The sequence below is a fragment of the Ralstonia chuxiongensis genome (assembly GCF_024158925.1).
GTDB classification, from domain to species: Bacteria; Pseudomonadota; Gammaproteobacteria; order Burkholderiales; family Burkholderiaceae; genus Ralstonia; species Ralstonia chuxiongensis.
Genome location: NZ_JAMYWC010000006.1, coordinates 1 through 57,671 on the forward strand (window position 1 = coordinate 1; position 57,671 = coordinate 57,671).

A 57,671-nucleotide genomic window follows, 5' to 3' on the forward strand; every position below is an offset into this window, starting at 1 on the left:
CAACTACATCGAGATGTTTTACAACCCAACACGGCGTCATTCGAGCGCCAACGGTCTATCACCGGTAGAGTTCGAACAACGCCATTCCCAACGGCTCGCGGGTGTCTAGGAAAGCCGGGGCGATTCAACCGCGCAATATCGGGCTGCTTCGATGATGCTGGTGAGACTGACGCGTCGACCTCGCGCGCGCGCCGTGCACAGTCCAACGCTGCTGCGCAGGCGTCGTCCGGCGGTGTCTCTAGAAACGGCCGCAACAATGCCAGTATCTGGTCGCGTGCCTTGTGAATCGCGTGCGTCATAGGGTTCCGGTCATTGAATTGCCTAGCGTTATGTAGGAACTGGAATGAAAGCCAATACGTCGCCACGATGACCGCGCAGCGGCAAGCCGTTTCCAGTTGAGCCAGGCGCGGCCCACCCTGATGCTCAGATCGGTCTACGCAGAGCGCGGCACTCAGAGCGTGCACGCTTTGGTCGATCAATTCCTTGAACCCTTGCTCAAGCATCCGGCTTGATGCAATCAGCCCATTCATGTCCCGGTAAAGAAACCGATATTCCCAGACGCAATCGAGAACCTTGAGCAGGCGTTCGGATAGGCGCTCGCCCGACAGGGCGCCGCCCGGACGACCACGGAGTTGCGCCTGCATGTCGCGTTTGAAGCGATCGAAGAGATGCATCACGACCGCTTCCTTGCCGCGAAAGTAGTAGTAAAAATGGCCGGGGCTCATGTCGAGCCCCGCACAGAGGCCGGTTGTCGTGACGCCCGCCACACCGACCTCGTTAAAGGCCTTCAAGGCGTAAGCCACGATCCGCTCGCGTGTCTGGCTTGCTTGGTCACCGGAAATCAGTGCGCCTTGTCGCGGCTTCGGTGTGATACGCCCCATGCCTGGTCATCCAAGCGGCGGCACGTCGGCACGTGCGACGCTTGCCCCGCTCGCTATCCGCTCTCGGGCAAAATCTGCGAGCGTGCGCAGGGCCTCAACTGCGGAGCGCAGATAAAACGATTGAAGGTGAAACACATGCCAGCGCGCGGCGTGGACTTCGATGCGGCACGGCACGCCGCAGCCCGCAGCGTGGTCCGCCAGCCGGGTAGCATCCGATCGCAGCACTTCGTGTTCGCCAACTTGGATCAGCATGGGCGGGAGGCCACGCAAATCCACCTTGAGCGGCGTGTGCTCGGCAGCTCCGGCGGGTGCCTGATACCAGCGCAGTCCTTGCTCGAGCCAGCCGCGGCGGATCATCGGATCGTGGGTCCGCTGAGACACCAGCGTGTCGCCGCTCAACGTGGCATCGGTCACGGGTGAGATCAGCAGCAGGCCTGCAGGAGCGGCATCGCCGCGCTCCCGCAGTGCAAGCGCCAGTGCCAGGGCCAGTGCGCCACCTGCAGAATCGCCCGCGACGACGATCTTCTCAGCGGCATAGCCCTGGCTGCGCAGCGCGTCGTAGCACGCCAGCGCATCGTGCAGCGCAGCAGGGTACGGGTGCTCAGGCGCAAGCCGGTAGTTGGGCACGCAGACCGGCATGCCCGATTCCACCGCCAGGCGGGTCGTGATGCTGCGGTGCGTGCCGGGGCCTCCCAGGCAAAAGGCACCGCCATGCAGGTAGAGCATGGCGCCGTCGGTCTCGCCGAGCTTGGGCGCTACGACTTCCACCGGCACGTTGCTCACCAAGTTCCGGTAGCGGATCACCCCGCGCGCACCCGGCATAAGCGGGGAAAGCAGGCGCACGACGCTGCGCTGCACGGCAACACCAAAAGGCGGGCCGATGAGCGAGCGAAAACCGATGCGCAGGAAGTTCCGCAGGAACCATGCGTTGGCCGCCTCCCACCACCCTGGCGGTTCGGCCACGGCAACGCCATCGGTCGGCCCCACCGGTCCTGGCAGCGCTCGCGTCAGGCGGTATGCCTGCAGGCTCGAAAACCGGGTCAGCCAGCGGTAGGTCAGCGTAAAGCCGGGCCAATTGGTGCTGTTGTGCCCGCTTGCATCCACGTACCAGCTCTTGCACCCGCTCCAGACGGTTTTCGCCAGGCGCTGCTGAATGTGCGCATTGAAACGCCGGTAGCGGCGCGCATCCGTTTCGATACTGGTCGTATGGGTTGCCGTCATCGCTTTGCAGCAGCGGATGACGTGGGCGATCTGGCTCTCCAGCATGTAGACGATGGAGTTGTGCCCAAGATTCGTGTTCGGTCCGTACAACATGAAGAAGTTGGGGAAGCCCGGCACAGTCAAGCCAAGGTATGCCTCTGCCCCCCGTCGCCAGGCATCGTTCAGGTCCAGACCCGCGCGCCCGGTAATCCGCATGGGCGAGAGGAATTCAGTGGCGGCAAAGCCTGTGCCGTAGATGATGGCGTCGACCTGGTGGTGCGTGCCGTCAACGGTTTCGATGCCTTCGGGGGTCACCCTGCGGATGCCTTCGGTGACCAGGTGAACGTTGGGCTTGCTCATGGCCGCGAGGTATTCGCTTGAGAGCAGGATGCGCTTGCAGCCGATTGGATAGTCGGGCTGGAGCTTGGCGCGCAGCGCGGCATCGGGAACCTGTTTTGAGAGTAGCCGCCGGAACGGCACGCCCACCGCCAGTCGCATGAGCCCCTTGAAGCGCGTAAACGCCAGCGCGCGAGATTCATAGCGCGTGTAGATCATGGCGCGGTGCAGCTTCATCGTCCATGGCAGCGCGCGGAACACTGCCTTCTCCCAAGGCCGATAGGCGCGATCGGGGCGAGGCATGATGTAGGCCGGCGAGCGCTGGAAGACCGTGAGTTGCTGCACGGCATCTGCGATGGCCGGCACGAACTGGATGGCCGAAGCGCCCGTTCCCACCACCGCCACGCGCTTGCCTGACAGCGCGTAGTCGTGATCCCAGTGCGCGGAGTGGAAGGTGTGCCCCTTGAAGGTTTCCATGCCCGGCAACTGCGGGAAGGCGGGGCGGCTCAACTGCCCAGTGCCGCTGATGAGCAGGGTCGCGCTTAGCGTTGTCCCATCCTGTAGCGTGACCCGCCAGACCGAATGCTGTTCGTCATACTGCGCACACGCGACTTCGGCGCCAAACCTGATGTGCGGTTCGACGGCGTATTTGCGCGCGCAATGCTGCAGGTACGCGTGGATTTCCGCTTGAGGCGCAAAGGTGCGCGACCAGTTCGGGTTGGGCTCGAAAGAGAAGGAATACAGGTGTGAGGGCACGTCGCACGCCGCCCCCGGATAACTGTTGTCGCGCCAGACGCCGCCAACGTCGTGTGCCCGCTCCAGGATGACGAAGTCGTGCAGCCCGGCCTGCTTGAACGCCACGGCCATGCCAATGCCGGCAAAGCCCGACCCGATGATGATGGCTGCGTGCGGTGTTGCCGCGTCGGACGGGCGGTTGGGGTTAGCTGAAAGCATGGCTGCTTTCCTCCAAGGCATTGAATTGGGACTGCGCGGGCACGGAGACCGCTTCGCGTGGCGCTGGCTGAACCCGGCTGCGGCCCCGCATCATGTCGACCGCCTTCTCGGCAATCATGATCGTCGGCGCATTGGTGTTGCCGCCGATGAGCGTTGGCATGACTGAGGCATCAACGATGCGTAGCCCCTCCAGACCGCGCACGCGCAGTTGAGGGTCCACGACGGCGTGCGAGTCGTTGCCCATCCGGCATGTGCCGACCGGGTGGTAGACGGTGTCGGTGCGCTGCCGCAGGACCTCGCGAATCTCATCGTCGGTGTTCACGTTGGCGGTGAATACATCCTTCGTGATCCATTCGGCCAGCGCTGGCGCTTGCATCAGCCTGCGCGTGAGCTTGAAGCCCGCCACCATGTCTTCCAGATCCTGCGGTGCCTGGAAGAACGCGGGGTCGATCAGCGGTGCGTCCTGGGGGTTGTTGCTCTGCAGGGTGACGGAGCCGCGGCTGCGCGGACGCAGCAGGCAGACATGGCAAGACAGCCCGTGACCCAGATGAAACGACCGCGCATGGTCGTCTACCAGCGCGACGACAAAATGGAGCTGGATATCGGGCATCGCGAGCCCGGCGCGGGTCTTGAGAAAGCCGCCGCCTTCGGCAAAGTTTGACGTGAGCGCGCCTCGCCGTTCCTGGCGGAAACGTCGGATCTCTTTCAGCATGCGCAGGCCGCCGCCGATCGACACACCCATCGTGTCGAGGCTGCGCGCCCGGTAGCCGAAGATGAAATCCGGATGGTCTTGCAAGTTCTTGCCCACCCCCGGCAGGTGCGCGCGCGTCTGAATGCCGAGGCGTTCCAGTTCATGAGAAGGGCCGATGCCGGAGAGCATCAGCAACTGGGGTGTCTGGAATGCGCCGGCGGCCAGTACCACTTCGCGGCGTGCCCGCACGGTGTGAAGCTGGCCACCTTGCAGCATTTCAACGCCCACGGCCCGGTTGCCCTCGAACAGGATGCGCTGGACTTGCGCATGCGTCTTGACGCTCAGGTTGTCCCGCCGCCCGATGTGCGGCAGCAGGTAGGCGCGTGCTGCGCTCCATCGCTCGCCGTGCTTTTGCGTCACCTGGTAAATGCCGACGCCTTCCTGTTCTGCACCGTTGAAGTCATCCGTCAGTGGCAGCCCCGCTTGGCGTGCGGCTTCCAAGTAGCGGGCCTGGAAGGGGTTGTCAGAGCGCAGGTCGCTGACCCAGAGCGGACCATCCCGGCCATGCCATGCGTTGTCGAGCCGCTCGTTGTGCTCGCTGAGCCGGAAATACGGCAGCACGTCTTCATATGACCAACCGACATTGCCGCGCGCGGCCCAGTCGTCGTAGTCATTGCGATGCCCGCGTATGTAGACCATCGCGTTGATCGCCGATGAGCCACCCAGTGCCTTGCCTCGCGGTTGGTATCCCCTGCGCCCACCGAGTCCGGGCTGGGGCACGGTCTCGAATGCCCAGTTGTTGAGCTTGGTCGGCAGCATCGCAACGGCGCCGGTCGGGACATTGATGACGAGTTCGCTGCCGCCACCGCCCGCCTCCAAAACGCAGACCGTCACCTGCGGGTCTTCAGTAAGTCGCCCTGCCACGACGCTGCCGGCGGACCCGCCGCCCACAATGACGTAGTCGAAGATGTTGCCCATGTTGTTGTCTCCACAATGTCTTTTGAGCCAAGCGCTGGGAACCGCCAGCCGCTTGACGATCCGACGTGCGAGGCTGGCGCTGCGGGCTCGGGAAGCGCTGTGTCTTGTCAGGAGCGTGCGGTGCAACACCACCGGGGCGGCATATCGGATGGGCTTGATGTTGCTTCCGGCATGGGAAAACACCAATGGCGCGCGGGGACAACTGTTTTAGTATTTGGGCCAAATGACACGTCCCAAGGGTTTCTCCGTATGCGTTTCTGGGAGTTCACTCGGAGCCCGGCCAGCGCGCGCTTGCTGGTCGATTTCGGGCAGGAGCGCGGGCTTTCGCCGGCAAAGCTGCTGGCCGGCACGCAGCTGTCGCTGGCCCAACTGTCCGACCCGAATATGGAAGTCACGGCGGCGCAAGAGCTGCGCGTGGTCAGCAACCTGCTGCGCCTGTTGAAGCATCCGCCGGGGCTCGGATTGGAGCTGGGGCTGCGCTACCACTTTTCGGCGTATGGGGTGTGGGGCTACGGCCTGATCAGCAGCGCCACGGCGGGCGATGCCATGGCGTTGGCTTTGCGTTTCCTGCCGCTCACCTACGCATTTACGGTGATCACGTATCACGAAGAGGGCCATCTCGCCGTGCTGAGTTTTGGCGAGCCGGAACTCGCCGATGAGGTGAAGCGTTTTGTTGTGGAGCGCGACATGGCCGCCGCCGCGATCTTGCTGAAGGAAATCGGGGGAGACGACTTTGCACTCTCTCGTTTTACGCTCAGGGCCAGCCCTCCGCTCACGCGTGGACCTTCTCCGATGCGCCGGAAGCTCTTCGCCGCGGAGCCGGAATATTCAGCGCACGTCAACAGTCTTGCGTTCGACCGAATATTTCTGAGCCGGCCACTGCCACACGCCAACCCCATCACGGCTTCGATGTGCGAGCAGATGTGCAGCCGTCTCATTGAAGAGCGGCGCCTACGTGTGGGCACTGCGGCAATGATCCGCCATTACTTGAGCGCAGCGCCAGGCAACACGCTCTCTACGCTAAGCAGCATGGCGCGCCTGATGAACACCAGTGAACGCACGCTCAAGCGTCGGCTGCACGATGAAGGCACAACCTTCAGAGCGTTGCTGGCCGAATCACGCGGTGCGATGGCCGAGGCGCTGCTCAAGGAGGGTGAGCTTGCGCTCAGCGAGATCGCGGAGCGGCTTGGCTTCGCCGACTTGTCCACCTTCTCGCAAGCTTTCAAGCGCTGGTATGGCGTGGCGCCCAGTACGATGCGCCGCCAAGGCTTGTCTATCGACGACGAGACGGACCAAGTTTGACCCTACACCGGAATCAGTTCCTCACGGCATTGGCGAACTCGTCCGCCAAACAAGGTTGCGCGCCTACGCGAGGCGCGCCGGGGGCCTGGCGCTTGCGATAGTCATCCCAAGCAACGCCAGTGTGGCTAAGACACATGCCTGCGTCGATTGCCGATCGGTATCAATCGACAACGCCGGAGCCTGTGGCGGCTCATAGATATCGCTGATGCCGGTAAAGCTGGAGATCGCTCCAGCGCGAGCACTCCTGTATAGCCCTTTCGGGTCACGCGCCTCGCACACGGACAGCGGCGTCGCGACATGCACCTCATGAAAGCGCGACGCGCCGACGATCTGTCGGGCACGCTCGCGGTCATCGCGGTAAGGCGAGATCAGGGCGGCAATTGCCCACGTGCCGGTGTTGTTGATTTGCGCACACCATTGCGCCACACGGCGTACGTTCTCGCTGCGATCAGCCCGGGAGAATCCAAGATCCGAGCAGAGCTGCTTACGCACGGCATCACCGTCGAGCACGCGGCACGGCACGCCTTGGGCGGTGAGCGATTCGGCCACGGCCAGGGCCACTGTGGTCTTGCCGGCGGCGCTGAGCCCCGTCAGCCAGAGTGTGGATGGAACCGGCTGCATGCCTTGCTCCTTAGCGTGCTTTGCAGACGGGTGCCAACGGAAGCAGCGCCGGCCATTGCTCGGCCCAATCTCCGCCGTGGTCCAGGCCCGGCACGATGTTGGCCTGTGCACATCGGCCGCCGGTGGCCCGCACAAAACGCTGCGCCACTTCCGGTGGCACCACGGCGTCGTCCGCGCCGCTGAAATGCAGTTGCGGGACCATTGCCACACGCGACGCCGCATCGATCGGGTTCAGCGATTCCGGCATCGCCGAGACGTCGTGCAGGCGGTTGATGAACTCCGTATCGAGGTTGCCGGCCACGGTGCGGATGGATGCGATGTCCGCGCGCCGTGCAGCAACCAGCACGGCCACCGCACCGCCACCTGAATAGCCGACGAGGTGAACGGGCTGGCCAGGCGCCTTTGCTGCGAACCGGCTCACGGCCTCGTTCATCGATGCCACGACTTCCGGTGCGAAGCGCTTGCTGGTCCAGTACGGCACAGCACACAGCGGGTTCAACGCCATCGGGGTGAACTGGCAAGGCCGGGCGAGATACACGACGTTCGGTGCCGGGTCCGCTGCAGCCAGGGCAAGTGCAGTGGCCATGCGCGGGGTCGGATCGGCCGATGGCTCCGTGCGGGAAATCCAGGCCAGGCCATCGCCCTCGATGTAGACAGTGATCGGCTGGTCGGCACGCGTCATCCGCACGAAAGCGGTCAACACGAAGTGCTCCGTCTTTACCTGCTCACGATGCAGTTGGAACGGAGCCGCCAGCGCATCGGCGTGGGCATCGCGGTCCAGCGTCGTGCAGTCGGACAGCAGGCTGCAAAGCACAACCAGAAGCACAGCGAACATCGCAGTCAAAACCTTTGATGTGAGAGGCGACAGAGCGGTCATGCGTGTACGCCCCCGAGTTGTGCCAGCGCCTGCGCCATGGCACCCATGACGCTGCCCCAATCGCCACGAGACGGCTGGCGGAACAGGCGCACGCTCGGGTACCACGGCGTGTCGTTGCGTTCGAGCAGCCAGCGCCAGTCCGGCACGAACGGCAGCATCACCCATGCGGGGCGACCGAGCGCGCCCGCCAGATGCACCGGTGACGAATCCACCGAGATCAGCAGATCGGCCACCGCGAGGATGGCGGCAGTGTCTTCAAAGTCCTGAATCTCGTTGCCGAGCGACACCATCGACATACCGGGCGGTGGCGACGCGGCCTGCTGTGCGGCCGGCCCTTTCTGGATGGCGAGGAACGTGACGTCGGGCCTGCACAACGGTGCGAGGTCCGCCAGCTTCATCGAGCGATTCGCGTCGTTGACGTGCGTGGGCCGCCCGGCCCAGACCAGCGCCACCAGCGGGCGGGGCAACCCGGCCAGACGCGCCTGCCACTTGGCGACGCGTTGCGGGTCCGCCGACAGATACGGGGTGGCACCAGGCAAATCAGACAGCTTCAGGCCCATCACCATCGGCAGGCTCATCAGCTCGCAATGCACGTCGAATGCAGGCGGCAATTGGCCGCGCGCCGTCAGTGCATCAAAGCCTTGGTAACGGCTGGCCAGCGATGCGCTTTCCGCGTTCACCTCCAGGATGACGCGCGCGCCGCTGCGCTCCTTTGCCCAGCGCACCATGCGCAGGAACTGGAACGTATCGCCGTAGCCCTGTTCATCGTGGATTAACAGCGTCTTGCCGGGAATGGGCCGGCCATCCCAGCGCGGACGTTGGACTTTGCGCTCGATGGCCGCGGTGTGCGGCATGCCGTAGCGATGGTGGTACTCGTGCCAGCCGCGCTCAAAATCGCCTTGCAGCAGCAGCGTTTCGGCCAGATTGAAGCGCGCGGTGAGATTGCCGGGCATGTTGGCCACCAGCATCTCTTGAATGGCCTGTGTCTCGGCAATCTTGCCTTGCGGGCGAATCGCGTCGGCCAGCACCTGCCACAAGATCAACGGGCCGGTGCCGGATGCCAACCATGGCCGCACCAGCGCCTCGGCCTCGTTCAGGCGCCCATCGGCCAGCAAGGCGCGGCCCTGACGTTCTATCGTCGCGACATCGACATAATTCATGGCGCGCTCATCCCGAGGGCGGCAAGCAGCGGGCCAAGATGGTTGGCGTACTTCTGCCAGCGTCCCTTGGATGTGGTGTAGATCGGTTGGCGCACCTGGTTGACGCTGGCGGTACGCACTACCCGTTCGTTTGCGTGGAAACGCAGGCAGGCGTCTTCCCAAGGCAGACCGAGGAAGCCCACCAAACGTCTCGCTTCCCCCTCCAGATCATCCACCACACGTTCATAGTCGACTTCGATGAATCGATCGGCCGGCAGGACCTGAGTCCAATGGGCCATCAGCTTCTGATAGTCGGTGTAGAACTCACCAAGCTCCGCCAGATCGTAGGCGAACGGCTGCTCACCGCTGAATTGCTTCGTGTAGCACGATAGGCACGTGTCCACCGGATTGCGCCGGCAATGGATGATGCGGGCACCCGGCAGGATCAGCGGAATCAGCCCCGCATAGATGAAATTGCCCGGCATCTTGTCGATCAGGCGTCGCCGCCCTTGTGCCAACGGTTCGATACGGTTCAGGTAGGTTCGGCCCAGGCGCTGCGTGTCCTCCGGGGTCAGCACCTGCGCGATGTCGGGAAACAGACCGGCGCCCTCCACCACCTGACGCAGCGCTGAAAGCTCGCCCGCGCCCATGACCTGCGAGTGCGACGACAGGATCTGTTCGACCAGCGTGGTGCCCGAGCGCGGCATGCCGATGATGAATACCGGCAGATCCGACTGCGCGCCGGCGCCCGCCAGACGCTCCATCCGCTCGGCTGTGAAGACTTCAGCGATGCGCTCCATCCATTGCTGGGTCGCCGTGGCGTCGTAGCTGAATGTCGAGCGCTTTTGCTGGTTTGCGGTATGCAGGTGCGTGAGGGCGCGCGGCGCGTCCTGCAGGTCCAGATAGGCCTTGCCCAACGCGAAATGCGCCGAGATGCGTTCGTTCAACGGCTTCTGTGCTTCGCTGGCGAACCAGGCTTCGATGGCGCCAACATCCGGATCGTCAGCACGGAATGTCTTGACCTCGGCGCGTGCCGTCAACACACGTATGGAAGCTGGAAATATCGACAGCGCCTGGTCGAAAGCCATCCGAGCCGCGTCCTTCTGACCGGACTCCATCAGGAGCGTGGCGCGCCCGATCAACGCCTCTTCCCGCACCGTGCCGGGCAACGCTGCGGCCTGCTCGAAATGCGCGAGCGCCTCGTCGGTTTTGCCCAGCGCCCGAAGCACCTGCGCCAGTGCATGACGGGCTTCGGCACTACGCGGGGCCAATGTCATCGCTTGCTGCGCGCAAGCGAGGGCGGCGTCCAGGCGTTCAAGTTGCGTCAACGCTTTCGCACGGGCGGTCAAACCAGCGGGATGCTGTGGCGCGAAGGCCTGCAACGCGTCCAGCACCTGGAGCGCAGCGGCATGCCGATGGCGTGTCACCTCCACATCGGCCAGGTTCAAGTAGGCATCGATCAGACGCGGGTTGAGTTCGATGGCCAGACGCGCTTCTGCGGCCGCCCGGTCGTACTGTCCTTGCGAGGTCAGCAGGAAAGCGAGGTTGCTGTGTGCCTCGGCATAGTGCGGGTTCAGCGCCAACGCCTGGCGGTAGTGCTGCTCTGCTTGCCCAAGCCTGTCCAGGCGTCGATAGGTATTGGCCAGATTGTTGTGTGCTTCGGGAGCATCGGGCGTGAGCGCCACAACCCGTTCGAGGCACGCAAGGCTCTGCTCCAGCTTGCCCGCTTCCTGCAGCAGGATGCCGAGGTTGTTCCAACCCGGCACGAGCGATGGGTCCATCGCCACCGCGCGCTGTGCGGCCTCCTCTCCTTCGACCAGCATGCCCTTCTGGCGATACATCTCGGCCAGGTTGCTGAAGTAAATGGCAGGGGCACGCGGCGCCATGCAGGCCTGACGCAGTTGCGCGATGGCCAAGTCAAGGTTGCCGTAGGCGTGGGCCATGAGCCCAAGCAGGTGCAGCGCATCGGCCTGGCCTGGGAATGCCGCCAGCACGCGCTGACAATAGACTTCGGCCTCGGCCGCCTGGCCGGCATTCCAGTGCGCATGCGCACGATCGAGCGCTTCGGGAATGCTGATGGGGTCTGTGTTGGGCGCGCTCGACATGCGGGGCTCCAGAGGGTCGCTTGATGACAGCAAGCGCGTGATCGTACTAGAAGGAAGCACGCACCTTCCCGCAAAAAACGCGCCCTTCGGTATCGCTTTTCTGGCTTAGAGGAACGGGGCGCAGACGCCTGCTCCGAGGCAGGCGGATCGACTGCCCATAAAGCAATGAGCGCGCTTCCCCTTTCGGGAGAGCGCGCCATTGGCACATCACTTCAAGTCATTAGAACAACTGACGCAGTTGCAGACTGCCGGCATGCGACACGTACCCGCTGCCCACTTGCAGCGAGTAGCGCGCGCTGATGCTCAGGTTGTTCGCACGCAGCAACTTGACACCGGCAGACAGCACAGCCGAATCCGTCACAGGGCTGGCACCCAACGACGTGAAGCTGGTCTGGCCCGTCGGGTCTGCTGCAAAGCTGGCTTGCGTCTGAGTGCGCGTGTTGTTGTACTCATGGCGCCATGCGACCTGCAGTTCCGGCACGAGCGTGCCGTACGAGGTTGCGAGCTCGCGCGAGAATTTCACGCCGATGTCGCTGGTGACCGACGTCGTGTGCGACGCGCCCACCGACAGCGCTGCACCATTGCCGCCCGATTCGGTGTAGCCGTTCTGACGCAGGTAGCCATACGTCAGGCTGGCCAGCGGCGTGACCGTGGCCACGGCCGTGGCGAACGGATAGCCGGCTTCGGCGCGGGCCACGTACTGTGTACCGCTGAAGCTGCCGTTGGCGTTGCCCGAGAAGCCGGGGAAGTTGACGGCGCGGGTGGTGTCGTAGTGCTGCTGCACGGCACCGGCCGACAGGTTCGCGTACCACGGGCTGCCCGAGTAGCTGGCGTAGCCCATCAGGCCGAACGAATTCACACGCGTCGAGTTGCCATCGGTGTCGCCCGTGTTGCTGATCTTGGCGTTGCTGTAGCTGAACACACCGCCTGCGCGCCATGCGTCGCTGACCGCGTGATCGACGCCGAACAGCAAGCCGCCGAAGTTGGCGCTGTAGCCGTCCACCTGATCGCGCTGGCCCTGGTGTGCGTGGCCGCCAAATGCCTGGCCCCACACGCCCCATGCCGGAGCCGCTTCACCGGTCGAAACACCGCTCAGACCACCGGCCTGGGCAAGGCGCATGCTGTCGGCATGCGTGGAGATGATGTTGAGCACATCCAGCGTCGGTGCCAGTGCGGCCTGGGCCGTCGACCCCTGCGACACCGGGTTCAGTTGCTTGCCGGCGTGGTTGGCGGCGTCGGTGCTGCCCAGGTTCAGCGCCATCGAGGCGTTGTACAGGTTCAGCAGGCCCGGATCGCTGATGCCCGTGTACTGCGACAGACCCGTGAGCGCCGCTTGGGCGTTCGGCACAGTCGCCGGGCTGGGAACCGGTGCAGGCGCGGGAGCCGGAGCAGGTGCCGGAGCGGGTGCCGGCGTGGGGCTCGTGGTCGGGATCAGATCTGCGCTGACCACGGTCACCACCAGATCGCTGCGGCCGTTGGCTGTAACGTTGGCGCCGGTCAGGACACTGTTGTAGCCGCGAATCCCATACCGCAGCGTGCCTTCGTTGTAGTTGGTGCCGGTGCTGGACGCATCAACGATCACATAACGCTGACCCGCCGCAAACGGATACGGATTGACCTGCGCAAACGAAACGGCCGAACCCGCGGCAAGATTCACTGCACCCGAAACCACCAGTCGACCGTAGCCACTGTCGCCGGTGAGCGAGCCGTTGGTCACCGCACCAGTGTTCACGCCAATCTGCAGCGTACCGGCCGCACTCTGGCTATAGGTGCCGGTAATGGTGATCGGGTTGTTGACTTGCAGGACCGCGCCCGTGTTGCTCACCGCCACCGAACCGGTGGAGGCGGCACCGGCCGTGCGAACGCTGGCCGGGTTGATGGGAGAGGGGAGCACGACACCGATGTTGTCATTCAGCACCAGGTTGCCCGAGCCGAATACGACGCCCGCGCTGGGGCTGACGATGCTACCGATCGTTCCGCCAAAGCCGGTCAGGGTGCCGAATGTCGTGCCCGTGCCGCCATTGATGGTCAGATCTTGAGGGCTCCCGTTCGTGATATTGCCGGCAATCACGCCTGAGTTGGTGATCGGGCCGATCGACCCGGCGTTGTTGATGGCATTGCCAGCGCCGGTGATGGTGCCGCTGTTGTCCAGCGCGCCGATCGTCCCGCCGTTGAGAATGCCGGCGACAAATGGCATGGAGCCCACTGTGCCACCGCTGATCGTTCCGCGGTTGACCAGCGCGCCGATCGTGCTGGTGTTGTACAGGCCCGGGGCGCGACCGCTGATCACACCGCTGTTGGTCAGCGAGTTGATCGTTCCTTCGTTGCTGACGCCGACACCGCCGCCGCTAATGCTGCCGCTATTGGTGAGCGAACCGATCGAGCCCCCGTTGAAAACGCCGGCATTCTGGGGACCGGTGCCCGAGGGGAGGCCAAGAATGGTGCCGCTGTTGCTCAGCGTCTGGATCGTGCCGAAATTGTTGATACCTTCGATGCCACCGCTAATGAGGCCGCTCGCGTTGTTGGTCAACCCGATGATCGTACCGCCGTAGTTTGTGACGCCAACGGAGTTGGCACTGGTACCACTGATGGTGCCGCTGTTCGTCAACGTACCGATCGCGGCACTGTTGAGGATGCCGTTCACACCACCTTGGACAATGCCGCTCGCAGCGTTGTTCAGCGTGGTGATCGCACCGCTGTTGGAAATGCCTAAGCCGCTACCCGTACCCGCGCCATTGGTGCCGGTTCCGTTGGTGCCGCCGGTTCCGCTGATGATGCCGGTGTTGCTGAGCGAGACGATGGTCCCTTGGTTCTGAATGCCGAAGCCGTTGCCGCCGACGCCGCCGGCAGCGCCCGTACCGCCAGCGCCACCGTTGCCACCCTGGCCAAGGATGGTGCCGCCGTTGTTCAGCGTCGTGATTAGGGCGCTGTTGATCAGGCCCGTGCCGCTACCGCCAGCGCCACCTACACCGCCGGGCAGACCAGAACCGCCGGCGCCGCCGTTACCGCCGACGCCCATGATCGTGCCGTTGTTGTTCAGCGTGGTGATGTTGCTTGCCGCCAGACCAAACGCGTTTTCGCCCCCACTCCCTGCCCCGCCGGGCCCCGGCATTGGCGGCATGGGAGGCGGCATTATGATTCCGCCGGCCTTGCCGTTGCCCCCCGCCTGGCCGATCGCACCGATAACGCCGCCGGCCGCGTTGTTCAACGTATCGATCGAGCCACCGTAAGAGGAAATTCCGGCATTGCTCCCGACGATCGAGCCGCTGTTGCTGAGCGTGCCGAGCGTGCCATCGGTCCCCAGCGCAGTGCCAGCGCTTGAAACGCTGCCGCTGCTGGTTACCGTGTAGTTGCCGGCGCCCCAGAACTGCGAGGTGGTGAGCGCAGTGCTGACAGTCGTATCGGCCGCAGCGATGGCCGGGACCATGCTGGAGAGCGCAGCCGCGATTGCCAGCGCCAAGGTGCTCTGTTTAGGAAACTGATTGCGTTGAGCCATTGTTTTCGTACCTGAGATAGGCGGTTGAACGGCCAATTCGAGCGGCGCCCCGCCACAGGTGTTGAGGCTCAAGGTCTGCCTGTCGGTTTCCCCCGAGCCTCAACACTGTGCGGTTTGCTTGCGTCGAACGACTTCCCCGTTTCGCAATCCGGTACGTTCCGGCAAATGGCGCTGTTATGTTCTGCGCGCCTCTGCAAGCCACGTTCTTGGATCAGGCAAACCTGCCGGCTGGCTCTGTTCTGACGCGGCACCGGATGCCGCACGCGAGCGTTTGACCGACAGCCCTGAGCCGCTACCGACTCCCCCCGGACTGCTGACACATGTGTGTCGGACCCGATAGTGACGATTTTTTTTGGGCCAGTCTTGACCGTGCGTCTCAGTTTTTGAAAAGCTCCGCGCGGCGTGGAAATGTCGATAAGATCCGTGCGCCATCGCCCGGAACCTTTTGCATGCACCCACGCACCCCCGCGACGCCAACGCGCACCACCACGCACCAGGACCGTGCATGAGCCGGATCATTTTTGCGTGGGAGTTGGGTGAGAACCACGGGCATCTGTGGCGCCTGCTGCCGATTGCCCTGGCGCTGCAAGCGCGTGGCCACGACGTGGTGTTCGGGCTGAAATCGATGGCCTCGGCCCAGCGCTATCTGGCGCCTCACGGCATTCGCTGGTTTGCCTGCCCAACGCCGACGAACGTCACAACGCTGGGCCGCGAGATTGCGACCTACGCCGACATTCTCGCCACCTATGGCGCCACGCAGCCCGACCTGCTGGGGGGCATGGTGCACGCCTGGCAGCACCTGTATGCCACGCTCCAACCCGATCTGGTCGTGATCGACCACGCGCCGCTTGCGCTCTTGGCCGCCAAGCGCGCAGGCATCGGCACTGTCCAGGTCGGCACCGGCTTTACCATCCCGCCAACGCTCTCTCCGGCACCGTGTTTCCGCCCCTGGGAAGCGAGCAACGCTGAAGCGCACGCGCAAACGCAGGCCGCCGTGGAGCGCAACATCCAAGCGTTGTTCGATTCGCCACAACCGCTCACGACGTTACTCACCGCTGACCACACCCGGCTGTTGACGCTACCGGAGCTGGACCACTACGCCCCGTTGCGGCCGCCTGGCACCACCTTTCTCGGCCCGATACCCGAGCCGGACACGGGCGAACGCGTGCAATGGCAGCAACCCGACAAGCCGCACGTCTTCGTGTATCTGCAAGTGCAACCCTGGCTCGATACCGTGCTGACAGCGCTGGAAGCCTCCGGCGCCGAAGTGATTGCGGTCATCCCAGACCTCAGCAGGGAGACTGCAAACCGCCACCGCGGCCTGCGGCTCTATCGGCAGCCCGTACGGCTGCTCACCCTGCTTGCCGGCTGCACGCTGGCCATCACCCACGCGGGCCACGGCACGGCATTGAACTGCTTGTTGGCCGGTGTGCCGATGCTGCTGCTCCCGCAGCATATCGAGCAACTGATGGTCACCGAGCGCGTGGCCGCCATGGGCGCCGGCCTTGGCATCCTGCCGGCGTATGTGGAGACCGGATTCCGCGCTGTGCTCCACGATCTGTTGAGCAACCCCAAATACCGTGACGCGGCACGCACCATTGCGGCGCGCCACCACAGCGTGCCGCGCGATCGCGCCTTGGAAGAGGTGACAGGATTGATGGAAGATGCGCTGACGCAGCGCCCTTAGGTGCTGCCAAGCGCTGCGCAGTGTTGGTACCGTGTCTCACCCTTTGTGGGGGAGCGTTGCGTCGCCCGCGATTTATTCGATACAGTCCCAGCGATAAGAAGCGGTACATAAAAGCCGCACCACAAAATACTCACGGGACGGGGACGCTCTTGCATGAAACATTGCCCGCTCACGGCTGACGTTCGCCTGCCGTGTGACGCGCCGCCATGGTGGGCCGATTTCGAGACTCCGCGATGCGCACTGCATTGAACGACGATGCGCTCCACACTGCGCCGCCACTCAGCCGCCTGTTGTTGCCCGAGCAACCGACGCTCGCGCCCGGCATCGTGCATAGCGATTTCAGCGTTCAAGGCGACGCACGAAAGAGCTTTCTGGCCTGGCAGGAGCGGATGAGCCCGGTCTACGACATTCGGCCTGCGGGCAAGCAAGCGGAGGATACGTTCGATGCATCACTGTCCCGCTACACGATCGACAACCTGAGCCTCATCGACTTTCTCACCGCGCCAAATCTGGCCGTGCGATCGTTGGGTCGGGTCTCGACCGAGAGCGTTCGCGATGTCACGTTCAGCATCTTTCTTGAAGGGCCGCCGTCGCAGTTTCTGGGCAACAAGCCGCGCACTGAAGCGCAGCCCATTCCGCGCGTGCCCAGCATCCTCGCGCTGGACATGGACCAGCCCTGCACCATCCGAAGCTTTGAGGGCCGGCTCCTTCTTCTCTTTGTGCCGCGCGCGCTGGTGGAACGGTTCTTTCCTGATGCCGCGTCGCTGCATGGCCGCTGCATTCATGCTGCCACCCCGCTGACGCGCCTGCTGATCGAGCATGTCATCGCGCTCAGGCGGCAAATCGTTGGGCTGAGTAAGGAAGAAGCGCATCAGTCTTTTCTCACGGCGGTGGAGCTGGTCCTTGCGGCCTTCGCCCAGCAGGCGGGCTTTGCCGGCAACGCCCGCGCGGCGGTACGCGCTGCCGTCTATGGCAAGGTGCGGCGGCATGTGGAAATGCATCTGCGTGATCCGAATCTGTCGCCTGAAAGCGTGTTGGCATCGCTGCATTTCTCACGCGCCAGCGTCTATCGACTCTTCGAGCATGAAGGCGGCCTGGCCGCGTATATCCGCAATCGCAGGCTGCGGATGGCGGCCGACGAGTTGGTGCGCCTGCCGCACCGGGGCATACAGGACGTTGCCTCGGGATTGGGGTTCAACGATGCGTCGAGCTTTACACGTGCATTCCGTCGCGCATTCGACATCGCGCCGCGCGAATTGCACGAATACGCACCGTTGCTCCGGCGCGATCACACACAACAAACGCGCTTCATATAGAAGCATCGTCAGTGCCATAAAACGCCTGCAAGGTCACTTTGCGCCCAAGGTGTTGGTCCTGAACCTCACCCTTTGGTGGGGGGCGCCGCGCTGCGCGCGGTTTCTTCGATACAGTCCCAACCATAAAAAGCCGTACATAAAAGCTGCACCACAAAATTCTCACGGGGCGGAACTCTCTTGCATGGAACAGTGCACGCTCACGCCTGACGTTCGCCCGCCGGGTGAATCCTCCATCGTTCACAGCCACTTCGACGTGCGGACGCAAACGCATCAGCAGCCGCTGCTGGCGTGGCGAGAGCGGGTCGGCCACGTCATCGACGTCCTCCCGTCGCGCGCCGATCTTGAGAGGCCGTTTCACGCTGCCATCGATCGCTACAAGGTCGACGATCTGGTGTTCACCGATTGCCGGTCCGATGCGATGGTGCTGGACCGTTCGCTCGCGCGCATCTCGACCGACCCGATCCGCGACTACGCGTTCCACGTGTTTCTGGAAGGTGGTGTCACTGATGTCGCTGTGCGTTCGTCTTCGTCGCGCGGCAGCATGCCGACAGCTGGCAGCATCCTCACACTGCACATGGGCCAGCCTGTGCGCATGCAGCGCAGCGCTTGCCGGGTCGCCACCATCTTTGTGCCGGGCGCACTGGTCGGAGAGATCTTTCCCGACCCCGAAGCCATCCACGGCCGCTTGATCGCGAACACGACGCCGCTCACGCAACTGATCGTCGAGAACGTGACGGCACTCAGTCAGAACATTGCAGACATGAGCGCACACGCGGCGGGCAATGCCATTCGCACGAGCACGCAACTCATGGTCTCTGCATTCGGCAAGCAAGCCCAACTGAGCGGCAATGCGCGCGCGGCGGCGCGGGCTGCCATGTTCGGTCGCGTGCGGCGCTACATTCAAGCCCATCTGCGTCGGGAAGACCTGTCGCCAGAGAGCGTACTGCAGGCGCTGCAACTGCCTCGCCAGACGTTGTATCGCCTGTTTCAGCACGAGGGCGGCCTGGGTGCCTACATCCGCCACCTGCGTCTGCGCGAGGCGGCAAGCGAACTGGTCCGGCACCCCAACCTGACCGTGACAGACATCGCGTTCGGGCTTGGCTTCAAGAGTTCGTCCGATTTCACGCGCGCGTTCCGTCGTGCATACGATATGGCACCCCAAGACTTCCGGGCGCTGTCCGGCAAAACGTCTTACGCGCGGCCGAAGGTTTCGCGCAACGAGCCGATTGCAATCAGCACATAAGCAGCGGTTTCAGGCCGCAGCGCGGCGCTCCTTGAACGCGAGCACGGCAACGAAGCTCACCAGGCACGCGGGCGCCACATACCAGGCAGCGGATACCGGGTCGCCCGTCCACTTGATCAGCCCGGTGATGATGAATTGCGCGGTGCCACCAAACAGCGTGACGCCCAGGGCATGCGAGATCGCAAAGCCGCTGGCACGCACCCGCGCCGGAAACGCCTCAAGAACAAGCAACGCGCCGATGCTGGTGCCAAGCGCCAGCAAGACGCTGATCAGCGCAGAGCCAAGCAGGACGGCCAGCGGGCTCAGTGCATGCGTCATCATCGCGAAGACCGGGTACGCCAGGACCGCCGTCGCGCCCGATGTGATGAGCACGATTGGCTTGCGGCGTGGTAACCGGTCTGCCAGCAGGCCCGACAGCGGCGACACCACCACCAACAGCAACGTTGATAACGTCGACGACATGAACCCGATGATGGGGGGCATGTGCAACACCCGCGTCACGTAGCTCGGCATATACGTAATGACTGCGTAGACCGGTACCGTGCTCCAGATTTTCGTCAATGTGGCCAACGCCAGCGTGCCGCCGTGCTCCCGGCACAGTTCGACAAACGGTATGGCAGTGCCGCGATTGGACGCAGCAGGAACGGGACTATCGACAAGCCGACGACGCAGGTACAGACCAGCGGGCACGATCGACAACCCGATCAGAAAAGGGATGCGCCAACCCCACTGCGTCAGGCTTGCCGGCGACATCGTGCTCGTAAGCAGTGTGCCGAGCAACGCGCCAAGCAACGCGGCCGCAGCCTGACTGGCGTATTGCCAACTGACCAGAATTCCGCTTTGTGATGGTGGCGCAGTTTCCATCGCGAACGTCACGGCCGTCCCCACCTCACCGCCGGCGGCAAAGCCTTGCAGCAACCGCCCGACGATGATGATGAACGGTGCCGCCGCGCCAATCACCGCAAACGGCGGACATACGGCAATCGCGGCCGTCCCGATGGCAGTCAGCCAGATGGTGATCGTCATGGCGGCTCGGCGGCTGACCCGGTCGGCGTAAGCGCCGATCACCATGGCGCCGAGCGGTCGCATGAAGAAGCCGACGCCAAAGGTACCGACTGCCAGCAACAGCGACGTCATCGGATCCGTGGCCGGAAAGAACTGGTCTCCGATCATCACAGCGAAGTAGCTGAACACCGTGAAGTCGAACAGCTCAAGACACGTGACCAGCGACGTCGCAATGACGACCTTGAGCATCTCGCGGTGGGAGTTAGCGTGCGCGGCGCGCAAATCGGGTGTCATGGGTGGAAGGCCCCATCTGTATTGTTGTTCTCGATTCGGCTCGCGCGAGAGGTCTTGCTGGGGTGGCTGTATCCGAAACTAGCCAGTACCTTACACGCCACCACTGCAGGCGCAAAGTATCAATTCTCTGGCGCTGTCGAGGTACCGCTGCTCAACGTCCAAAGCCACTAGACAAGCCGGCATCCGGACCTAATCGAGCGCTTCAAGCGTTTATTCGCCAATCCCCGCAACACCACATACATACGGCCTCAAGACCCGGCGCCCGCAAGATGTCAGCTATGCGGCCGCATGCCGGAGGCGGACGTCTGCCTGGAAATGCCGAACTCGGGCGTTTTTGGCTGGAGCATGGATCGCCAAGGGTCGGGCTCGAACCTCTGCGGGCGACATTCGAGCCTCAAACAGCCGCGTTCGACAGTCTGAGCTCGAAACTTTCGACCTCTGAGAAACGATGGCGACCCTCCGACGGTGGAACGTCAGCCTCCGCCTGGCAACTTCGAATGTTTGACGGCGAAGCACGGGCCTCGGAGAGCCGATGGGTCGGATGTTTTTGGGCCGCATTCGGGCCTCTGAGCCCCGCGCGCCGCAGTCTGGCGGCGGAGCGTCGACCTCACACTGCCGAAATCGAATGTTTGAGATCGACACACGCACCGAAAACCGCGGCGCTCGGCAATCTGCTGCGAATACGCGCGGGGCATAGCGCCGAATGTGCCTCACCAAGGTTCGATCGCCGCAGGCATTGCACTGGCGTGCGCCGTGCGCGCTCGCGCTTTGGAGCATGTCTGGCGGGCGAGTACGGTGGCGCTTCGTTGTAAGGCCGCCCCGTTCGATCACGGGGCCAGATCGGCGGGCGTGTCGACATCGCGCAGGATGCCCGCGTCATCGGCGTCAATGCGGGTGAGCTTGGCGGGATCGATCAGCCGCCGCGCGCCCTCGTCGCCGTCAAGCGATGTCAGCCCTGCGAAGAAGTCGGCGCCGAAGCCGATTGGGTGGCCCCGCTGCCCGGCGTGAAAGGGCGCAACGCAAGCGTGCGAGTCGAGTGCGTTGGCAACTTGAGTGATCGTCTCGGGCGCAATCCACGGCATGTCGGCGAGGGCGATGACCCAGCCGCCGGCTTGCGGGCGCGCGGCCACACCGGCTGCCAGGCTGGCGCCCATGCCACGAGCGGCATCTGCACACCGCAGGACTTCGCAGCCTGCTTCGCCCAATAGCGCGGCCAACTGATCGACCTGCGCGCCATGCGTGGCAGCGGCGGGCACCACGGCCACCACGTCACCCAATGCCTGCTTGAGGTGGCGCGCGGCCTGGACCGCCACGGGGGTGCCGTCGGGCAGCGGGGCAAGCAGCTTGTTGGCCACGCCCGCCGCATCAAACCGGCTGCCGCGGCCTGCGGCCAGCAACACACCAACAACAGGCCGCTGCGGCATCAGACCACCTCGGTCTTGAGCGTGACTTCCACGTTGTTACGCGTGGCGTTCGAATACGGGCACACTTGGTGCGCCTGGGCCACCAGTTTCTCGGCATCGGCTTGCGACAGACCGCTGATCCGTGCGGTCAGGCCCACCTTCAGACCGAAACCGCCTTCCTCGCGCGTACCGATACCCACATCACAGTGGATCTCGATGTTGCTCGGATTGAGCTTGAGCATGCTCTTCGCAACGAAGTCGCACGCCGAGCCAAAGCAGGCGGCATAGCCGGCGGCAAACAGGTCTTCAGGTGTGGTGGTGTTGGGCTTGCCGGGGCCGCCCATGGCCTTGGGCACCGACAAGTCGTGCGAGACCTGGCCGTCTTCGGTCTGCGTGTGGCCGTTGCGGCCGCCTGTGGCCTTGGCGTGGGCGGTGTACAGGATATTCAATGCCATGACATGCTCCTCCGGTGGGTGAACAACGCAATCGCGGACGCAAGAATCAGTCCGCAAGACTGGGAGATACGAGGCTGCAAGAACAAGAAAGCCGGCACACATGACTGCATGCCGGCTTCCATCACATCACGCTACGATGACACTCACACCGTATCGAACGGCAGCTTGCGCTGACGCTTGCCGGTGAGGGTGAACAACGCGTTGGCTACCGCCGGTGCAATCGGTGGCGTGCCGGGCTCGCCCAGGCCGGTCGGGTTGTCTTCCGACGGCACGAAGAACACGTTCACCGGCGGCGCGTCTGGCATGCGCACGGGCGGGAAATCGGTGAAGTTGCTGTTCTTGGTGGCACCGTTTTCGATGTCGATGGCAAAGCCCGGTTGAATCATCGCCAGACCGAACACGCACGCACCCTGGATCTGCGCTTCCGCGCCCATCGGGTTGACAACACGGTTGGCATGCACGCCGGCCGTGACGCGATGCACACGCGGCTTGCCCTGGTCGACCGACACCTCAACCACATACGCCACCACCGATTCGAACGACGCATGCACCGCCACGCCCCAGGCCTGGCCCCTGGGCAGCTTGCGCTTGCCGTAGCCGGACTTGTCGACGGCGAGTTGCAACGCCGCACGATGGCGTTCGTGTTCTTTGCCGGTAAAGCGCGCCAGGCGGAAGGCCACGGGGTCTTGCTTGGCGGCATGCGCCACCTCGTCGACCATCGTTTCCATCACGTAGGCCGTATGCGTGTGGCCCACGGAACGCCACCACAGCACCGGCACGTTCACGTCCGGATGGTGCACCGTCAGCTGCATCGGGAAGCCGTAGTCGTTTTCGACCACGCCCTCGACCATGGTTTCATCCACACCGTTCTTGACCATGAAGGCCTCGAACGGCGTGCCCTTGAGGATCGACTGACCGACGATCACGTGGTCCCAGCCGACGACCTTGCCGCTGTTGTCCACGCCCACGTTGACACGGTGTAGATGCATCGGGCGGTAGTAGCCACCGCGGATGTCGTCTTCGCGGCTCCAGATCACCTTGACGGGGCCGTTGTGCCCGGCCGCCGCATAGGCCTTCGCCACGTTGGCCGCTTCCACTACGTAGTCCGACGTGGTGATTGCGCGCCGGCCAAAACCGCCGCCCGCCATCATCGTGTTCAGCTCGATCTTCTCGGGCGATACGCCGAGCACCTTGGCGATCGCGCCCTGGTCGATGGTCTGGAACTGCGAGCCGACCCACACCTTTGCGCCCGTGGTCTTGCCGCCGTCTTTCTGCAGATCGATCGTGCAGTTCAGCGGCTCCATTGGAGCGTGCGCAAGATACGGGAATTCGTAATCGGCCTGGATGCGCGTCGCGGCAGATTGGATGGCGCTCATGTCCGCGGCTTTGGCCACGGTGCCGGGCTGACCTGCGAGCTTCTTGTACTCCGCCATCAACGCGGGCGTCGACACCGTCGAGCCGGCATCTTCCCACGTGGCTTGCAGCGCGTCACGGCCCTGCTTGGCGGGCCAGTACCCGTCTGCAATGACGGCCACGCCTGTGCCGCCACGATCGGTCGGGATCTGCAGCACATCGACCACGCCCTTCACCGACTTGGCCGCAGCCACGTCGTACTTCGCCACCTTGCCGCCAAAGCGCGGCGGGCGGGCCAGCACGGCCACCTTCATGTTGGGCAGGCGCGTATCGAGGCCAAACTTGAGCGAGCTGTCGAGCTTCGCGCGTGCATCCAGACGTGGCGTCGGCTTGCCGACAATGCGGAACTGCGACGGGTTCTTCAGCGTGACCTGCGCGGGCACGGGCAGCGCCATCGCCGCCTGGGCCAGTTCGCCATACGTGGCGCGGTGGCTGCCCGACGTGACCACGCCATTGGCCGTGCGGCATGTCGACGGATCGACCTTCCAGCGTTCAGCCGCCGCCGAGATCAACATCGCCCGGGCACGCGCGCCCAGCTCGCGGTATTGCTGGAACGAGTGGTTCAGCGCAGTCGAGCCACCCGTCATCTGAATACCGAAGCCCGGGTCCTTGTACGGATCGCCCGCCGGCGCCAACATGCCGCGCACGTTGCGCCAATCCACGTCGAGTTCTTCAGCCAGCGCCATCGGCAATGCCGTATGCACGCCCTGACCGAACTCAAGCCGGTTAACCGCCACGGTGACCGTGTTATCCGGCGAAATGATGATGAACGCCTGCGGCGGCGAAGGCGGCTTGGCCTTGGCGTCCTGCGCGCCGGCCAGCATCGGCGCCACACCCAGCGCCAGGCCGCTGCCGGCCAGCGTCGTGAGTTTCAGAAAGCTGCGGCGATCAAACGTTGCCGACCCGGCATCCGCAGACGCCGGTTGATGTTGCGCGCCGCCACCGGCCAGCGCTTCAAGATTTCGAATACGCATCGTGAATTCTCCGGTGGGGCTCAGGCCAGCGATTTCGCTGCATCGTGAATGGCCGCGCGAATGCGTTGGTACGTCGCGCAGCGGCACAGGTTGCCGGCCATTGCGCTGTCGATATCGGCGTCGGTCGGCTTCTTCTTGGTGCGCAGCAAACCCACCGCGCTCATCATCTGGCCGCTCTGGCAGTAGCCGCATTGCGCCACGTCGTGCTTGACCCAGGCTTCGAGCACGGCCTTGCCGACCTTGTCATCGGCGATGTGTTCAGACGTGGTGATCTGCTGGCCGGCCACCGCAGAGATCGGCAGCACGCAACTGCGCGTGGGCTGGCCGTTCAGATGCACCGTGCAGGCGCCGCACGAAGCGACACCGCAACCGAATTTCGTGCCAGTCAGACCGAGGTTGTCGCGCAGCGCCCAGAGCAGCGGCGTCGACGGGTCAGCATCAACTTCCACTGGTTTGCCGTTGATGTTCAACGTGACCATTGGGGGATTCTCCTTGTGGGGCGTGAGGGAGTCTTGCCGTTATAGACCCTTTGATATAGCGGGCTGGCGGCATGGACGGGGTGTATTAAAGCAGGTTCGGATGGGTTCTGCTGGCGCCCACGTCACATGGCTTCTGGCGGGCAGCACACGTTTTCGTCGGCTCTGGATCCGGCGTTTCATCTGCCCCAAAAAACCGTCCGGAATCCGCCCCCGTCAACTTGACAACACCCCGCCTTCCCCATCACTATCGGCAAATGCACTTCCAGCAGACCACCCTCCCAACCGCTCCTGCCCGCACCCTCTCGTGCGTGCGCGGTCTGCTATCCGCTTCTCTACTACGCGTGTAAGCGCGTAGATCTCTCTTTCCCCCTCGTTCCGGTATTTGACCGGTCCGTGCCCTAACCGGCGACGGGCCTTGTGTGTGGCGCAGCCTGTGCGCCGAATCGTTGGAGCCTCTCATGCCTGCCTCGATCCCGCTTTCGCTACGACTACCGATCGGTTGCCAGACCACGCGCCCGTGGCTGTCTGGCCGCCACATCCCAAACCCGATTCCGGCCACCCCGGACGCTGCCCGCGCGGCCGTCCCCGTTGTAAGAAACCGATCTCGATCTCACAGGACGCACACACCATGTTGAAGAACCCCGGCACCAAATACCGCCCCTTCCCCGCCATCGCCCTCGCCGATCGCACCTGGCCCAACAAGACCATCACCCGTGCACCCATCTGGATGAGCACGGATTTGCGCGATGGCAACCAGGCCCTGTTCGAGCCCATGAACGCCGAGCGCAAGATGCGCATGTTCAAGATGCTCGTGCAGATCGGCTTCAAGGAAATCGAAGCCGCTTTCCCCGCCGCCTCCCAAACCGATTTTGATTTTGTGCGCGAGCTGATCGAGGGTGGACACATCCCCGACGGCGTGGCCATCGAAGTGCTCACGCAGGCGCGCGAAGACCTCATCCGCCGCACGATGGAATCGCTGCGGGGCGCCAAGCGCGCCATCATCCACGTCTACAACGCAACTGCGCCGGTGTTTCGCCGCACGGTGTTCAACACCGACCGCGAGGGCGTCAAGCGCATTGCCATGCAAAGCGCCAAGCTGATCCGCGAGATTGCGGAAACGATGCCCGAGACGCAGTGGACGTACCAATACAGCCCCGAAGTCTTCAGCGGCACCGAACTGGATTTCGCCCTGGAGGTTTGCAACGCGGTGACTGAAGTCTGGGAGCCGACGCCCGAGCACAAGATCATCTTCAACCTGCCGGCCACGGTGGAGATGGCCACGCCAAACATCTACGCCGACCAGATCGAATGGATGCACCGCAACCTGGCGCGTCGCGATTCGATCATCCTGTCCGTGCATCCGCACAACGACCGCGGCACGGCCGTGGCCGCGGCTGAACTGGCCGTGATGGCCGGTGCGGACCGCGTGGAAGGTTGCCTGTTCGGCAATGGCGAGCGCACCGGCAACGTGGATCTCGTCACGCTTGCGTTGAACCTGTATTCGCAGGGCGTGGATCCGGAGCTGGATTTCTCGCACATCAATGACGTGGCACGGACCTGCGAAGACTGCACGCAACTGCCGGTGCATCCGCGTCACCCGTACGTGGGCGACCTGGTGTTCACGGCGTTCTCCGGCTCGCACCAAGACGCAATCAAGAAAGGCTTTGCGGTGCAGAAGCCCGATGCGTTGTGGGAAATGCCCTACCTGCCGATTGACCCGGCCGACGTGGGCCGCACGTATGACTCGATCATTCGCGTGAACAGCCAGTCGGGCAAAGGCGGCATCGCCTATCTGCTGGAATCCGGCTATGGCGTTGCCATGCCGCGCCGACTGCAGGTGGAATTCAGCAGCACCGTGCAACAACTGACCGATGAAAGCGGCCGCGAAGCCACGGGCGCCGACATCTGGGCACTGTTCCAGCAGACCTATCTGCGCGGCGACGGCGCGATCGGCTACGTATCGCACCGCCTGACCGAGCGCGACGACGGCAGCCAGCATATCCGCCTGGTGGTCAACATCGCCGACCGCGAGCACATCTGCGAAGGCACCGGCAACGGGCCGCTGGATGCGCTGGTCCATGCGCTGTCGCACGTGCTGACGGCACCCCTGTCAATCCATCACTACGAGGAACGTGCGCTGGGCCAAGGCGCCAATGCCGATGCCATCGCGTTTGCAGAAATGGCCGCGTCGGGCGTGGCGGGCAGCGTATTCGGCGTGGGCGTGGATGCCAACCTGACAACGGCATCGATTCGCGCCGTGGTGGGGGGCGTGAATCGCCTGATCGCACGCGCCGGTAACGGCATGCTGCGCAGCGGCAAAAGCGAGGCGCAAGCGGTGTAACGCACAAGTCGGGCTCACGCTGTGGAGCGCGAGTTGCTAAATTGGAGAGATGAGTCTCGGGCCCTGCCCGGGCTCATCCCTTCCCAAGCGCGCCAGCGTGCACATCCACTGCCACAGGAGAACCGACATGACCACTCGTCCGACCGCGAAAGAGAATGCCAAGCGATTTGCCAGTGTGATCCAGGCGCTGCAGGCATGCGAGGCCGCTTGCACTCATTGCGCGACGGAATGCAGCAAGAATGGCCACGCCGAAGCCATGGCCCGCTGCATCAGCGTGTGCACGGATTGCGCGGAATACTGCGCCCTCACGCGCAAATTCCTGGAGCGCAACAGTGAATTCGCAGAACTGCTTCTGGAAGACTGCGCCGAGATCTGCTCCCAATGCGCCGAAGAATGCGATCATCACGGCCAAGGCCATTGCAGCGCCTGCGCAACGGCCTGCCGCGCCTGCATGGACGCCTGCCTGAAAGTCGCCGGCGTTGAAGCGGTCACCGCGGAGCCGACTGTTTTCTGATTCTTTTTTCAACGCGTATGAAAATTGGCGAACTCGCCCAGCGCACGGGCATCAGCATCGAGACCATCCGCTTCTACGAAGCGCAGGGCCTGTTGCCCCCGCCGGCGCGCGCCGCCAACAACTACCGCGTCTACACGCCCGAGCATGTCGAGCTGCTAGCCTTCATTGCGAAGTGCCGGTCGCTCGACATGGCGCACACAGAAATCCGCCGCCTGCTCGAATTGCAGGCCAACCCGCAGGCGTCGTGCGAAGAGATCAACAACCTGCTGGACGAACACCTGCGTCACGTTGAAGCGCGCATCGCCGAGCTGACCGATCTCAAGGGCCAGATCGAGGCGATCGGTCAACGCTGCACGACGGCCGCTTCGGTGGCTGAGTGCGGCGTGCTGCAATCGCTGCACGAAGAGCCCGTCGCCGCCAATCATCACGGCCACAGCCATGAACATGGCGAGGGCGAACACGCGCACCGGCATATTCGCGGCGTGCATCGCTGAGCGGTCTTTTCCCATGCCGGGCGCGTCACTTTGACGTGCGCTTTGACGTGCGATACTCGCCGCATTTCATGACACGTGGGTGAGGCGGATGAAGACGAAACCGGCTGCGGCAGCACGATTCCAGCATCGACAACGCGTGGCATGCACGGCGCTTGGCGCGATCGCGTCTGCCGCGGCTGTCACAGCGCAGGCAGCGACGCCTTCGCGCATCACCGATGTCACGTTGTATCCGGATAGCGCCACCGTCGTGCGCACGGCCACGGTGGCTGCAGGCGCCCGCAGCGTAGAACTGACCTGCCTGCCGATGACGTTCGACGCAGACAGCCTGCGTGTGGAAAGCGACAGCAGCATCCGCGTGGGCGATGTGCGCGTGGAGAGCATTCCTAGCGAAGGCAGCGGTTGCGCCAGAACGGCGCTGGACGCACAAATCCGCACGCTGGAAGACCAACGCGCCGCGCTTGGCGTGCAGATCCAGGCGAATGCGCTGTCAGCCAGCTACCTGAAGGCCGTGAGCGAACGCACGGGCGGCGATGGCCGCGCACCGGCCACCGATTTTTCCACGCTGGGCCGCGCGACCGACGCGCTGGCACGCAACGCGCAAGACGTCTTTACCCGCCAGGAACAATTGAAGAAGCGCGACGCTGAATTGAAGGCGCAGCTCGACGCGCTGCAACGCACGCACGGCTCGGCATCCAGCACGCTGCGCACGGTGCGCGTTGCGGTGGCGGCACCGCGCGGCGGTGAGTTGCGCATCAGCTATCAGACCTCGCGTGCGGGATGGCGGCCGGCCTATCAGGCGAGTGTGGATTCAGTGCGCTCGAATGTCGTTGTCGAGCGGCAAGCCACGCTTGCGCAATCCACCGGCGAAGACTGGCGCGGCGTGCATCTGCGCCTGTCAACGGGCCAGCCCCGCAACACGCCGCGCGGGCCGGAACCGTACGCGTGGCAGTTGGATATTCAGCCGCCGCCGCGGGCGATGCCCTACCCCGCCGCACCTGCAGCGGCGATGGCGCCAGCACCCAAGGCCAGATTCGGCCGGAACAATGAGCAACGTGAGGCGGACGGCGAGCCGCTATTCGAAGTGAACGCCGTCCAGACAGCCTTTGCCACCGAGTTCGATGTGCCAGGCGCTGCCGAACTTCCATCCGACGCGCAGAAGATTACCCTCACGCTGGCCAGCGAAACCCTGCCCGCCAAGCTGGCGGCACGCAGCACCCCGCGCATGGATACCACGGCGTACCTCGTTGCAACGGTGGACCGCCCGGAAGGCATCTGGCCCGCTGGCAACATGCAACTGCGCCGCGATGGCGCGGTCGTTGGCAGCACACAGTGGAATCCGGCGGGCGAAGACCAGAAGGTCACGCTGCCCTTCGGCCGCGACGATCTCGTAAACGTGGTGGTGGAAACGCCGAAGACCTTCCAGCGCAGTGTGGGCCTGCTCGACAACCGCAACGAGCGCCAGTTGGCCGCGCTCTACACGGTGCGCAACCGCCACCGTGACGCGATCGACGTGCAGATCCTGGAAGCCACGCCGGTCAGCCAATCCGACGACATCAAGGTGCGCTCCACCTTCTCGCCAGAACCCGCCAAGCGCAACTGGGAACGCCGCCCCGGCGTGATCGCATGGGAGCAGACGATCCCGGCCGGAGAAAGCGCGCGCTTTTCGGCCGATTACCTGATCACCTACCCGAAAGACGCGCGCATCACCGGCTTGCGCTGATCGCGTTGCCCCGCGCGCGCCGGCAACTCAGGCGCGCGTGCGCATCACGCGCAGGCCGTTGAACACCACCAGCAGGCTCGCGCCCACGTCGGCGAAGATCGCCATCCACAACGTGGCGTCGCCCATCACAGCCAGCGCCAGAAACACCGCCTTGATGCCCAGCGCCAGCACAATGTTCTGACGCAGCACGGCCACCGTGCGACGGCTGATGCGGATGAAGCTGGCGAGCTTGCGCGGGTCGTCGTCCATGATGGCCACGTCGGCCGCTTCCAGCGCGGTGGCGGTACCGGCGGCGCCCATGGCGAAACCGATATCGGCACGCGCAAGTGCCGGAGCATCGTTGATGCCGTCGCCCACCATGCCGACGAAGCCGTGCTGTGCGGCAAGCTCGCCCACCACGCGTTGCTTGTCGGCGGGAAGCTGCTCTGCGTGCACCTTGTCGATGCCGACCGTCTTGGCGATGGCCTGTGCGGCGCGGCGGTCATCGCCGGTGAGCATGACAGGCGTCACGTCCAGTCCGCGCAAAGCGGCGATGGCCTCGGCGCTTTCGGCACGCTCGCGATCACGCACGCCGAACAGTGCCACGACACCGTTCGCATCGCACAGCGTAACGGCGGACATGCCCACCGCTTGCAACGACTCAGCGGCGGCACGCCAGGCCGATGTGTCGAAGCCACGCTCTGCGACGAGCGCCGCGTTGCCAAGATGCCATCGCACACCGTTGAGCGTGCCCGCCACGCCACGGCCCGGCAGCACCGACAGGTCTTCCACGGAATTCGCATCGACTGCACCGTGCGCCGCAGCGGCCTGCACGATGGCCACGGCGATCGGGTGCGTGGTGTTGGCATCCAGCGCTGCGGCCACTGCCAGCGCATGCAATTGCGTGGTGTCGGTTGCGGCGTTCAGCTCTGCGACGGCGCGGCGTGTGCCATCGGGCAGCATCAACGTATCCAGCACCGGACGGCCAGCGGTGAGCGTGCCGGTCTTGTCCAGCGCCAGCGCGCGCAGGCGCCGGCCGCTTTCCAGATACACGCCGCCCTTCACGACGATGCCGCGCCGCGCCGCAGCGGCCAGGCCGCTGACGACCGTAACCGGCGTGGAGATCACCAGCGCGCACGGGCAGGCGATCACCAGCAGCACCAGCGCACGATATGTCCACGCCAGCCAACCGTCGGCCGTGACCAGCGGGCCGATGACGGCCACCGCCAACGCCAGCAACATCATCGCGGGCGTGTAGATGGAAGAGAACTTATCGACAAAGCGCTGTGTAGGCGCGCGCTGCGATTGCGCTTGCTGGATGGCCCCGGCGATACGCGCCAGCGTGCTGTCCGCAGCCACCGCCGTGGCCTGCGCTTCGACCACGCCATCGGTCACGATGGTGCCGGCAAGGATGGTGTCTCCAACGGCTTTTTCCACCGGCAGGCTTTCGCCGGTGACGGGCGATTCGTCCAGCGCGGCGCGGCCGCTCACGATGCGCGCGTCGACCGGCACGCGGCTGCCGGTGCGCACACGCAGGCGCGCGCCGACGGCAACGCTGTCGACAGCCACGTCGCGCCAGCCGCCTGCGCCATCGGCCAACTCTGCGGTGTCTGGAGCGATGGCGGTGAGTGCGCGCACAGCATCGCGGGCACGCACCAGCGCGCGCGCTTCAATGGCTTCTGCCACGGCAAACAGGAAGATCACCATGGCGGCTTCGGCCCACTTGCCGATCAGCAGCGCGCCGATGACGGCCACCGCCATCAGGAAGTTGATGTTGAACGTGAGCGCGCGCACGGCAATCCAGCCCTTGCGCAGCGTGGGCCCACCCGCCAATGCGATGGAGGCAAGCGCCAGCGCCAGCACAGGCCAAGCGTGATCGCCAAGCGACCAAGCGATAGCCTCCGCCCCGAACGCCGTTACGCCGCCGATACCGAGCAGCCACGTGCGGCGCGAGATGCGGGTCGGCTCAGCACCTGCGGCTGCCAGGCGGTCGCGCTGCTCAAGCACCTCCCCGTTCATGCCGATGGCACGCAGCGCCTCCAGGAAGGGCGCCACATCGTCAACGGTGTGATGGATGGTGAGATGCCGCTCCAGCAAGTTGAAATCCAGCGCGACAACGCCCTCCGCGCTGCCCAGCTTCGCGCGGATCATGCGCTCTTCAGTCGGGCAATCCATCTGCTCGATGCGCACGACGGTGCGGCCGGTGGCGGCTGCGCGCGCTTTGGCATCGACGGGAGCAGCGGCTTCGGGCGCGTGGCCGTGATCATGATCGTCGTGATCGTGGCCGTGATCATGCGCATGTTGAGCGGCGTCCCTTACGACCGGTTGTGCATGACCGCAGCAACCGCCACAGCCGGACGCTTCCGGCTTGGCGTGGTCGTGGACAGGCAAGGTGGAGGCGAGATCGGGTTTCATGCCTCCATTCAAAACCCTGAAGAAACTTCAGGGTCAAGCCCCGCCTTCCCGTGATGTCAAATGAGGTCTTTCATCCACTTGGTGACGATGGCGCGGGCTTCCGGCCAATCGCCCAGGCCGGATTCGGCATTGATATGGCCGCGCGCGCCCAGGTCGACGGGCTCCGCACCCCATGCTTCGGCTTGGCAGTGGCTCCAGGCTGCGTCACTGAACGGGTCGTCGGTGCTGAAGACGAGCACAGCGGGAAACGGCAAACGCTGCTGCGGAATGGGCCGGAAGTCAGCCAGCTCTGGCGGCATGTCGGCGCGATCGAGTTGGGGCGGTGCAACCAGCAAGGCCCCGCGCACTCGCACGGCGCGAGCGGAAGTGGCCGCCCAATGTGCCGTCAGCACGCAGCCCAGGCTGTGCGCCACCAGAACGACATCGCCAGGCGCCGCGCTGACTTCAGCTTCCAGCGCGGCCATCCAATCCGCACGCGTGGGGACAAACCAGTCGCGCTGTTCAACACGGCGATCACCATGCAGGCGTTCCCAGCGCGATTGCCAATGCTCAGGGCCGGAGTTCTGCCAGCCGGGCAGGATCAGGACGGTCGGGGTAGCGCTCACGGGGGCTCCGGCGTTGGATGGTTGGATTGGGATGCGAGACATTCTGCCGGGATTTGGCGGGCGGCGTCGGCACCACTCATCGGCGAATCCGCACAATCGATCCAAATATTCTGTTTCACAGGCAGATCCCCAACTTCTACAGTCGCTCCTAAATCCCGCCAACAGGGATTCCGAATCCTAGGGTCCATCGACCCCTCACTCGGAGGAGACCATGCTCGCACTACTCGGGCTGCTGACCATCGTTGCGCTGTTTGTCGTCATCCTGACCAAACGCATGTCGCCGTTGGTCGCGCTCATCGCCATTCCCGTCATCGCCGCGCTTGTTGGCGGCTTCGGACTCAACACCAGCAAGTTCATCATCGGCGGCATCAAAGACGTCGCGCCCGTGGCGGGGATGTTCATCTTCGCCATCCTGTACTTCGGCATCGTGACCGACGCCGGCATGCTGGACCCGATCATCGACCGCATCCTGCGCACCGTGGGCAGCCGCCCGCCGCGCATCGTGGTGGGCTCGGCGCTGCTGGCCCTGCTGATTCACCTGGATGGCTCAGGCGCGGTAGCGTTTCTGATCACCATTCCCGCCATGCTGCCGCTGTACGACCGGCTCGGCATGGACCGCCGCATCCTCGCGTGCGTGACGTCGATGGCGTGCGGCGTGAACTTCCTGCCGTGGACCGGGCCGATGATCCGCGCTTCCGCGTCACTGCATATGCCCGTCACGGACATCTTCAACCCGCTGATCCCGGTGCAGATTGCGGGGCTCATCTTCGTGTTTGCCTGCGCATGGCTGCTGGGCAAGCGTGAAGAAAAACGCCTGGGCCTCGCCAACCACGCTGGTGGCGCGCAAGTCGTCGCACGCCCGCTCTCAGATGCGGAACAAGCGCTGCGCCGCCCACGCAATTTCTGGATCAACCTCCTCCTCACCGTCGTCGTGATGGGCGTGATGGTGAGCGGTAAGGTCGATCCGGTGGTGATGTTCATGCTGGGCGTGGTCGCTGCGCTGCTGATCAACTACCCGAACGTCGATCAGCAACGCCAGCGTGTGGACGCTCACGCCAAGGCTGCCCTGATGATGGCGAGCATTCTGCTGGCGGCGGGCGTATTCACCGGCATCATGAGCAAGTCGGGCATGCTCACGGCAATGGCCAAGACGGCGGTCGATTTCATTCCGCCCGGCATGGCGCACCACATTCCGGTGATGCTGGGCGTGCTGTCGATGCCGCTGTCGCTGCTGTTTGATCCGGATTCGTTCTACTTCGGTGTGCTGCCCGTCGTGGCCGAAGCATCAAAGATGCTGGGCGTCGCGCCCGTGCATGTGGCGCAGGCCGCCGTACTTGGTCAGATGACCACCGGCTTCCCGGTCAGCCCGCTCACACCGGCGACCTTTCTCGTGGTCGGCCTGTGCGGTATCGAGTTGGCAGACCACCAGAAATTCTCGATCCCCTTCCTGTTCGGTGCCTCGCTGTTGATGACCGCAGTGGCCGTGGTGCTGGGCGTGCTTCCGTGGTGATGGCATGAAAACCGAGTTGAAGACACTCCGCATCGGCGGCGGCGCCGGTTATTCGGGCGACCGCATCGAACCCGCGCTGGAACTGGCAGAGCACGGCGACATCGACGTGCTGATGTTCGAATGCCTAGCCGAGCGCACCATCGCGCTCGCGCAGCAGGTGCTCCGCAAAGACCCATCGCACGGCTACGACCCGCTGCTGGAAGCGCGCATGCGCGCCGTGCTGCCGGCATGCGCGGCACGCGGCATTCGCATCGTCACCAACATGGGTGCGGCAAACCCGCAGGCAGCTGCCGAGCGCACGCGCGACATCGCCCGCGAACTGGGCCTCAAGCTGCGCGTGGCGGCTGTGACCGGCGACGACGTGTTCGACCTGCTGCAGGCCCGCGGCCAGGACTTCACGCTGATGGATGACGGCGCGCCAGTCGCATCGCTGCAGGCACGCATGGTGTCGGCCAATGCGTACCTCGGCGCGCAGGGCATTGTCGATGCGCTGGCGCAAGGCGCGGACGTCGTCATCACCGGGCGCGTGGCCGATCCGGCGCTTGCGCTCGGGCCGCTCATTCATGCGTTTGGATGGCGCATGGACGATTGGCATCGCCTGGGCTGCGGCACGCTTGCGGGGCATCTGCTCGAATGCGCGGGGCAAATCACGGGCGGCTACTTTGCCGACCCCGGCATCAAGGACGTACCCGATCTCGCACGTCTGGGCTTCCCCGTTGGCGAAGTCGGTGAAGACGGCTCGGTGCTCATCACCAAGGTCGCCACGGCCGGTGGCCTTGTCACCGAAGCCACGTGCAAGGAGCAGTTGCTGTACGAGATTCACGACCCTGCGCGGTACCTGACACCTGACGTGGTGGCGGACTTCTCCAACGTGCGCATGCACGGCAGCGGCAAAGACCGCGTCGTCATTGAAGGCGCCACCGGCACCCCGCGCACGGGCCAGTTAAAAGTCTCAATCGGCTATCTCGACAGCTATATCGGCGAGGGCCAGATCAGCTATGCCGGCCCAAACGCGGTGGCCCGCGGCAAGCTGGCGCTCGACATCGTGCGCGAGCGATTGGCGCTCACAGGCGTGCAGATGACGGAGACGCGCTTCGAGCTGATCGGCGTGGATGCACTGCACGGCGCTGCCCTTTCTCGCACCGGTGCCGAACCGTATGAAGTGCGCGTGCGCGTGGCCGCGCGCACCGAATCGATGGCCGAAGCCGTGCGCATCGGCAACGAAGTGGAAACCCTGCTGACGTGCGGCCCGTCCGGCGGCGGCGGCGCGACCAAGAGCGCGCGCGAGATCATCGCCGTCGCATCGACGTTGATTCCCGCTGAACTCGCCCCGCACGCCGTGCACATTCTGGAGAGCTGACATGCCCCGCACCCTCCGCGACCTCGCCCACACCCGCGCCGGCGACAAGGGCGACATCTCGTGCATCTCCGTCATCGCGCTTCGTCCGGAATGCGCGGAAGACTTTGCCATGCTTGAGCAGCACGTGACGGCCGAGCGCGTGCGCGCGCATTTCGCTGAACTCGTCCGCGGCGATGTCGAGCGCTACGTGCTACCGCAGCTTGGCGCGCTCAACTTCGTGCTCCACAGCGCCCTGGCCGGCGGCGTGACGCGATCCCTGGCGCTGGATGCGCATGGCAAGTCGCTCGCAAGCGCGCTGCTCACGCTGGAGATTCCAGGCTAAGCTGGCGCACCACGCCCGGCATCGCCATGAACCTCTCCGTCAAGCAGCTCCGCGCCTTTGCCGCGCTGCGCGAACACAAGAACTTCACGCAGGCGGCACAGACGTGCCACTTGTCGCAATCGGCCTTCAGCGCGCTGATCCAGAACCTGGAGGCCGACGCCGGCGTGCGCCTGTTCGACCGCAATACGCGCCATGTTGAACTGACCCCCGAGGGCGAAGCCTTTGCCGAATCGGCGCTGCGCCTGCTGGCCGATTTCGAGGCGACGTTCTCGGAGTTGCGCGATCGCGCCGCGGCACGCACCGGGCGCGTAACGGTGGCCGCGTTGCCATCAATCGCGGCGGGCATTCTGCCAGGCGTGCTGGCCGCGTTCTCTGCGCAGCATCCGGGCATTCAACTGGCGCTGCACGATCAACTGTCGGACCCGTGCATCGACATGGTCCGGCGCGGCGCGGCGGACTTCGCCATCGCGGCCATGGGCGCCGACATGGCGGGTCTGGCCGCCCAACCGTTCTGCACCGACGATTTCCATCTCGTCTGTCACCAGGATCACCCGCTCGCGCGCAAGCAGGCGCTGGCCGTGGGCGACCTCGTCGATACGCCGTTCATCCACCTCGCACGCAACACGAGCATCCGGCAATACCTCGATGCGGCGCTGCACCCGACCAAGCTGCGCAGCGGCATGGAAGTCGAACACCTGGCCACCGCGGCCGCGCTGGTGGCGGCCAACCTGGGCATCACCGTCATTCCTGCGCTGGCGCTGTTCCAGTTCCGGTTGCCGGAGCTGGTAGTGCGGCCGCTGCCGCTGCCTGGGCTCGTGCGCACGCTGTATGTCATCCGGCGCGACGGGCGCAGCCTGTCGGTGGCGGCGCAAGGGCTGCTCGACTTGCTGCTGGCGCACCCCGCGCGCACGACGGCGCCCGTTTGATGCGGCGCAACCCGGCCACATCCGGGTGCAGCATCGCCCACCTGCGCTGCTACAGTGAGGCATTCAAATTCCGATTCTGCGGAGCGCCCCATGCATCAACGCATTCTTGCCGCTTTTGACGGCACCCATGAAGCCCACCTGGCGGTGGAGGAAGCCGCTGCCCTGGCCCGCGCATTCAACGGCCGGGTCCGGGTCGTCTGGGCGATCGGATCGCCGGCCATGCCGGAGTCGCGCGAAATCTACAGCATCGACAAATTGCGCGAAGAGGCACACCGCACGGCCAGCGCATCGCTGGTCGAATTGCAGCGCCTGTTCGACGCTGACGGCACCGCTGCTGAAACCGGTGTGCTGATGCTCGACTCCACCGACGACGACATCGGCCACGCGCTCGAGCACGAGGCCGAGCGTTGGCAGGCCGACACCATCGTGGTGGGCTCGCACGGCAAGCACGGGCTCGCGCGCCTTCTGCTGGGCAGCGTGGCCGAGCGCACGGCACGCCTGTCGCACCGCACCGTCATCGTGGTGCGTGCCCAGCACCCAGATCACGATGCCGGCTGATCCTGTCTGAAGTCGAATAGCCACACTATGCAACTTGTTGCATAGAAAAACACGGCTGTGCTATGTTGCATCCCACGTTGATGCAATCCGTTGCACTTTCTGCTCAGGAGCCAGCATGCCGCAGCCGATTCCCCAGACATTGAACGCCCCCGCGCAAGCCACGCTCGAGGCCTGGCATGCCATGCTCGACAGCGGCAACATGGACGATCTCGACCGGCTGTTTGCCGACGACGTGGTCTTCCGCTCACCCGTGGCGCATACGCCTTACCCGGGCCGCACGGCAACCACGCTGGTGCTGCGCACCGTCAACACCGTCTTTGAAGACTTCAAATACCACCGCAGCTTCGCCACCGACGATGGCGCCAGCGTGGTACTCGAATTCAGCGCCAACGTGAGCGGCAAGGCCCTCAAGGGCATCGACATGGTGCGCTTCAACGCTGCAGGCAAGATCGTCGAGTTTGAAGTCATGGTCCGCCCGGCCACTGGCTTGCAGGCACTCGGCGCGGCCATGGGCGCCAAGCTGGGCGACAAGATCGGCCTGCTCAAGGCTGGCGCCTGAATACCCATCCCCCCAATTCCGAATTCCATACCAAGACCAACGGAGACTGCCATGTCGCTGCCCCCGATCCTGCAAAACCGCCTGTCCGTGCCCGTGGTGGGCTCGCCGCTGTTCATCATTTCCAACCCCGACCTCGTGATCGCGCAGTGCAAGGCGGGCGTGGTTGGCTCGTTCCCGGCGCTCAATGCGCGGCCGGCCGAGCTGCTGGAGACCTGGCTGCAGCGCATCACCACGGAGCTGGCCGAATACGACGCGCAGCATCCCGACAAGCCGTCGGCACCGTTTGCCGTCAACCAGATCGTGCACAAGTCGAACGACCGCCTGGAGCACGACCTGGAGCTGTGCGTGAAGTACAAGGTGCCCATCGTCATCACCTCGCTGGGCGCGCGTGAAGATGTGAACCAGGCGGTGCACAGCTACGGCGGCATCGTGCTGCACGACGTCATCAACAATAAGTTTGCCAAGAAGGCGATCGAGAAAGGCGCGGATGGCCTGATTGCCGTGGCGGCGGGCGCGGGCGGCCATGCGGGCACCACCTCGCCGTTTGCCCTGATCCACGAAATTCGCGAATGGTTTGACGGCCCGCTGCTGCTGTCGGGCGCCATCGCCAACGGCAATGCGATCCTGGCAGCATTGGCAGCTGGTGCGGACCTGGCCTACGTCGGATCGGCGTTCATCGCCACCGAAGAAGCCAACGCGATCGAGGGCTACAAGCAAGCGATTGTGGAAAGCACCGCCAGCGATATCGTCTACACGAACCTGTTCACCGGCGTGCACGGCAACTACCTGCGCAAGAGCATCGAAGGCGCCGGCCTGGACCCAGACGCGCTGCCGGAATCAGACCCGAGCAAGATGAACTTCGGCTCTGGCGGCGGTGCCAAGGCCAAGGCATGGAAGGACATCTGGGGCGCCGGCCAGGGTGTGGGCGCGGTCAAGCGCGTGGTACCGGCAGCAGAACTCGTCAAGCGCTTTGCCGAGGAGTTCGAGGTGGCGCGCCGTCGCCTGAACAACATCGAAGCGCTGCGCGCTCCGGCCGGTAGCAAGGCGACGGTTTGAGTTTTAAGCGGTGACTGAGGCTGGCTCCAGCAACGGCAGCACATCGTCTGCCCACGCGAGCCAGCCTTCTTCGTACACGATGCCGCGCTGAAGCACCGCGTGCTGCAACTGCTGCGCACGTGTGAGATCAGACCGCGAAAAATCGCGCTGCTCGATCTCGCGGAAAGTGTTCAGGCGCGTGCGGTGCTGCTCGATCAGGCGCTGCATCTCGTCGGCAAAACCGAGCGGGCCAATCACCGCCTCGGCGCGCAGCTTCACCAGCACTTCCTCACGGTTGTCCGACGACACGGTCGGCTCCAGCACCCAGCGGGCGAGTTCGGCCTGGCCCGGCGGCAGCACGGTGTACGTCTTCTTGCGGCTGTCTTCCTCTTCTTCCACGCTCACCCAGCCGGCTTCGGCCATGCGGCCAAGCTCACGGTAGATCTGCTGATGCGTGGCGCTCCAGAAATAGCCCATCGACTTGTCAAAGCGTCGGGCAAGCTCGTAGCCCGACGAGGGCTTTTCCAGCAGGGATGTCAGCAATGCGTGTTGGATGGACATGGGCGAGAGATAACGTCAGCTTTGTTTTGCGTCGACCGGGTTTTGAGCACCGCTGGCCCGATCCGACAAATTCGATCTGCGAACTTTACAGAACCCCGATGGGCGAGTCATGCACTGCTTCGCCACCGTTGGTTTGGTGCCGAACGCGCGCGTTCTGCTTGCTCTGTGCACTTGCGAAAGCGCGGCGCCTTACCTTGCAGGCTGCGTGATCATGAAATCCTGCGCCGCTTTCACCAGCCATGTCCGCAGCGCTTGCAGCGGCGGGTAGTCAGCGCGACTCATGGGCCAGGCGAGGTAGTAACGCTCCGCGCTCTCCATCTCGGGCACATGCGGCAACGCCTGCACCAGGTCGCCCTGCTGCAGCTCGTGAGTGATCAGAAAACGCGGCAGTAACGCCACGCCCAGGCCCGCAACGGCAGCTTGCGCGGCCGTGGCAAATTGGTCGAACAGCATGCCCTGGGGTTCTGCCCCCGTCACCTGATGGCTGGCCAGCCAACGCGGCCAAGCATCGGGGCGGGAGGCCAGGTGCAACAGCGGCGCACGCAGCAGATCGCGCGGCTGCGCAAAATCGTAGCGGGCCAGCAGCGCCGGGCTGCAAGCAGGCACGACGGTTTCGTTCATCAGCAAGGCCAGTTCCGCTCCCGGCCAATGCGGCGTACCGAAATGGATGGCCGCGTCCACCGCTTCCAGTTGAAAGTCGAACTGCGACAGCCGCGTCGTCAGATTGATGGTGATACCGGGGTGCTCGTCGAAAAACGCCGGCAGGCGCGGTGCCAGCCAACGGGTGCCGAACGTCGGCAGGATGGCCAGATTCAAGCTGCCGCCCTGCGGATTGGCTCGAAACCCGACCGTGGCGCTGGAGATACGCATCAACGCACCGCGAATTTCCTCCGCATACGCCTGACCCGCCGCGCTCAGGCGCACGGTCTGGCGTTCACGCAGGAACAGCTCAGCGCCCAGGCGATCTTCCAGCGCGCGGATCTGGCGGCTGACGGCACTTTGCGTCAGATGCAGTTCAGCGGCGGCGGCCGTGAAGCTCTGGTGGCGCGCAGCAGCCTCGAACGCGCAGAGCAGGGACATCGGCGGTAGAAAGCGGCGGGACAGGAACATGGGCGGGAAGTGTACGGTGCGGAAGTGGCTTAGTCATTCTAGTTTGGAATGACCTAAGGCCGGATTATCGTTTGACCGGCGTTCCTTGGCCAACCTAGCATGGCCTCGTCCCTGCCAAACCCCATTCAGTCATGAGCACCGCGCATCAACCCTCGGCATCGAACTTCATCCACGCCAACGAAATCCGCTCTCGCTTTTCGCGCGCCATGTCCGCCATGTACCGCGAAGAAGTGCCCCAATACGGCACTCTGGTCGAGCTGGTATCCGACATCAACGCTCGCACGCTGGACGCCCAGCCCGCGCTGCGCGCGCAGATGGCGCAGTCGGGCGAACTGGAGCGGCTGGACGTCGAGCGCCACGGCGCCATCCGCGTCGGCACGGCAGCCGAGCTTGCCACGCTGCGCCGGCTGTTTGCCGTCATGGGCATGGAGCCGGTGGGTTACTACGATCTGTCGGTGGCTGGCGTGCCCGTGCATTCGACGGCGTTCCGCCCGGTGGGCGATGCCGCGTTGCTGGCCAATCCGTTTCGCGTGTTCACGTCGCTGCTGCGGCTTGAGCTGATTGCCGACGCCGCACTGCGTGACAAGGCCGCTGCCATCCTGGCGCGCCGCCAGATCTTTACGCCGCGCGTGCTGCAATTGATTGCCCAATGCGAGGCCGACGGCGGCCTGGTCAGCACAGATGCCGACGCCTTTGTGCGCGAGGCGCTGGAGACCTTCCGCTGGCACAGCACCGCCACGGTCGATGCCCAGACGTATCGTGCGCTGCAAGCCGCCCACCGCCTGGTGGCCGACGTGGTGTGCTTCCGCGGCCCCCACATCAACCATCTGACGCCGCGCACGCTCGACATCGACGCCGCGCAGGCCGCCATGCCAACACGTGGCATGGACGCCAAGGACGTGGTGGAAGGTCCGCCGCGCCGCAACTGCCCTATCCTGCTGCGCCAGACCAGCTTCAAGGCGCTGCAGGAGGCTGTGCGCTTTACCGACGATGCCGGCGCCCACACGGCGCGCTTTGGCGAAATCGAGCAGCGCGGCGTGGCCCTGACGCGCAAGGGCCGCACGCTATACGACCAACTGCTGGCCGAGGTGCGCAGCATGGGCAATGCCGGCAGTGCGGCGCCCAACTACGGAAGTCGGCTGGCCCAGGCGTTCCGCGCCTTTCCCGACAGCCATGACGCACTGCGTGCACAAGGGCTGGCGTTCTATCGCTACACCCTCACGCCATCCGGCCAGGCACACGCCGACAGCGCAGCGGCGGCCGATGCGTCATTGGATGAACTTCTGGCCAACGGCTGGGTGCAAGCCGATCCCATCACGTATGAAGATTTCTTGCCGGTCAGCGCGGCGGGCATCTTCCAGTCCAACCTGGGCGGCGAGGAGCAGAAGCAGTATCAAGCCCACGCCGCACAGCAAGCGTTTGAGGCTGCGTTGGGTGCACCCGTACACGACGAAATCGCGTTGTACGAAGCGGCGCAGCAGCGCTCGATCGATCAGGTGCGCGCCGTGCTGCGCGGCACGCCCGTCGTGGACGCCGCATGACCGGCCTGCCCACACCAGCCGCCATGCCGGGCTTTGCCGCCCCGTTTGCGAACCCTGCCGGCTCGCCCATCCGCGAACTGTTTCCGTACCTCAGCCAGCCGGGAATGATCTCGCTGGCGGGCGGGTATCCGTCGCCCAGTCTGTTCGATGCCGAAGGGCTGGCGCACGCCGCCGCCCATGCCATGGCGAGCGATACGCAAACCCTGCAGTACGGCGCCACGGAAGGACTGCCCGTTCTTCGCACGGCGCTCGCAGCGCTGATGGGCGCACGGGGCATCCAGGCCAGCGCCGAGCAGATGATGGTGACCACGGGCTCGCAGCAAGCGTTTGACCTGCTGGTGCGTGCGTTGATCGAGCCGGGGGATACGGTGCTGGTGGAAGTGCCCGCCTACCCTGCCACGCTGCAAGCCTTGCGCCTGGCGCAAGCCCGCATCGTGCCCGTGCCGATGGACGAACACGGCCTGCAAACCGATGCGCTGGCCGACCTGCTGCACCAGTTGCCCGCCACGCAGCGCCCCAAGCTGCTCTACACCGTGCCGAATTTCTCCAACCCGCGCGGCACGCTGCTGTCTGCACAACGGCGCGAAGCCCTCGTGCAGTTGGCCTGCACCCATGGCTTCTGGGTGGTGGAAGACGATCCCTACGGCGAGCTGCGCTTTGATGCACCTGAGGGCCACGCTGTTGCCATGCCCCCGACGCTGCGGGCAGAGGGCGACCGGTTGGCCGGAGGCGGCACGAACCCGGTGGTGTATCTCTCCAGCCTGTCCAAGTCCGTCGCTCCCGCGCTGCGGATCGGCTGGATGCTGGCCGACAGCAGCCTGCTGCGCCGGTGCGCCATCGCCAAACAGACGGTGGATCTGTGCACGTCGCCGCTGGCGCAAATAATGGCGGCCCGCTATCTGGAAAGCGGCCGCTACCCGGCCACGGTGCAGCGCGCCCGCATCGAGTATCAACGGCGCATGCAGGCCCTGGTGCAAGGCATCGCCACGCAGCTGGATGGCCATGTGCAGTGCGCGGCGCCGGCAGGCGGCATGTTTGTCTGGGCGACGTTCGCGCAGTCGATCGACCCGCAAGCACTCTTTGATGCCGCGGTGTCGCAGCAGGTGCTCTATGTGCCGGGCAAGGCGTTCTACCCGGACAACGCGCAACTCAACACCATGCGCTTGTCGTTTGCCGCGCCCGAGGTGCCGCAAATCGAGCAGGCCGTGCAGCGGCTGGCCACGGCGGTAACGCTGGCCATGCGGTGACAGCTCCCCTTCAGACAAGACAACCTTCATCGCCATTGCCATGACACCCGACAATCTGATTCCGGCCTTGCGAGACATCGTGGGGCCTGCCCATGTTCTGACCGGCGATGACTGCGCCGAATACGAATCCGATTGGCGCCAACGCGTGCGCGGCAAGGCGCTGTGCGTGGTGCGGCCGGGCAGCACGGCGGAAGTGGCCGCGGTCGTGCGCGCGTGCTCGCAAGCGGGTGCGTCCATCGTGCCGCAGGGTGGCAACACGGGCCTGGTGGAAGGTTCGGTGCCCGATGCCAGCGGCAAGCAGATCATCGTGAGCCTGCGCCGTATGCAGACCGTGCGGGCAATCGACACCGCCAACATGACGATGACGGTGGACGCCGGTTGCGTACTCCAATCGCTGCAGGACGTGGCAAGCGAGGCGGGCATGCTGCTCCCGTTGAGCCTGGGCGCGGAGGGCAGTTGCACGATCGGCGGCAACCTGGCGACCAACGCGGGCGGCACGCAAGTGCTGCGCTATGGCAATGCGCGCGAGCTGTGCCTGGGGCTGGAAGTTGTTCTGGCCGACGGGCAAATCTGGGAGAGCCTGCAAGGCCTGCGCAAGGACAACACCGGCTATGACCTGCGCAATCTGTTCATCGGCAGCGAAGGAACGCTGGGCATCATCACGGCGGCCACGCTGCGCCTGTATCCGCAACCGGCCGCGCAGTTGACGGCATGGGCAGCCCTGCCTTCGCTGCAAGCAGCCACGGCGTTGCTGGCCTTGTCGCACCGGCATCTGTCTGCCGCGCTCACAGGCTTTGAGGTCATGAGCCAGGAGGGGCTGAAGCTGGTCGACACGCACTATCCGCATCTGCGCGTGCCGATGTGGCGCGAAACGATGTGGTGCGTCTTGCTGGAAGCCTCCGACAGCGAATCGGAGGCGCACGCCCGGGCACAGTTTGAACACCTGCTGGAAACCGCGATGGAAGACGGCATCGTGACCGACGCGATCATCGCCGAGAACATCCGGCAGGCGCACGATCTCTGGCACATCCGCGAGAGCATCACGCTGGCCCAGGCGGCCGAAGGGCCCAACATCAAACACGATGTCTCGGTGCCGATCTCGCGCATCCCCGACTTTGTGGCGCAGACCGATGCGCAACTTCAGGCCCTGGCGCCGGGCCTGCGGCTCATCAACTTCGGGCACCTGGGCGACGGAAACCTGCACTACAACGTGCAGCCTCCGGCGGGGGCGGATGCCGCGGCCTTCGTTGCCGCGCATGAGGCTGCGATTGGCGATGCGGTATATCAGTCCGTCCACCGATTTGGCGGTTCGATCTCAGCCGAGCATGGCATCGGCTCGCTCAAGCGCGATCACCTTCCGCACTACAAGGCGCCGGTGGCGCTGCAATTGATGCAGACCATCAAGCAGGCGCTCGACCCGCAACGTCTGCTGAACCCGGGTCGCGTGCTCGCAGATCGCCCGGTCAGATCAGATGGCGCGATAGGTGTCGCTCACGGCCATTGATTGCATGGGCCGGCGCAGCGTCGGATCAAACGGATTGATCTGCGTGGTCAGCCGATTGGCCTCGCGCAGCAGCATGTCGTAGACGATGGGCAGGCGCTCGGCGCTCAGGCGGTTGGCAAGCGTCCCCACGGAAAGCGCGGCGACGACGTTGCCGTTGCGATCGAACACCGGCACGGCAATGCCGGCCATGCCTTCAAGCAGCCCGTCCGTCTTGGCGCTGTAGCCGAGTTCGCGCGCCTTCCTGACCTCGGAGCGCAGATAGACCTCGTCGTACACGCTGTAGTGCCGGATGCGCGGCAGGTTGTAGCGCAGCACCTCCTCCTGCTCGGCATCTGGCAGGTGCGCCAGGATCACCAGCGCGCCCTGGCCCACACCGAGTTCAATCCGGCCGCCCACATCACCCGTGAAGGTGCGAATCGGATATTGGCCTTCCACGCGATCCAGGCACACCGCATCAAAGCCCGAGCGCACCAGCAGCAGGACCGTGTCGCCCAGGCTGGCGTTCAGCCGCAGCAAGGCTGGCCGCGCGACCGAGCGCAAGTCGTTTACCGCGCCGGCCTGGGCCGCCAGGCAGAACAGGTCCAGGCTCAGCCGGTACAGCTTGTTCTGCTGATCCTGCTCGACCATGCCTTCTTGCGTCAGCCCCTGCAGCAGGCGGTGCGTGGTGGCGGGCGTCATTCCCAGGGTCTTTGCCAGGTAGGTGACGCGCACACCTTGGTGCTGCTGCTCCGCCATGGTGCGCAGGATCTGGAAGGTGCGGTGCATGGCGCTGCGCTGATGCGCATCGTCTTCGGAATCTACAGACATAAAGCTGGAATGGACTGAATTCGGTTGATCGATTGTATTCCGTTCAGTGGAATAAATATGAGAAATATTCCAACTACAGCGTATACACCTAGGCTGGAACGATGTTTTGGCACAGGTGTTGCAATAGCATAGCCATATTGTTCAAACAGAAGCGTCTGGCGACGCCCCCAAGTCGCAAAGGATGACCGATGAGTTTTCTGCGCCTCAACCATGTCTCCAAGCAGTACGGCGACCTGCGGGTCGTTCAGGACTTCAACCTGAACGTGCACAAGGGCGAGTTCGTCTCGCTGCTGGGCCCGTCGGGCTGCGGCAAGACCACGACCCTGCAGATGATTGCGGGCTTCGCGGAGGTGACCGAAGGCTCGATCGAGCTGGACGGCAAGGACATCACCCGTGCCAAGGCCAACGCGCGCGGCCTGGGGATCGTGTTCCAGACCTACGCGCTGTTTCCGCACATGACTGTGCGCGAGAACGTGGAATTCGGGCTGGAGATGCGCAAGTGCCCCGCAGCAGAGCGCCGCGAGCGCGCCATGCAGACGCTGGCGCTCGTGCATCTGGACAAGCACGTTGATCGCTACCCGCGCGAACTCTCGGGCGGCCAGCGCCAGCGCGTGGCCCTGGCGCGGGCGCTGGTCATCAAGCCGCCAGTGCTGCTGCTGGACGAGCCGCTGTCGAACCTGGACGCCAAGCTGCGCGAAGAGATGCAGTTCGAGCTGCGCGAGATCCAGCGCAAGGTCGGCACGACCACCATCATGGTCACCCACGATCAGGCCGAAGCCATGTCGATCAGCGATCGCGTGGTCGTCATGGAAGCGGGCCGCATCACCCAAGTGGATACGCCGCTGGCGGTGTATGAGCATCCGCGCAATGCGTTCATCTCCACCTTTGTCGGCAAGGCCAATCTGCTGCATGCCGCGGTGGTGTCGGGCGCCGATGGCGAACTTCGTGCATCGGTCGGTTCCGTGCAACTGGCGCTGCCGCCGGGCACGCCGGCGGGCAGCAAGGTCGTGCTGGCGCTGCGCCCCGAAAAGATGACGTGCACCGCCAACGGCACCGGCCGCTGCGAAGGCCGCGTGACCGAACGCTTCTTCCTCGGCAACCAGTGGATGTACACCGTCGACACGCCGCTCGGCGCAATGCTGGTATCCGCCGTCAACGATGGCGATGCCCCGCGCGAAGTGGGCCAGACCGTCGGCGTGGATTGGCAGGACCGCTATGTCCGCGTGATTGGTACCGAGGGGAACGCAGCATGAGCCGCAGACCGACCTGGGTGCCATGGAGCATGACCGGCCCGGCGCTGGCGCTCTTTGCCGTAATGCTGTTCGTGCCGCTCGCGCTGAGCGTGATCCTGTCGTTCAACGCGTTTGATGCCGACAAGGGCCCGATTGCGGGCACCTTCACGTTCGTGCACTACCTGCACGTGGTGCAAGACCCGTACTACTACGAGATCTTCTGGCGCACGCTGCGCGTCTCGGCACTTGTGACGCTGGTGTGCATCCTGATCGGCGCGCCCGAAGCCTACATCCTGAGCCGGATGCGCAAACCCTGGCGCTCGATTTTTCTGCTCGTCATTCTGGCGCCGCTGCTGATCTCGGTCGTGGTGCGCGCATTCGGCTGGAGCATGCTGCTCGGGCCCGAAGGCCTGATCAACGCCGCGTTCAAGGCCGTTGGCATCGGCTCGGTCAAGCTGCTGTACAACGAGACGGCCGTCGTGATTGCGCTGGTGCACGTGATGCTGCCGTTCATGGTGATCCCAGTGTGGACCTCGCTGCAAAAGCTCGACCCTTGGGTGGAAAACGCCGCGCTGTCATTGTCCGCATCGCACTTCACCACCCTGCGCCGCGTGGTGCTGCCACAGGTCATGCCGGGCATTCTGTCGGGCAGCCTGATCGTGTTCGGCCTGGCGGCCAGCTCATTCGCCATTCCGGGGCTGCTGGGCGGGCGCCGCGTGAAGATGGTCGCCACGCTCATCTACGACGAATACCTGAACGAACTGAATTGGCCGCTGGGTGCAGCCATCGCGTTGATTCTGCTGGCGGCCAACCTCGTCATCATGCTGGGCTGGAACCGCATGATCGAAGGCCGTTACAAGAAGACGCTGGGCTGAAGGAGCGCACATGCAAAAGAACGGACCGCTCGCGCTCATCTTCAACGCGCTCGTCATCACCTTCATGCTGGCACCGCTGGTGATCGTCTGTATCGTCGCCTTCACGCCTGAAGAAACGCTCACGCTGCCGACCCATCATTTCTCGCTGCGCTGGTTCGATCAGGTGCTGCATCACCCAGACTTCGTGCAATCGTTCTGGAACAGCCTGTGGCTGGGCCTGGCGGCGGCCACGCTGTCGACCGCGCTGGCAGTGCCGGCCGCCATGGCCATCGTCCGCTACCGCGCGCCGGGGCTGCAGTATCTGCAAGGCGTGTTTCTGTCGCCGCTGATCATTCCTCACCTGGTGCTGGGCGTGGCGCTGCTGCGCATGTTTTCGCTGGTGGGCGGGCAAGGCAGCTTCGGCTGGCTGATCTTCGCGCACGCGCTGATCGTCACGCCGTACACCATGCGGCTGGTGATGGCCGCGCTGGTGGGCTTCGACCACTCGGTCGAGCACGCGGCCTATTCGCTGGGTGCGAGCAGCTTCACGGTGTTCCGTCGCATGACGCTGCCGATGATCCTGCCGGGCATCACGGGCGGGTGGCTGCTGGCCTTCATCAACAGCTTTGATGAACTGACCATGTCGATCTTCGTGGTGTCGCCCGCCACCGTCACGCTTCCGGTGCGCATGTACATGTACGCCACGGAATCGCTCGACCCGATGATGGCCGCCGTCTCGGCGCTGATCGTCTTCCTCACGCTCGCGCTGATGCTGCTGCTGGACAAGGTCTACGGCCTGGACCGCATTCTGATCGGCAAGCATTGAGACACAGATCACGATGAACGCTCCTGCAAATCCATCTGCCCGCGCGCAGCTCCAGCGCCTCAAAGAGCGCAATCGCCCCGCAGTGGCTTTTGTGCTGGATGGCCAGCCCGCCGAAGCGCTTGCCGGCGACACCGTCCTGACAGCCGTGCTCACGCAAACACGCCAGTTGCGCATCAATGAATTCAGCCACCAGCCGCGCGCAGGCTTCTGCCTGATGGGCGCATGCCAGGACTGCTGGGTGCGCCTGGCCGATGGCAAATCGCTGCGCGCCTGCCAGACCATGATCGAACCCGGCATGCACATCTGCACGCAACCCGCCGGCAGCGAGGGAGCCGCGTGATGACGCAACCCGCCCCCACGCTGCAGCGCCAGTCGCAGGAGGATCTGCCGCCCGTCATCATCGGTGCCGGGCCGGCAGGTGTGCGCGCGGCGCAGACGCTGCTGGCACACGGCCTCAAGCCCATCGTGCTGGATGAAGCCCCGCGCGCCGGCGGTCAGATCTATCGCCGCCAGCCGGATGGCTTTGCCCGGAGCGCCGCCGATCTGTACGGCACCGAAGCCGCGCGTGCGCAGGCCGTACATGCCGCCTTTGACCGGCTCCAGCCACAGATCGATTACCACCCGCAGACCCTGGTGTGGAATGCCCAGCCCGATCTGCTCGACCTGCTGCATGTGCCGACGCGCGCAGTCAGCAGCCTGCCCTGGCGCGATGTGATCGTTGCTACCGGCGCCACAGACCGTGTGCTGCCGATCCCGGGTTGGACACTGCCGGGCGTCTATACGCTGGGCGGCGCGCAAGTCGCGCTCAAATACCAGGGCTGCGCGATTGGCGATGCCGTTGTGTTTGCAGGCACCGGCCCGCTGCTGTATCTGGTGGCCTGCCAGTACGCCAAGGCCGGCGCAAACGTCGTGGCGGTGCTCGACACAGCCCCGGCCACCGCGCGCTACAAAGCAGCACCGGCCATGCTGGGCCAGCCTGCCGTCATGGCCAAGGGCATGGCGCTGGTGGGCTGGCTCAAGCTGCACGGCATCCCCATGCATCACGGTGTGCGTTTGCTGCGCGCGGAGGGCGATGCGGCATTGGAGCAACTCGTCTGGCAAGACAGCGCCGGCCGCGAACAACGCACGGCTTGCTCCGCTGTCGGCATGGGCTACGCACTGCGGCCCGAAACACAGCTTGCCGATCTGCTGGGCTGCGCGTTCGAGTTTTCTGCGCTGCACCGCTGCCATGTGCCGCGCATTGATGCGATGCGGCGCAGCTCCGTCGCGGGCATCTATCTGGCGGGCGATGGCGCGGGCATCATGGGCGCCGATGCAGCCGAATACTCGGGCGAATTGGCCGCGCTCGCTCTGTTGCAGGATCGGCAAATCACCGTCGATGCTGATCGCTCGGCCGCGCTGCGCCAGCGCCTGCAGAAGATCGAGCGGTTCCGCCACGCGCTGGAAGTTGCCTTCCCCTTTCCCGATGACTGGGCCGCGCACGCCAGCGACGATCTGGTGGTGTGCCGCTGCGAAAACGTCACAGCGGGCACCCTGCGCCAGACAGCGGCCGAATGCGGCGTGCATGAACTGAACCGCCTGAAGGCGCTGTGCCGGGTCGGCATGGGCCGCTGCCAGGGCCGGATGTGCGGCGCGTCGGCAGCAGAAATCCTGGCGCACGCGCAGTCCGTTCCGCTGGCACAGGTGGGGCGACTGCGCGGGCAGGCACCGATCAAGCCGCTGCCGCTGGATGTGACCGAGGTCATCGAACAGGAGGGCCACCATGCGTGAGCAGCTTGCATGCGACGTGGCCATCATCGGCGGCGGCATCATGGGCAGTGCCACCGCGCTGTTCCTGCGGCGGCGCGGGCTGGCCGTCACCTTGCTCGAGCGTGACCTCTGTGGATCGCGCTCCAGCGGCGTCAACTTTGGCGGTGTGCGCCGCCAAGGGCGCTCCATCGAGCAATTGCCGCTGGCCCAGCGTTCGCACCAGATCTGGGGGCGTCTGACCGAGCTGATCGGCACCGAGGCCGAGTACGAGCGCAGCGGACACTTCAAGATCGCCCGTAGCGTGGCCGACATGGAATCGCTGGCGAGCTACGCAGCACGCAGCGAGGGCTTTGGCCTCGGGCTGCAGCTCATCGAAGGCCGGGCTGCGCTGCAAAAGTACTTTCCGATGGGCGGCGATCAGGTCGTAGGCGGCTCGCTCTGCCCAGAAGACGGACAGGCCAACCCGCGCCTGCTGTCGCCCGCATTTGCACGCGCGGCGCAGGCGGCAGGCGCCGATGTGCGCGAGCACGCGCCGGTGCAATCGGTCGAGCACGATGGCGCGCGCTTCGTCGTCCATGCACGGCAGCATGACCGCGATCTGGAAGTCAAAGCCTCCGCGCTCGTCAACTGCGCCGGGGCCTGGGCAGCCCAGTTTGCAGCGCAATGGGGCGAGCCCGTGCCCATGTTCACCATCCCGCCCACCATGGGCGTGACCGAGCCGCTGCCGTTTTTCCTACCGTGGAGCCTGGGCGTGGAAGGCGGCGGCATCTACTGCCGCCAGGTGCGGCGCGGCAATGTGGTGTTCGGTGGCGGGCGCGGCTACGTATTGGACGACGAGCGCGCGCGCTCGTCGCACGTGGCGATCCTGCGCCAGCTGCCGCAGTTGGCTGCCCTGCTGCCGCAACTTACGGGCGCCCACATCATCCGCACGTGGAGCGGCACGGAGGGCAACCTGCCTGACGACCAGCCCGTGATTGGGCCAAGCGCCCGTCGCCCCGGCCTGTTCCACGCCTTTGGCTTTGCCGGCGCCGGCTTTCAGCTCGGGCCCGGCGTGGGCGATGTCATGGCCGAGCTGATTGCCGAAGGCCGCACCACCACGCCAATCGAACCCTTTTCCATCCAACGCTTTCTGCCACCCGCAGCTTGATGCACTTGATGCCCCAGGAGACCACCATGCTTGTGAAACACGCGAAAACATCGTTCACGTCCATCATTGCAGCGGCTGCCGGAACCGCGCTGCTCGCCGCCGGCGCCGCCCACGCCGACACCAAGACGCTGTACATCGGCATGAACGGCGGCAACATGGAACGCACCTACACGCAGTTCGTGTTCCCGCCGTTCGAGAAGGCCAACAACGTCAAGGTCGTCGTCGTGCCCGGCACCTCGACCGACATCCTCGCCAAGGCCCAGGCGACCAAAGGCAAGGCGCAGATGCACGTGATGACGCTGGACGACGGCGTCATGTTCCGCGCCATCGGCATGGGGCTGTGCGAAAAGCTCAAGCCTTCGGCAAACCTGTCGGCCGTGCCCGCCATTGCCCACCTCAAGGGGGACTACGCGGTGGGCCTGTCGATGGGGCTGACGGGCCTGGCCTACAGCACCAAGATCTTTGCCGACAAGGGCTGGACGCCGCCCGCCTCGTGGGGCGATCTGGCTGACCCGAAATACAAGGGCAAGGTGGTCGTGCAATCCATGCCGGCTTCGTCGTTCGGGCTGGATGCCTTCCTGATGTTCAACCGGCTCAAGGGCGGCACGGAAAAGAACGTCGACCCGGCCTTCAAGGCATGGCCCACCACCATCGGCCCGAACGTGGTCGAGTACATCCCGAACTCGTCGAAGGTGGTGGAGATGATGCAGGCCGGCGATGCCGCGCTGTTCCCCTACACGCTCACGCAGGTAGAACTGATGAAGTCCAAGGGCATCCCCATGGAATTCGTCGCGCCCAAGGAAGGCGCCGTCGTTCTGCTGACAGCGCAGTGCGTGCTGGCCAACAACCCGGATGCCGACTTGGCGCAGAAGCTGGCGGACTACCTTATCAGCCCCGAGGCCCAGGCGCTCGCCATGGAAAACGGCTCCTACAATCCAGTCAACCCCAAGGCGCCGCTCAAGGGCAAGGCGGCGGACGAGCAGAACAAGATGAACAACATCCTGAAGACGGCTGTTGCGCTGGACTGGGATGTGATCAACGCCGAGCGCCCGGAGTGGAGCAAGCGCTGGAACCGCACCGTCGAGCGTTGAGCGTTACACGTCTGCGCACCGCAACAATTTTTTGATTGAACACGAGAGAACAGCAAGGATTCGCGCCATGTCAGATTCACGAACACGATTGCAGACCGTACTGAAGGCCCTTGGCCTGGACCTGAAGGCCTACGAAGGGTCGGATTGGACGAGCCGCGCCCCGCGCGATGGCACGGTACTGGCGACCGTGAAATCGCATACCGCCAGCGAGGCCGAGGCTACCATCCAAGGCGCGCATCAGGCGTATCTGGCGTGGCGTACCGTGCCGGCACCCGTGCGTGGAGAACTGGTGCGCCGCCTGGGCGAGGTCCTGCGCACGCACAAGGCAGCGCTTGGCGAACTGGTGTCGCTGGAGGCAGGCAAGATCACATCCGAGGGCCTGGGCGAAGTGCAGGAGATGATCGACATCTGCGACTTTGCCGTCGGTCTGTCGCGGCAACTGCATGGCCTGACCATCGCCAGCGAGCGCCCTGGGCACCGGATGATGGAAACCTGGCATCCGATGGGCGTGGTGGGCATCATCTCGGCGTTCAACTTTCCGGTGGCGGTGTGGTCGTGGAACGCTGCGCTGGCCCTGGTGTGCGGCAACGCCATCGTGTGGAAGCCGTCGGAAAAAACGCCGCTCACCGCTATTGCTTGTCAGCACCTGATGCAGCAGGTTGTCGACGCGTTCAATGCGGAAAAGCCGGGCGCGATTCCTGCCGGGCTGAGCCAACTGCTGATCGGCGGACGCGATGTGGGCGAAGCGCTCGTGGCCAGCCACCTTGTGCCGGTCGTCAGCGCCACGGGCTCGACGCGCATGGGCCGCCAGGTGGGCGTGAAAGTGGCGGAACGCTTCGGCCGCTCGATCCTGGAGCTGGGCGGCAACAACGCAATGATCGTCACGCCTTCGGCGGATCTAGAGCTGGCGGCACGCGCCATCACCTTTGCCGCCGTTGGCACCGCGGGCCAACGCTGTACGTCGTTGCGACGCCTGATCGTGCACCGCTCGGTGGCCGACACGCTGCTCGCCCGTCTGGAAAAGATCTACCAGAGCATTGCGATTGGTGACCCGCTGGCCGATGGCACGCTGGTCGGCCCGTTGATCGACCAGGCTGCCTTCGACGGCATGCAACAGGCACTGGCGCAAGCCCGAGCTGAAGGCGGCGAAGTATTGGGCGGCGAGCGCGTGCGCGAAGACCTGGGCACCGACGCCTGGTACGTGCGCCCCGCGCTGGTCAAGATGCCGAAGCCGACGAAGGTGATGGAAAGCGAGACCTTCGCGCCGATCCTCTATGTCGTGACGTATGACGGCGACACCGAGCAGGCCATCGCTATCCAGAACGGCGTGCCGCAAGGCCTGTCGTCCGCCATCTTCACGGCAAACCTGAACGATGCGGAGCGCTTCATGTCGTCGGCGGGCAGCGACTGCGGCATCGCCAACGTCAACATCGGCACGTCGGGCGCCGAGATCGGCGGCGCATTCGGCGGCGAGAAGGAAACCGGCGGCGGCCGGGAATCCGGCTCGGACGCATGGAAGGGTTACATGCGCCGCGCCACCAACACCGTCAACTACAGCGGTGCGCTGCCGCTGGCACAAGGCGTCCGGTTCGACGTTTGATCGGCGCTTGGTCGACGTGATGCTCAGGCGGCGGCGCAAAATGCTCCGCCGCCCTGATGGTCAACACGCGCTCAACGCCCCGCGCCACCCACATCCGTGATCGCGCTATAGACAAGCGTGCGCAATTGCCGGCGCACGGGGTAAGCAGACGACGGCAGGACCTGCGTCAGGAACAGGCCGATGAGGTCTTCCTGCGGGTCCACCCAGAAGAAGGTGCCGGCCGCGCCGCCCCAGAAGAAATCACCCGTGCTGCCGGGAATCAACGTGGCCGCCTGCGAGATCGTGGTCGCAAAGCCCAGCCCGAATCCAACACCGTCATACGCTGCCTCGCTGAACATCGAAGGCGACGACAGGCTCGACATGTCGCGCCCGCCCGGCAGATGGTTGGCGGTCATCAGCGCCAGCGTTTTGGGCCCCAGCAGGCGCACGCCATCCAACTCGCCGCCCTGCAGCAGCATGCGTGAGAAGCGCAGGTAATCCGCCGCGGTGGAAACCAAACCACCGCCACCGGAAATGAAGCTGGGCGGTTTCAGGTACGGGCTGGCGCGCGGATCGTCCTGCAAGACCGGCCCACGATCGGACACCGCCTTCGAACCCATCGCCCCCACGGCGTAGCACGCACAGAAGCGCGAGGCCTTCTCTTCCGGCACATGAAACGCCGTATCGACCATGCCCAGCGGGTCGAAAATCCGCTCCTTCAGGAACGTCTCAAACGGGATGCCGCTGATCTTGCCGACCAGGTAGCCGAGCACATCGGTGGAGACGGAGTAGTTCCACGCCTCGCCCGGAGAGAACTCCAGCGGCACGCCGGCCAGCTTTTCGATCATCTCGTCGAGCGTGCCATCGGTGGCGATATCGCCCAGCTTCAGCCGGCGGTACGCCGCGTCGACATTCGTGTTCTGGTGAAAGCCATAAGTCAGGCCGGAGGTGTGGCGCAGCAGGTCGACCATGCGCATGGGACGCGCGACCGGGCGCGACTGGAAGCCCTCCATAAAGCCGCCGGCGTGCACGCCCAGGTTCGCCCATGCGGGGATGAACTTGCTGACTGGATCGTCCAGCGCGACCTTGCATTCCTCCACCAGCATCATGAACGCCACCGACGTGATGGGCTTGGTCATCGAGTAGATGCGGAAGATCGAATCTTCAGCCAGTGGCACCTGGCGCTCGCGGTCGGCCAGGCCCAGCACGGAGTTCAAGGCCAGTTCGCCGCGCCGCCATACTTGGACGAGCGCGCCGGGCAGCTTGCCCGTCGCAATGTAAGCGTCATCGATGAAGCGCTCGACCCGTGCGAGCCGATCGCGGGACATCCCCTGCGTTTGCGTGCCTTGCCTGTCCATGCCGTCTCCTTACATTGATGCCCGCGCCGGGCGCAGGCTTGCCAGACTCCGATCCGGTCTGCGCGGTATTCCGACGCGCGCAGACCCGCCCAGCGACACTGTACAGCGCTGATCCATTGCCCGCGAGAATGCTCGGCCCGCGCCTATGCTTCAATGCGGTTCGACCGCAACCCCGTACCGACATGAAGCGCTTCGACGACCTGTATCTCTTCACGCGCGTGGTGGAAGCCGGTGGCTTTTCCGCCGCCGAGCGCGCCACGGGCATCCCCAAGTCACGTCTGAGCCGGCGCATTGCAGAGCTGGAGGTGCAGCTCGGCACGCGGCTGCTGCAACGCTCAAGCCATCGCGTATCAGTCACGCCCGTGGGCGAAGCGGTGTACCGGCATGCGCGCGACATGGCTGATGCGTCGGCGGCCATTGAAGCGCTGGCCGGCGCAGCACGTAGCGAACCGGCCGGCGTGCTGCGCGTCGGCACGTCGCCTTTGCTGGCGGAAACGCTGGTCGCCGGCTGGCTGGCCGAATTTGCCGATGCGCATCCGAAGCTGCGCATCGAGCTGGACTTGTCCAACACTTACGTCGACCTGATCGAGCAGCGCATTGACGTGGCGATCCGCGCGGCCACGGGGCCACTGCCCTCACGCGATGTAGTGGCGCGGCATCTGGTGGTCTCGCCGCGCGTGCTGGTGGCCAGCCCAACGTTGATTGCCCGTGTGGGGGAGCCCGACACGCCCGCCGCGCTGGAAGATTTCCCGTGCCTGGGGCAAGGCTCGCTCGCCCGCAGCCGCGATTGGATATTGCAGGATGCGCGCGGCCATCGGCTGGCGCTGCCGATTCGCCCACGCTTTGCCAGCGACAACATCATCGCCCTGCGCGAAGCCGCCATCGCGGGGCTTGGCCTGGCCATCCTGCCGCAGCATTGCTGCCATGCCGCGCTTAACAGTGGCCACCTGCGCACGGTGTTGCCGGGCTGGACACCCGAGCCGGCCGACCTGCACGCACTCTATCCATCGCGTGCAGGCGTGCCGCCGTCGGTGAAGGCGCTGGTGGCGTTCCTGCGCGAGCGCTTTGCCGCGGAAGCCACCATGCAACCGTTGACATGAACCCGCGCGTTACTTCACCACGCGGCCAAGGAAGTCGAGCATGTGGGCACCAATTTCCGCATGGTGCGTCTCCAGCGCAAAGTGGCCGCTATCGACAAAGTGGATCTCCGCATCGGGCAGGTCGCGCTTGAAGGCCTCCGCGCCGGGCGGAATGAAGATGGTGTCATTGCGTCCCCACACCGCCAGCAGCGGCGGGCGATGCGCGCGAAAGTACGCATGCAGCGCCGGATACAGCGCCACGTTGCTCGCGTAATCCAGGAACAGATCCATCTGGATGTCGAGCTGGCCCGGGCGGCTCAGAAAATACTGATCGAGCAGGTAGCCATCCGGTGCCACGCGCGTCGGGTCCGGCACGCCATTCAGGTATTGCCACTGGGTCATCTCATCTGAAACGATCGCATGCAACTCACGGCGATGCGCTTCGTCCGGGTTATCCCAATACGCCTTGACTGGCGCCCACGGCCCGTCGCCCAGGCCTTCCTCATAGCCGTTGCCGTTTTGCGTGACGATGGCGCTGATGCGCTCCGGATGCGCCATCGCCAGACGCCAGCCGACCGGCGCGCCGTAGTCGAACACGTAGATTGCGTAACGCGACAGGCCGACCGCTTGCGTAAAGCCGTCGACCACGCGTGCCAGGTTGTCGAACGTGTAACGGAAGCCGCTCGGCACCTGCGTCAAGCCAAAGCCGGGAAAGTCCGGCGCCACCACGTGATAGCGCTCCGCCAACTGGGGGATGAGGTTGCGGAACATATGCGACGCGCTGGGAAAACCGTGCAGC

47 protein-coding genes and 1 pseudogene (1 of these 48 running past the window's edge) are annotated in these 57,671 nt (G+C 64.8%); 28 read left to right on the plus strand and 20 right to left on the minus strand.

Annotated elements, in window-relative coordinates; all coding sequences use genetic code 11:
• Positions 1–109: IS3 family transposase (locus tag NKG59_RS19670; protein ID WP_248137186.1), on the plus strand; the 109-nt coding region annotated here is incomplete at its 5' end.
• Positions 110–293: 184 nt separating this feature from the next.
• On the opposite strand, the pseudogene NKG59_RS19675 reads toward NKG59_RS19670, so the two are convergent.
• From NKG59_RS19675 to NKG59_RS19685, 3 genes and pseudogenes are all read right to left on the minus strand, one after another.
• Positions 294–881: pseudogene (locus NKG59_RS19675) on the minus strand (TetR/AcrR family transcriptional regulator); the annotation flags it as partial.
• Positions 882–887: 6 nt separating this feature from the next.
• Complete coding sequence (locus NKG59_RS19680) at positions 888–3,371, minus strand: flavin-containing monooxygenase (protein ID WP_253540152.1); 2,484 nt, start codon at positions 3,369–3,371, stop codon at positions 888–890.
• A complete protein-coding gene (locus tag NKG59_RS19685) occupies positions 3,358–5,040 on the minus strand; it encodes a GMC family oxidoreductase (protein WP_253540154.1) in 1,683 nt (560 codons plus the stop codon). Before NKG59_RS19685 ends, NKG59_RS19680 begins: the two co-directional genes overlap by 14 nt.
• Before the next feature lie 249 nt (positions 5,041–5,289).
• On the opposite strand from NKG59_RS19685, the gene NKG59_RS19690 reads away from it, so the two are divergent.
• Positions 5,290–6,342, plus strand: a complete 1,053-nt coding sequence (locus tag NKG59_RS19690; protein ID WP_253540942.1) for an AraC family transcriptional regulator — start codon at positions 5,290–5,292, stop codon at positions 6,340–6,342.
• Positions 6,343–6,405: 63 nt separating this feature from the next.
• Here NKG59_RS19690 and cysC read toward each other — a convergent pair whose 3' ends face one another.
• From cysC to NKG59_RS19715, 5 genes are all read right to left on the minus strand, one after another.
• Positions 6,406–6,963, minus strand: coding sequence for an adenylyl-sulfate kinase (cysC, locus tag NKG59_RS19695; RefSeq protein WP_253540157.1), 558 nt, complete (start codon positions 6,961–6,963; stop codon positions 6,406–6,408).
• A 10-nt stretch (positions 6,964–6,973) separates the two neighbouring features.
• A complete protein-coding gene (locus tag NKG59_RS19700; protein WP_253540159.1) occupies positions 6,974–7,798 on the minus strand; it encodes an alpha/beta hydrolase in 825 nt (274 codons plus the stop codon).
• 38 nt (positions 7,799–7,836) lie between these two features.
• On the minus strand, positions 7,837–9,000 hold the full coding sequence (locus NKG59_RS19705) for a glycosyltransferase family 9 protein (RefSeq protein WP_253540162.1): 1,164 nt from the start codon (positions 8,998–9,000) through the stop codon (positions 7,837–7,839).
• Positions 8,997–11,084 carry a tetratricopeptide repeat-containing sulfotransferase family protein gene (locus NKG59_RS19710; protein WP_253540165.1) on the minus strand — a complete coding sequence of 696 codons (2,088 nt, stop codon included), beginning with the start codon at positions 11,082–11,084 and terminating at the stop codon, positions 8,997–8,999. Before NKG59_RS19710 ends, NKG59_RS19705 begins: the two co-directional genes overlap by 4 nt.
• A gap of 220 nt (positions 11,085–11,304) precedes the next feature.
• Positions 11,305–14,580, minus strand: a complete 3,276-nt coding sequence (locus NKG59_RS19715) for an autotransporter outer membrane beta-barrel domain-containing protein (protein WP_253540168.1) — start codon at positions 14,578–14,580, stop codon at positions 11,305–11,307.
• Between the two features lie 505 nt (positions 14,581–15,085).
• On the opposite strand from NKG59_RS19715, the gene NKG59_RS19720 reads away from it, so the two are divergent.
• From NKG59_RS19720 to NKG59_RS19730, 3 genes are all read left to right on the plus strand, one after another.
• Entirely contained in the window at positions 15,086–16,267 is a 1,182-nt protein-coding gene (locus tag NKG59_RS19720) for a glycosyltransferase (RefSeq protein ID WP_253540171.1), read from the plus strand.
• A gap of 245 nt (positions 16,268–16,512) precedes the next feature.
• Positions 16,513–17,583, plus strand: coding sequence for a helix-turn-helix domain-containing protein (locus NKG59_RS19725; protein WP_253540174.1), 1,071 nt, complete (start codon positions 16,513–16,515; stop codon positions 17,581–17,583).
• Between the two features lie 181 nt (positions 17,584–17,764).
• On the plus strand, positions 17,765–18,826 hold the full coding sequence (locus NKG59_RS19730) for an AraC family transcriptional regulator (RefSeq protein ID WP_253540177.1): 1,062 nt from the start codon (positions 17,765–17,767) through the stop codon (positions 18,824–18,826).
• A 9-nt stretch (positions 18,827–18,835) separates the two neighbouring features.
• Here NKG59_RS19730 and NKG59_RS19735 read toward each other — a convergent pair whose 3' ends face one another.
• From NKG59_RS19735 to NKG59_RS19755, 5 genes are all read right to left on the minus strand, one after another.
• On the minus strand, positions 18,836–20,125 hold the full coding sequence (locus tag NKG59_RS19735; protein WP_253540181.1) for an MFS transporter: 1,290 nt from the start codon (positions 20,123–20,125) through the stop codon (positions 18,836–18,838).
• Between the two features lie 827 nt (positions 20,126–20,952).
• A complete protein-coding gene (locus NKG59_RS19740; RefSeq protein ID WP_045205836.1) occupies positions 20,953–21,549 on the minus strand; it encodes a nucleotidyltransferase family protein in 597 nt (198 codons plus the stop codon).
• Positions 21,549–21,983 (minus strand): organic hydroperoxide resistance protein, encoded by a 435-nt coding sequence (locus tag NKG59_RS19745; RefSeq protein WP_009240025.1) that lies wholly within the window; start codon positions 21,981–21,983, stop codon positions 21,549–21,551. Before NKG59_RS19745 ends, NKG59_RS19740 begins: the two co-directional genes overlap by 1 nt.
• Before the next feature lie 143 nt (positions 21,984–22,126).
• Entirely contained in the window at positions 22,127–24,370 is a 2,244-nt protein-coding gene (locus tag NKG59_RS19750; protein ID WP_253540184.1) for a xanthine dehydrogenase family protein molybdopterin-binding subunit, read from the minus strand.
• Between the two features lie 20 nt (positions 24,371–24,390).
• Positions 24,391–24,849 (minus strand): (2Fe-2S)-binding protein, encoded by a 459-nt coding sequence (locus NKG59_RS19755; protein ID WP_045205834.1) that lies wholly within the window; start codon positions 24,847–24,849, stop codon positions 24,391–24,393.
• 628 nt (positions 24,850–25,477) lie between these two features.
• Between NKG59_RS19755 and leuA the strand changes: the two genes are divergently transcribed.
• The 4 genes from leuA (at position 25,478) to NKG59_RS19775 (ending at position 29,918) form a co-directional block, all read left to right on the plus strand.
• A complete protein-coding gene (gene leuA / locus NKG59_RS19760) occupies positions 25,478–27,190 on the plus strand; it encodes a 2-isopropylmalate synthase (RefSeq protein ID WP_253540186.1) in 1,713 nt (570 codons plus the stop codon).
• A 127-nt stretch (positions 27,191–27,317) separates the two neighbouring features.
• The gene (locus tag NKG59_RS19765; protein WP_045205832.1) at positions 27,318–27,704 is read left to right on the plus strand and encodes a four-helix bundle copper-binding protein; all 387 of its coding nucleotides are present in this window, start codon (positions 27,318–27,320) and stop codon (positions 27,702–27,704) included.
• A gap of 17 nt (positions 27,705–27,721) precedes the next feature.
• Entirely contained in the window at positions 27,722–28,198 is a 477-nt protein-coding gene (gene cadR, locus NKG59_RS19770) for a Cd(II)/Pb(II)-responsive transcriptional regulator (protein ID WP_045205831.1), read from the plus strand.
• An 88-nt stretch (positions 28,199–28,286) separates the two neighbouring features.
• Entirely contained in the window at positions 28,287–29,918 is a 1,632-nt protein-coding gene (locus NKG59_RS19775; protein WP_253540190.1) for a mucoidy inhibitor MuiA family protein, read from the plus strand.
• Positions 29,919–29,945: 27 nt separating this feature from the next.
• Here NKG59_RS19775 and NKG59_RS19780 read toward each other — a convergent pair whose 3' ends face one another.
• Both NKG59_RS19780 and NKG59_RS19785 read right to left on the minus strand, forming a co-directional pair.
• Positions 29,946–32,312 carry a heavy metal translocating P-type ATPase gene (locus tag NKG59_RS19780; protein ID WP_253540191.1) on the minus strand — a complete coding sequence of 789 codons (2,367 nt, stop codon included), beginning with the start codon at positions 32,310–32,312 and terminating at the stop codon, positions 29,946–29,948.
• A 56-nt stretch (positions 32,313–32,368) separates the two neighbouring features.
• Positions 32,369–32,917: an RBBP9/YdeN family alpha/beta hydrolase gene (locus tag NKG59_RS19785; protein ID WP_253540193.1), complete on the minus strand. Its 549-nt coding sequence runs from the start codon at positions 32,915–32,917 to the stop codon at positions 32,369–32,371.
• 211 nt (positions 32,918–33,128) lie between these two features.
• On the opposite strand from NKG59_RS19785, the gene NKG59_RS19790 reads away from it, so the two are divergent.
• The 7 genes from NKG59_RS19790 to NKG59_RS19820 all read left to right on the plus strand — a co-directional run bounded on the left by NKG59_RS19790 (position 33,129) and on the right by NKG59_RS19820 (position 39,208).
• The gene (locus NKG59_RS19790; protein WP_253540195.1) at positions 33,129–34,427 is read left to right on the plus strand and encodes a CitMHS family transporter; all 1,299 of its coding nucleotides are present in this window, start codon (positions 33,129–33,131) and stop codon (positions 34,425–34,427) included.
• Positions 34,428–34,431: 4 nt separating this feature from the next.
• Entirely contained in the window at positions 34,432–35,787 is a 1,356-nt protein-coding gene (locus NKG59_RS19795; RefSeq protein WP_253540197.1) for an acyclic terpene utilization AtuA family protein, read from the plus strand.
• 1 nt (position 35,788) lies between these two features.
• Positions 35,789–36,109 carry an AtuA-related protein gene (locus NKG59_RS19800; RefSeq protein ID WP_253540200.1) on the plus strand — a complete coding sequence of 107 codons (321 nt, stop codon included), beginning with the start codon at positions 35,789–35,791 and terminating at the stop codon, positions 36,107–36,109.
• Between the two features lie 26 nt (positions 36,110–36,135).
• Positions 36,136–37,035, plus strand: a complete 900-nt coding sequence (locus NKG59_RS19805) for a LysR family transcriptional regulator (RefSeq protein WP_024977532.1) — start codon at positions 36,136–36,138, stop codon at positions 37,033–37,035.
• Between the two features lie 90 nt (positions 37,036–37,125).
• Positions 37,126–37,593 carry a universal stress protein gene (locus NKG59_RS19810; RefSeq protein WP_253540203.1) on the plus strand — a complete coding sequence of 156 codons (468 nt, stop codon included), beginning with the start codon at positions 37,126–37,128 and terminating at the stop codon, positions 37,591–37,593.
• A gap of 115 nt (positions 37,594–37,708) precedes the next feature.
• Entirely contained in the window at positions 37,709–38,152 is a 444-nt protein-coding gene (locus NKG59_RS19815) for a nuclear transport factor 2 family protein (RefSeq protein ID WP_253540207.1), read from the plus strand.
• Positions 38,153–38,203: 51 nt separating this feature from the next.
• Positions 38,204–39,208 (plus strand): NAD(P)H-dependent flavin oxidoreductase, encoded by a 1,005-nt coding sequence (locus tag NKG59_RS19820; RefSeq protein WP_253540209.1) that lies wholly within the window; start codon positions 38,204–38,206, stop codon positions 39,206–39,208.
• Between the two features lie 3 nt (positions 39,209–39,211).
• Here the strand turns inward: NKG59_RS19820 and NKG59_RS19825 are convergent, their stop codons facing one another.
• Positions 39,212–39,748: a PadR family transcriptional regulator gene (locus NKG59_RS19825; protein WP_252693867.1), complete on the minus strand. Its 537-nt coding sequence runs from the start codon at positions 39,746–39,748 to the stop codon at positions 39,212–39,214.
• A gap of 189 nt (positions 39,749–39,937) precedes the next feature.
• A complete protein-coding gene (locus NKG59_RS19830) occupies positions 39,938–40,858 on the minus strand; it encodes a LysR substrate-binding domain-containing protein (RefSeq protein ID WP_045205819.1) in 921 nt (306 codons plus the stop codon).
• Positions 40,859–40,989: 131 nt separating this feature from the next.
• On the opposite strand from NKG59_RS19830, the gene hglS reads away from it, so the two are divergent.
• The 3 genes from hglS to NKG59_RS19845 are packed head-to-tail and all read left to right on the plus strand — an operon-like array spanning position 40,990 to position 45,150.
• The gene (gene hglS / locus NKG59_RS19835; protein WP_253540211.1) at positions 40,990–42,399 is read left to right on the plus strand and encodes a 2-oxoadipate dioxygenase/decarboxylase HglS; all 1,410 of its coding nucleotides are present in this window, start codon (positions 40,990–40,992) and stop codon (positions 42,397–42,399) included.
• Complete coding sequence (locus NKG59_RS19840) at positions 42,396–43,646, plus strand: aminotransferase-like domain-containing protein (protein WP_253540213.1); 1,251 nt, start codon at positions 42,396–42,398, stop codon at positions 43,644–43,646. The genes hglS and NKG59_RS19840 overlap by 4 nt, the downstream gene beginning before the upstream one ends.
• 40 nt (positions 43,647–43,686) lie before the next feature.
• A complete protein-coding gene (locus tag NKG59_RS19845; RefSeq protein ID WP_253540215.1) occupies positions 43,687–45,150 on the plus strand; it encodes an FAD-binding oxidoreductase in 1,464 nt (487 codons plus the stop codon).
• Here NKG59_RS19845 and NKG59_RS19850 read toward each other — a convergent pair.
• Complete coding sequence (locus NKG59_RS19850; protein ID WP_252693873.1) at positions 45,115–45,957, minus strand: IclR family transcriptional regulator; 843 nt, start codon at positions 45,955–45,957, stop codon at positions 45,115–45,117. The two genes, NKG59_RS19845 and NKG59_RS19850, sit on opposite strands and share 36 nt — an antisense overlap.
• 188 nt (positions 45,958–46,145) lie before the next feature.
• On the opposite strand from NKG59_RS19850, the gene NKG59_RS19855 reads away from it, so the two are divergent.
• The 8 genes from NKG59_RS19855 to amaB all read left to right on the plus strand — a co-directional run bounded on the left by NKG59_RS19855 (position 46,146) and on the right by amaB (position 54,456).
• On the plus strand, positions 46,146–47,210 hold the full coding sequence (locus NKG59_RS19855) for an ABC transporter ATP-binding protein (protein ID WP_253540217.1): 1,065 nt from the start codon (positions 46,146–46,148) through the stop codon (positions 47,208–47,210).
• Positions 47,207–48,064 (plus strand): ABC transporter permease, encoded by an 858-nt coding sequence (locus tag NKG59_RS19860; protein ID WP_253540228.1) that lies wholly within the window; start codon positions 47,207–47,209, stop codon positions 48,062–48,064. The genes NKG59_RS19855 and NKG59_RS19860 overlap by 4 nt, the downstream gene beginning before the upstream one ends.
• A gap of 10 nt (positions 48,065–48,074) precedes the next feature.
• On the plus strand, positions 48,075–48,869 hold the full coding sequence (locus tag NKG59_RS19865) for an ABC transporter permease (protein ID WP_253540231.1): 795 nt from the start codon (positions 48,075–48,077) through the stop codon (positions 48,867–48,869).
• Between the two features lie 13 nt (positions 48,870–48,882).
• Positions 48,883–49,209, plus strand: coding sequence for a (2Fe-2S)-binding protein (locus NKG59_RS19870; protein WP_253540244.1), 327 nt, complete (start codon positions 48,883–48,885; stop codon positions 49,207–49,209).
• Positions 49,209–50,639 (plus strand): FAD/NAD(P)-dependent oxidoreductase, encoded by a 1,431-nt coding sequence (locus NKG59_RS19875; protein ID WP_253540247.1) that lies wholly within the window; start codon positions 49,209–49,211, stop codon positions 50,637–50,639. Before NKG59_RS19870 ends, NKG59_RS19875 begins: the two co-directional genes overlap by 1 nt.
• Positions 50,632–51,765 carry an NAD(P)/FAD-dependent oxidoreductase gene (locus tag NKG59_RS19880; RefSeq protein WP_253540250.1) on the plus strand — a complete coding sequence of 378 codons (1,134 nt, stop codon included), beginning with the start codon at positions 50,632–50,634 and terminating at the stop codon, positions 51,763–51,765. The genes NKG59_RS19875 and NKG59_RS19880 overlap by 8 nt, the downstream gene beginning before the upstream one ends.
• A 26-nt stretch (positions 51,766–51,791) precedes the next feature.
• Complete coding sequence (locus NKG59_RS19885) at positions 51,792–52,856, plus strand: ABC transporter substrate-binding protein (protein WP_253540252.1); 1,065 nt, start codon at positions 51,792–51,794, stop codon at positions 52,854–52,856.
• Positions 52,857–52,923: 67 nt separating this feature from the next.
• Positions 52,924–54,456: an L-piperidine-6-carboxylate dehydrogenase gene (gene amaB / locus NKG59_RS19890; RefSeq protein ID WP_253540254.1), complete on the plus strand. Its 1,533-nt coding sequence runs from the start codon at positions 52,924–52,926 to the stop codon at positions 54,454–54,456.
• Between the two features lie 71 nt (positions 54,457–54,527).
• Here amaB and NKG59_RS19895 read toward each other — a convergent pair whose 3' ends face one another.
• Positions 54,528–55,793, minus strand: coding sequence for a serine hydrolase domain-containing protein (locus NKG59_RS19895; protein ID WP_253540256.1), 1,266 nt, complete (start codon positions 55,791–55,793; stop codon positions 54,528–54,530).
• A 182-nt stretch (positions 55,794–55,975) separates the two neighbouring features.
• Between NKG59_RS19895 and NKG59_RS19900 the strand changes: the two genes are divergently transcribed.
• Complete coding sequence (locus NKG59_RS19900) at positions 55,976–56,893, plus strand: LysR family transcriptional regulator (RefSeq protein WP_045205805.1); 918 nt, start codon at positions 55,976–55,978, stop codon at positions 56,891–56,893.
• Positions 56,894–56,902: 9 nt separating this feature from the next.
• On the opposite strand, the gene NKG59_RS19905 is transcribed toward NKG59_RS19900, so the two are convergent.
• Positions 56,903–57,671: the 3' portion of an alpha/beta fold hydrolase gene (locus NKG59_RS19905; RefSeq protein WP_253540258.1), read on the minus strand. It continues 140 nt past the right edge of the window; only the last 769 of its 909 coding nucleotides appear in the window; its start codon lies beyond the right edge, outside the window; it ends in the stop codon at positions 56,903–56,905.

Excerpts from the sequence above, each read along its gene's own strand:
- NKG59_RS19680 (WP_253540152.1), bottom strand. The coding sequence starts at position 3,371 with ATGCTTTCAGCTAACCCCAACCGCCCGTCCGACGCGGCAACACCGCAC.
- NKG59_RS19685 (WP_253540154.1), bottom strand. The coding sequence starts at position 5,040 with ATGGGCAACATCTTCGACTACGTCATTGTGGGCGGCGGGTCCGCCGGC.
- NKG59_RS19690 (WP_253540942.1), top strand. The coding sequence starts at position 5,290 with ATGCGTTTCTGGGAGTTCACTCGGAGCCCGGCCAGCGCGCGCTTGCTG.
- cysC (WP_253540157.1), bottom strand. The coding sequence starts at position 6,963 with ATGCAGCCGGTTCCATCCACACTCTGGCTGACGGGGCTCAGCGCCGCC.
- NKG59_RS19700 (WP_253540159.1), bottom strand. The coding sequence starts at position 7,798 with ATGTTCGCTGTGCTTCTGGTTGTGCTTTGCAGCCTGCTGTCCGACTGC.
- NKG59_RS19705 (WP_253540162.1), bottom strand. The coding sequence starts at position 9,000 with ATGAATTATGTCGATGTCGCGACGATAGAACGTCAGGGCCGCGCCTTG.
- NKG59_RS19710 (WP_253540165.1), bottom strand. The coding sequence starts at position 11,084 with ATGTCGAGCGCGCCCAACACAGACCCCATCAGCATTCCCGAAGCGCTC.
- NKG59_RS19715 (WP_253540168.1), bottom strand. The coding sequence starts at position 14,580 with ATGGCTCAACGCAATCAGTTTCCTAAACAGAGCACCTTGGCGCTGGCA.
- NKG59_RS19720 (WP_253540171.1), top strand. The coding sequence starts at position 15,086 with ATGAGCCGGATCATTTTTGCGTGGGAGTTGGGTGAGAACCACGGGCAT.
- NKG59_RS19730 (WP_253540177.1), top strand. The coding sequence starts at position 17,765 with ATGGAACAGTGCACGCTCACGCCTGACGTTCGCCCGCCGGGTGAATCC.
- NKG59_RS19735 (WP_253540181.1), bottom strand. The coding sequence starts at position 20,125 with ATGACACCCGATTTGCGCGCCGCGCACGCTAACTCCCACCGCGAGATG.
- NKG59_RS19740 (WP_045205836.1), bottom strand. The coding sequence starts at position 21,549 with ATGCCGCAGCGGCCTGTTGTTGGTGTGTTGCTGGCCGCAGGCCGCGGC.
- NKG59_RS19745 (WP_009240025.1), bottom strand. The coding sequence starts at position 21,983 with ATGGCATTGAATATCCTGTACACCGCCCACGCCAAGGCCACAGGCGGC.
- NKG59_RS19750 (WP_253540184.1), bottom strand. The coding sequence starts at position 24,370 with ATGCGTATTCGAAATCTTGAAGCGCTGGCCGGTGGCGGCGCGCAACAT.
- NKG59_RS19755 (WP_045205834.1), bottom strand. The coding sequence starts at position 24,849 with ATGGTCACGTTGAACATCAACGGCAAACCAGTGGAAGTTGATGCTGAC.
- leuA (WP_253540186.1), top strand. The coding sequence starts at position 25,478 with ATGTTGAAGAACCCCGGCACCAAATACCGCCCCTTCCCCGCCATCGCC.
- NKG59_RS19765 (WP_045205832.1), top strand. The coding sequence starts at position 27,318 with ATGACCACTCGTCCGACCGCGAAAGAGAATGCCAAGCGATTTGCCAGT.
- cadR (WP_045205831.1), top strand. The coding sequence starts at position 27,722 with ATGAAAATTGGCGAACTCGCCCAGCGCACGGGCATCAGCATCGAGACC.
- NKG59_RS19775 (WP_253540190.1), top strand. The coding sequence starts at position 28,287 with ATGAAGACGAAACCGGCTGCGGCAGCACGATTCCAGCATCGACAACGC.
- NKG59_RS19780 (WP_253540191.1), bottom strand. The coding sequence starts at position 32,312 with ATGAAACCCGATCTCGCCTCCACCTTGCCTGTCCACGACCACGCCAAG.
- NKG59_RS19790 (WP_253540195.1), top strand. The coding sequence starts at position 33,129 with ATGCTCGCACTACTCGGGCTGCTGACCATCGTTGCGCTGTTTGTCGTC.
- NKG59_RS19795 (WP_253540197.1), top strand. The coding sequence starts at position 34,432 with ATGAAAACCGAGTTGAAGACACTCCGCATCGGCGGCGGCGCCGGTTAT.
- NKG59_RS19800 (WP_253540200.1), top strand. The coding sequence starts at position 35,789 with ATGCCCCGCACCCTCCGCGACCTCGCCCACACCCGCGCCGGCGACAAG.
- NKG59_RS19805 (WP_024977532.1), top strand. The coding sequence starts at position 36,136 with ATGAACCTCTCCGTCAAGCAGCTCCGCGCCTTTGCCGCGCTGCGCGAA.
- NKG59_RS19810 (WP_253540203.1), top strand. The coding sequence starts at position 37,126 with ATGCATCAACGCATTCTTGCCGCTTTTGACGGCACCCATGAAGCCCAC.
- NKG59_RS19815 (WP_253540207.1), top strand. The coding sequence starts at position 37,709 with ATGCCGCAGCCGATTCCCCAGACATTGAACGCCCCCGCGCAAGCCACG.
- NKG59_RS19820 (WP_253540209.1), top strand. The coding sequence starts at position 38,204 with ATGTCGCTGCCCCCGATCCTGCAAAACCGCCTGTCCGTGCCCGTGGTG.
- NKG59_RS19825 (WP_252693867.1), bottom strand. The coding sequence starts at position 39,748 with ATGTCCATCCAACACGCATTGCTGACATCCCTGCTGGAAAAGCCCTCG.
- NKG59_RS19830 (WP_045205819.1), bottom strand. The coding sequence starts at position 40,858 with ATGTTCCTGTCCCGCCGCTTTCTACCGCCGATGTCCCTGCTCTGCGCG.
- hglS (WP_253540211.1), top strand. The coding sequence starts at position 40,990 with ATGAGCACCGCGCATCAACCCTCGGCATCGAACTTCATCCACGCCAAC.
- NKG59_RS19840 (WP_253540213.1), top strand. The coding sequence starts at position 42,396 with ATGACCGGCCTGCCCACACCAGCCGCCATGCCGGGCTTTGCCGCCCCG.
- NKG59_RS19845 (WP_253540215.1), top strand. The coding sequence starts at position 43,687 with ATGACACCCGACAATCTGATTCCGGCCTTGCGAGACATCGTGGGGCCT.
- NKG59_RS19850 (WP_252693873.1), bottom strand. The coding sequence starts at position 45,957 with ATGTCTGTAGATTCCGAAGACGATGCGCATCAGCGCAGCGCCATGCAC.
- NKG59_RS19855 (WP_253540217.1), top strand. The coding sequence starts at position 46,146 with ATGAGTTTTCTGCGCCTCAACCATGTCTCCAAGCAGTACGGCGACCTG.
- NKG59_RS19860 (WP_253540228.1), top strand. The coding sequence starts at position 47,207 with ATGAGCCGCAGACCGACCTGGGTGCCATGGAGCATGACCGGCCCGGCG.
- NKG59_RS19865 (WP_253540231.1), top strand. The coding sequence starts at position 48,075 with ATGCAAAAGAACGGACCGCTCGCGCTCATCTTCAACGCGCTCGTCATC.
- NKG59_RS19870 (WP_253540244.1), top strand. The coding sequence starts at position 48,883 with ATGAACGCTCCTGCAAATCCATCTGCCCGCGCGCAGCTCCAGCGCCTC.
- NKG59_RS19875 (WP_253540247.1), top strand. The coding sequence starts at position 49,209 with ATGACGCAACCCGCCCCCACGCTGCAGCGCCAGTCGCAGGAGGATCTG.
- NKG59_RS19880 (WP_253540250.1), top strand. The coding sequence starts at position 50,632 with ATGCGTGAGCAGCTTGCATGCGACGTGGCCATCATCGGCGGCGGCATC.
- NKG59_RS19885 (WP_253540252.1), top strand. The coding sequence starts at position 51,792 with ATGCTTGTGAAACACGCGAAAACATCGTTCACGTCCATCATTGCAGCG.
- amaB (WP_253540254.1), top strand. The coding sequence starts at position 52,924 with ATGTCAGATTCACGAACACGATTGCAGACCGTACTGAAGGCCCTTGGC.
- NKG59_RS19895 (WP_253540256.1), bottom strand. The coding sequence starts at position 55,793 with ATGGACAGGCAAGGCACGCAAACGCAGGGGATGTCCCGCGATCGGCTC.
- NKG59_RS19900 (WP_045205805.1), top strand. The coding sequence starts at position 55,976 with ATGAAGCGCTTCGACGACCTGTATCTCTTCACGCGCGTGGTGGAAGCC.